The organism is Collinsella aerofaciens (genome assembly GCF_018785265.1).
GTDB lineage: Bacteria > Actinomycetota > Coriobacteriia > Coriobacteriales > Coriobacteriaceae > Collinsella > Collinsella aerofaciens_AI.
In genome coordinates, this window is sequence record NZ_WQPK01000023.1 from 1 (window position 1) to 56,891 (window position 56,891).

Consider the following 56,891-nt stretch of genomic DNA (forward strand, 5'->3'; position numbering starts at 1 on the left):
GCCCGCGCCTTTAGACGCGAGCCCGGGGCCCGTGGGTTATACCCTAAGAGCAAACCACCCTTTTTAAGGGTGGTTCTGATGACTATGCAAGGGTGCGCATCATAAAAAACCGAGCCCTGCACATAGTGGCGCAGAACTCGGCGAACGGGTGAGCGGTCAAGGATAGGTTTTAAGGCATGTCCCAAAAATCTACTTGAGGAGGAAGTCGGAGAGGGGAATGGTGCGGGCCTCGCGATGCTCGGGATCGGCGATGTGGTCGGCAGGATAGCCACAGACGAGCATGTGATAGGGATAGACGCCCTCGGGCAGGTTGAACTGCTCCTGTGCCACCTCAGGCTTAAAATGGCATACCCAGCACGTTCCCAGGCCCTGCTCGGTGGCCTCCATCATCATCTGATCGCACACTATGGACGTATTGATTTCACTGGAATTCATCTGGTCATACGGGCGCACCCAAGCGTCATCGGTAACGCTGCAAATAAGGAAGACAAGCGGAGCCCCAAAGATAGACCCATCACGAGCAAACCGAGGCTGACAAGCAGCAGCCTTCTCCAGAAGCTCAGGCGTATCCAACACCATCACACGGGTTGGATGATTATTGCAAGCAGAAGGAGCAATACGCCCAGCCTCAACAATGGCATCCACCACAGCCTGCTCAACTGCCCGATCCTCAAAAGAACGACAAGAATACCGACCCCGAGCCAAATCCAAATAACTCACAACCAAGCCCTCCAAATTCAGCGTATCAACCCAAAGTAAAACAAAGGGTACCCAAAGCCCCATCCAGCCAAACGTTTAAGGCAGTCCCAAAGTTCCCAATCGGGCTCAAAGGCCCTGCCAACAAAAGCCCCATCACTTTCAAAGTATCAGCCAAAGTTCCCAATGGTGGTACGTAAGGGAGCGGGCCCGAGCACTAATACCTTTTGAACGACTCTGCTTGCAGCCGGAGTGAAAAAGGTATTAGTGGTCGGGCCCGCGACCGGTGGGACACGTACCCCCAATTAACTGTTCTTCATGACAATCGAATCTACGACATCGGCCACATTCTCACAGCAGTCAGCGCAGTACTCCAGGAAGGCGTACACGTCACGCCAAGCGATGACCTCGAGCGGGTCCTTGCCGTTAACGTGCAGGTTGCGCATGGCGTTGATGTAGAGCTCGTCGGCCTCGGACTCGATGGTGTTGATTTGGATGACGAGCTCGCGCAGCGTTTTGGACTTGCGGTAGTTGGGCAGCTCGACCATCAGGTCCTTCATGGCGCGGCAGGCATCGGTTACCTTGTGAGCGATGACGATGGCATCGGGGTGGATGCTCTGGATGTTGGTGAAGTAGACGCGCTGCACGACGCCTTCGATGCGGTCGAGTACGGTGTCGAGCGAGCAACTCATCAGGTCCAGATCCTCGCGCTCAAGCGGGGTGATAAAGGCGGTGAGCAGGGCGTCTTCGAGCTCATGGTGCTTCTTGTCTGCCGCATGCTCAATCGCATGCATCTTATCGAGCATGTCATGGATTTGCGTGGGGTCGAAGTTCTCAAAAATCTTGGTGAGCAGCTCGGCTGCCTGAACGGCGAGGTCAGCGCAGGCAACGTAGTTATCAAAGTAGAACGAATCGGGTTTCTTTGCCATGGGTGGGTCCTTTCGAGGCGAAGACGGGTGGGCGAAGCATTGCAGTCCGGATGGACGCTCGGTTTGACTAGATGAACATCATGAACAGCTTGGCCATGACAAAGCTGATTAGTCCGCAGGCGGGGAAGGTGAAGAACCAGGTGAACATCATGTCCTTGACGACGCCGAAGTTGATGGCCGAAAGGCGCTTGACGGCACCGACGCCCATGATGGCGCAGGTCTTGATGTGCGTGGAGGACACGGGGATGCCGGTAAGGGTGGCAAGCAGCAGGTTTGCGGCGCCCGCGAGGTCGGCAGAGAAGCCCTGGTACTTCTCGAGCTTGACCATGCTCTGGCCGACGGACTTGATGATGCGCTCGCCGCCCACGCTGGTGCCGATACCCATGGTGGCCGAGCACAGCAGCATGATCCAGATGGGGATGCCGGCGTCGCCGACGCTCGTCTGGCCGTTGGCGAAGGCCACGCCTAAAAAGAGCACGCCGATGAACTTCTGTCCATCCTGCGCGCCGTGCATAAAGCTCATGGCCGCGGCGCTCGCGATCTGAGCGTATTTAAAGAAGACATTGGCACGTCGCCTGTTGGCGGCGGCGAAAAGAATCGAGACGAGTTTGCACAGGACCCAGCCCATGACAAAGCCCAGGCCGATGGAGAGCGCCAGGCCGTAGATGACCTTCATCCACTCGTGGACGTTGACGCTGCTCGCGCCGCCGAGGGCGATAGCGGCACCGGTCAGGCCGGCGATAAGGCTGTGGCTTTGCGAGGTGGGGATACCAAAACGCGACGCTGTGGCGCCGTAGACGACGATGGAGAACAGCGCCGCGCAGAGGCACGCGAGCGCCATGGTGCTGTTTCCGCCAAAGTCGACGATATGCGAGATGGTATTGGCGACGCTCGCGTTAAAGTGCGTCATGATGAGCACACCGAGGAAGTTGAATGCGGCGCTCATGAGAATGGCGGCGCGGGCGGGCATGCAACGCGTAGTGACGCAGGTCGCGATGGCGTTGGGCGCGTCGGTCCATCCATTGACGAAGATGGCGCCCAACGCGAGGATCACGGTGACGGCAAGGACTGGGTTCGACACAATTTGGCCGAGGAAGGTTGAGAACGTTACGTCCATATATGGGCTTTCTCGAAGTTTGCAGACACGTTACAAAAACATGATAAATCGTATCACCTCCTGTGGGTTTCTTTACCGAGTTCTGATGGGAGCAGTGAATTTTTTGGCACTAAAATTGAATATTAGCCCTGTTGACCGCGGGTGTTCTTTTTGCTAACACGCCATGCGGACACGTGCGATTACTACGACACTCCAAAACCACAGTCTGTTCGCTTTACAACATGCAAACATGCGTTCGATAATAGGAGGCATGGAATATCGACAGACAGATGGCAAAACTCGGCGCGTGCACAAGCAGTATGTGGACGTCGTGGCTCGCATCCTCGCGGGCGGACAGGTCGTGCCGGTCACCGTCTGCTGGGTCGACGGTCGTTGCTTTACGATTGACGAGATTGTCTCGACCACTGGGTTTGGCCTGACGGTTCACGGCATCCGTACGGCAACCTATAAGGTGCGTTTTGGCGGGCACGCGACCGAGTTGTATCTGGAGGACCAGACGCGCGAACGACCAGATGGTTCGCAGGCCCATCTGATGCGTTGGTGGGTGTGGGCATTCGACCGTACGCTCGAGGGCGAGCGCCGTGGGTAAGGACGTACGGCATTCGGGTACAATGACAGGAATCTTGTCACCTGCTGCGCCGTCTTTCACGGCACTTTTTGAAAGGACGAACCTATGAACGATATCCAGGGCTATCAGAACGGCCCCGTCGAGAGCGGCGCAAGCCGCGCCAAGGAGATGTCGCCGCGCGCGTACAATCTCGCCATGTCTGCCCTGATCTTCTTGGGCTTTTGCGCCATGGGCGCCGGCGCCTACTTTACGAGCACCATGTCGTTTGCGCGCATGATGATGAGCGGCGCCGCCCTGCCGCTGGTCTTTGGCTCGTTTATTTTGACCATCGTCGGCATGGTCATGATGTCGGCCGCCGCCAGCAAGCAGTCCGTGGGCCTGTCCCTTGTGGGCTACGTAATCTTTGCGAGTACCTTTGGCCTGACCGCGTCGTTTGGCCTTGCCAACTACGACCTGCCCACCATCAACACTGCCTTTATCGCCACGGCCGCCATCACCTTTGTCTTTGGCGCCTTGGGCGTGACGTTCCCCAAGTTTTTCCAGCGCGTATATGGCATCGGTTTTGGCATTCTGCTCGCAACTATTCTGGTTGAGATCGTGCTGATGTTCATGGGCGTCTCGCAGACCATCACCGACCTGATCGTGATCGTGGTGTTCGCCGGGTTTATTGGCTATGACACCTATGTTGCCACGACGGTGCCGCCCACACTGCCCAATGCCGTGCTTATGGCCTCTAACCTGTTCGTGGATATTATCAACGTGTTTTTGCGCATTTTGAACATCCTCGGCCGTCGCGATTAAAGCGCGGCATTGCGACGCTTCCTGCCGGACACGGTAAAACGATGCGAAAGGCGGTCCTTCGGGGCCGTCTTTTTTGTGCGCGGCGGGGTATCATGGATGGGAAAAGCCGATAGCGGCAGCGACAGGAAAGGTGGCCACGTATGGCAGACGTCGACAACAGGAACCGTAACCGCAGGTCCAACCGAGCGGGTCAGCCCAATCCCAAGCGCGAGGCCCGTGCCAAGGCCGCCGAGCGTCACGTGGCAACTGTGTCCGAAGCGTGCGCCAAGGATATCGAGCGTTCGCTTGCCGGTGTTCGCGAGTTTGACGGTATGCCTGCCGGCTTTGTCGCGGCGATGAAGGCCAAGGTTCAGAGTGCTGTGGCCACCGAAGAACAGGTTGCCGAGGACGTCGAGGGCGCGGAGGCTGCCGAGGTCGAGGCAGCTCCTGAGCCCGTCGAGGAGCCTGCCGAGGAAATCGCCGAAGCTGAGTCCGCGCCTGCTGAGGAGCCTGCTGCGTCCCTGCCTGAGGTCACCGTGCTCGATGCCTCCGCCACGCAGGCCATCTTGGACAACGGTCGTGGCTATGCGCAGTTCTGCGACATGGCCGTGCTCGCCTTTGCCTCGTTCACCAACCCGGGCGGTGGCTATATTCAGGGTTATCTGGGCCAGGAGGCCACACTGTGCGCCGATTCGTATCTGTACAACGTTCTCGATAAGCAGCGCAAATGGTACGGCGAGAACCGTCGCCGCAACATCAACTGCGAGCTCTATCGTAACCGCGCCCTAGTGGTGCCTGCGGTGCGCTTCGACCGCAACCACGTGCATGCATACGCCGACGTGATCGTGGCCGCCGCGCCCAACGTTAAGCGCGCCCGCCAGGAGTATCGCGTGAGCGACGATGCTCTGCTGGATGCCCTGCGCGACCGCATTCGCTTTGTGCTTGCCATCTGCGACGAGCTGGGTCGCGAGAAGCTCGTGCTGGGCGCTTGGGGCTGCGACAACAACGGCTTTGACGCCGAGGCCGTGGCCGAGCTCTTCCGCAAGGAGCTCGCGTCGGGCGACTTTAAGGTCAAGCAAGTCTTCTTTGCCGTGCCTTCTACGCGCTGGGATGAGGATTTTGCCAAGTTCGAGCACGTGCTGGCAAACTTCCCCGAGCGCAACGAGGAGTCCTATGCCCAGGTTGCCGCTCGCGCTGCGGCAGCTCGCGCCGCCGAGCAGACCCAGGCTGCTACCGAGGATGATGAGGACGAGGACGATTGGCGCAAGTACCTGTAATTGGTACGTGCTGACAGATAGGTCGAGCCGGCGGGAGAGGCTGCTTCCGTCGGCTTTTTACTGAGCGAGGGGCTTACGATGAAAAACGTTCTATGCTTTGGCGACAGCAACACCTATGGTTACGATCCGGCGGGCATGCGCGACGGCACCGCGGTGCGCTATGCGCAGGATGTGCGCTGGTGCGGCGTGGCCCAACGTGACTTAGGCGAGGGCTGGCATGTAATTGAAGAAGGCCTCAACGGCCGCACGACGGTACGCGACGACATGTGCCATCTGGACACCAATCTTAACGGCATCCGCGCACTTCCGATGCTGCTCGAGGCCCATAAGCCGCTGGACGCCATTGTGATCATGCTGGGCACCAACGACTGTAAGACGGTCTTTAACGTGACAGCTTCCGATATCGCCCGTGGCGCCATGGCGCTGATTCGCGCCGTCCGCGCGTTTCCGTGGACCGACGCTGCGCCTTGTCCGCGCATTCTGCTGATGGCGCCTATCAAGATTAAGCCGCAGATCGCCGACGTATATATGACCGATTTTGACGAGCATTCCGTAGAAGCCTCGGAACATTTTGGTGAGTACTACGCGCATGTGGCTGAGCAGTTTGGCTGCGACTTTTTGAATGCCGCCGACTTTGCCGAGCCGGGCGATATCGACTATCTGCATATGATGCCCGAAAGCCATGAGAGCCTGGGTCACGCCGTGGCAGCCAAGCTCCAAGAGATGCTCGGAGAGTAGCGCGACCCCAAGCCACCACAGAAGTTCCCCTTGTGGTGGCTTGTTTCGTTGCTTTGTCTCGATCTGTGACAGTTGTAAGGCCGAAAACGGGCTAGATGTTACAGATTAAGATTATTTAGGCCGATATCGGTCGTTTGTCTCGATCTGTAACATCTAGGGTCGATTTTGCCGAGTTACTGTTACAGATCGAGATTTTCTTCTCTGCGGAATTTGAATGTCTCAATCTGTAACAGGTGAGCCGAAAAATGGGCTCTAACTGTTACGGATCGAGATGTTTGTGGGAACCACCGCAAAGGTGCCTGTCCCCTTTGCGGTGGTTTTGGGCTGCAAATCTTAATACTGCCACATGTGATTGACGGGGCCGGAGCCTTTGCCCATGTTCAGGCCGGCGGCCAGAGCGCCTGTCAGGTAGGCCTTGCCGGCGTTGACGGCATCGGCAAGATCCATGCCCTGGGCCAGCGCGCAGGCGATGGCGGACGAGAGCGTGCATCCGGTGCCGTGCGTGTTGTCGGTCTCGATGCGCTTGTGGCGGAACCACGTGGTGAGTGGATCTCCAAGATGGTTGCCCTCGTCATCGAGTGGCGCGGGTTCGGCCAGTACATCGTTGGCCTCGTTGACAAGATGCCCGCCCTTAACGAGGGATGCGCAACCAAAGCGGCGGGTGAGGAGCATGGCAGCATTTTGCTGCGTGCGCTCGGAGTCGACCTCGTAGTCGAGCAGGGCCATGGCCTCGGGAATATTGGGCGTGATAACCGTCGCTAGCGGGAACAGGCGGCGGGTGAGCGCCTCGGCGGCATCTTCGGCAATCAGCCGTGCGCCCGAGGTGGCTACCATGACGGGGTCGACTACCACGTTTGTCGCGTTCCAGGCGCTCAGGCGGTCGGCGATAACATCGATAATCTCGGCAGAAGAAACCATGCCAATCTTGACGGCGTTGGGGCGGATATCGTCAAAAACGGCGTCAATTTGCGCGGCTACGATATCTGGCGAGATATCCTGCACGGCGGTAACGCCCAGGGTGTTTTGCGCTGTGATGGCGGTGATGGCCGTCTCGGCATACAGGCGGTGCGCCGTGATGGTTTTGATGTCGGCCTGAATGCCGGCGCCACCGCTGGAATCGGATCCCGCGATGGACAGGACGGCAGGTACCTTACTACGATCCATGTTCGCTCCCTTGTTCGGTCGGAATCAAATGGGTCTTTAAGCCAGCATTATAAAGATGCCCGGGCCGACTCTATGCCGAACCCGGGCGGGCGATGCAATCTCTACGCAAGTGTAAGTAAATGTTCACAAGTCAACAATTGACAGGCACCAGCTCGCCGCCAGAAGCGGCCGCGGCGACAGGGTTAGTCCTCCATGCCGAGGTCGATCGTGGTGCCCTCGAAGATCTTGTTGACGGTGCGGACGGCGCACATCTTGCCACACATGGTGCAAGTGCCCTCGGTGGCGGCGGGGGACTCCTCGTAGCGCTTCTTGCCCGTAACCGGGTCGAGCGCGCACTTCCACATGGCGTCCCAGTCGAGCTTGCGGCGTGCCTGGCCCATCTTGTCGTCCATGTCGCGGGCGTGGGGCACCTTTTTGGCGATGTCGGCGGCGTGTGCGGCAATCTTGGTGGCCATGAGGCCGTCGAGCACGTCCTGGGCGTTGGGCAGGCACAAGTGCTCGGCCGGCGTCACGTAGCACAGGAAGTCGGCGCCGGAGCTGGCGGAGATAGCGCCGCCGATGGCAGCGGTGATGTGGTCGTAGCCCACGCCGATATCGGTCACCAGCGGCCCGAGCACATAGAACGGGGCGTTGTGGCACAGGCGCTTCTGCAGTTTCATGTTGGCGGCGATCTCGTCGAGCGCCATGTGGCCCGGACCCTCGACCATAACCTGGACGCCGGCGGCCCATGCGCGCTTGCACAGCTTGCCCAGCTCGATCATCTCGGCGGTCTCGGTGGCGTCGTTGGAGTCGTAGAGGCAGCCCGGGCGACAGGAGTCGCCGAGCGAAATCGTCACGTCGTACTCGTGGCAGATTTCGAGCAGCTCGTCGTAGAACTCATAGAACGGGTTCTCGTTACCGGTGACCTCCATCCAGCCAAACAGCAGCGAGCCGCCGCGGCTCACGATGTTCATGAGGCGGCCGGTCTCCTTAAAGGTCTTTGTGACCGACTTGTTGATGCCGCAGTGGATGGTCATAAAGTCCACGCCGTCCTCGGCGTGCGCGCGCACGACCTCGAACAGGTCGTCCTTGGTAAGCTTGACCAGCGGCTTTTCCATGTAGCCGATGGCGTCGTACATGGGGACGGTACCTACCATGAGCGGCGTCTCGTCGATGAGCTGCTGGCGGAACTGGCGCGTCTTGCCCGAGTTGGAGAGGTCCATGATGGCGTCGGCGCCAAAGTCCTCGGCGATCTTGACCTTCTTCCATTCCTCGGCGGCATCGGCCTTGTCGCCCGAGATGCCCAAGTTCACGTTGACCTTGGTGGACAGGCCCTCACCGACGCCAAAGGCGCGCATGCCTTTTTTGATATGCACGATGTTGGCAGGAATGGCGATGCGGCCGTCGGCCACGCGCTCGCGGATGTACTCGGGGTCGCGATGCTCGCGCTCGGCGACCTCCTTCATCTGCGGTGTGATCTGCCCGGCGCGGGCGAAGTCGATTTGCGTGACGAGCTTGGGCTCGGTCTGTGTGCTCATTGGCACGGCTCCCTTCGTTGGCATTACCCATATCAGGTTTGCGGGTCAGGGCGGGCGCGCCCAATCTCAGCCTGCCGTCTTGTCCTGCAAGCCCCCCGTTTATGTAATGGGCTCAAGTATAGCTCGAATGGGTACGATTGGCCTAACGAGCGTGCCTGTGAGGAGGCGAACATGGAAGACAAGCATCTATATCGAGAGACGCAATGGGATGTATCGGCCGAGGAAAGCCGTGCGCACCATGGCCTTGTCGCGATCGGTTTTGCGGTGCTTGCCGTGCTGGTGATTGCCTTTTGTATCTGGACGTTTGGTGGTCGCGGCGGCGCTGCATGGGAGTTCGAGGCTGATGATAGCCTACCGATTATGACGGTGAGGAGTACTGGCGGTAATGCCAATACGCTCGCCGTTCCGGGCGATTATTGGTACCCGTGCGATGAGTTTGTGCAGTTGCAGCTGAGTGGTGGGTCTATTCCTGGTGAGGAAATCGAACGCGTGACGTATGATGCGACGTTCAAAACGTTGACGGTGAAGCTCAAAGATCAAGGGGATGTGCCCACGACGATGGATATCGCGCTGACGGAATGGCGCCTGGAGCCCCCGTCGGGTGTTGCGGTGTCCGAGGTCGAGCACGTCAAGATTGTCTATCAGGACGGTTCGACAAACGGGATTGCAAAGGCCGACGGTCTAGCAGAATAGGTGTCGAGCCTAGCAGCCAATTCATAAAAGTTGCGGTGGAATAGTTCCTGATTGTGCGAAAAAGGCTCAAATAGGAATTATTCCACCGCAAGTTATATAGAGAAGGCTGAGCGGGTCAGTGTTGGGTGCCGGCTCTAGAGCATCTGTTCGTTGATGAACATGAGGGTGCCTAGGTATGAGAGCTCGGGGACGTGGCGATAGCCGATGTTGAATGCGGTAAGTTCGCTTGCATCCTCGAGCTTGTTTTCTGCCATCCACCGCACCATGGAGCCGCGCGCCTTTTTGCTGGCGGTCGACCGTTGGATGGGCTTCCCGTTGCGGATACCCTCGCCAAAGAGGCACGTGACGGCTGTGGCGTCGCCCGCGAGGTGGGGCAGAACGGCTTTGGCATACTCTACGCTGGCGAGGTTGACGATCGTGGTGTTTGAACCTGCCGGGGCGATAGCCCGCGCGAGCTTATCGCTCCAAAATGCGTAGAGGTCTCGGGTACCGTCGACGACAAGCTTCGCGCCCATCTCCAGCCGATACGGTTCGACGGCATGAAAGGGACGAACGCACCCGTAGAGGCCGGAGAGGATCCACAGATGGTCTTGCAGCCATGCGAGCTGTGCGGAATCCATCACCTCGGGTGCCATGCTCTGGTATTGAATGCCGTGATAGGACATGACGGCAGGGGAGAGGTGACGGGCGAGTGCGGGATTGTCGAGATCGCCGCTTTTCAGGATGGGCCAGAACTCATGCAGTGTGTTGAGGCAAGGTCCCAGCAGTTTGTCACTCACGTTCCACAGCGCCTGCAGGCCGCCGCTGCCTTCATTCCGCTCGATATCTAGCAGTGCGCGGTGGAGGCGAGCCGTCTCGCGCACAAAGGGTGGGATGCCCAGGACTTCAAAAGCATCTTGGGCCGCGCGCATCTGCTTGGCGGGCGAAATGATGACCTGCAGCATGGACTCTCCTCTGCCAAAAAAGTTGCGGTGGAATACGGTCTGTTTTGGCCGTTTATGGGCCAGTTTAGTCCGTATTTCACCGCAACTGATGAAGGACTAGTTAGGCGCGCTCGAGGAAGGCCTTGTAGCCGCGGTAGGCCTCGTAGATGTCGGCCTTGTTGGCGACCTCCCACAGGGCGTGCATCGACAGGACGGCAACGCCGGAGTCGATGACGTTCATGCCGTACTTGGCCATGATGTAGGCGATGGTGCCGCCGCCGCCCGCATTGACGCGGCCGAGCTCACAGGTCTGGAAGTCCACGCCAGCCTCGTCCATGATGTCGCGGACGAGGGCCACGTACTCGGCATCGGCGTCGTTGGAGCCACCCTTGCCGCGGCTGCCCGTGTACTTGTTAAAGCACAGGCCGCGACCCATAAAGGCGGCGTTTTTGGTCTCGAACTTGCCAGCGTAGCCCGGGTCGAAGCCGGCGGACACGTCGGAGGAGAGCATGCGGCTGCGGGCGAGTGCGCGGCGCAGGGCCAGCGGGCTATCCTCGCCGGCGAGCGTCATGATCTCGGCGACGGTGTTCTCGAAGAAGCGGCTCGTCATACCGGTGGCACCCACAGAGCCGATCTCCTCCTTGTCGACGATGAGCGTGATGCTCGTGCGCTCCACGTTGGCGACGTCGATTTGGGCAAGCATGGAGGGGTAAGCGCAGACGCGGTCGTCGTGGCCATAGCCCAAAATCATGGAGCGGTCGAGGCCCATGTCGCGGGCGGGACCGGCGGGCACGACCTCGATCTCGGCGGAGAGGAAGTCCTCCTCCTCGACGTCATACTGCTCCTTGAGGATGTCCAGGAACATCTGCTTGACGGGCTCCTTGGGGGCGTCCTTGTCGTCCTCATCGAACTTGACGGGGCGACCACCCACGATCACGTCGAGGATCTCGGCGTCGACGGCATCTTTGGCGGGCTTGGACATCTGCTCGCTCGAGAGGTGGATCAGCAGGTCGGAGATGGTAAAGACCGGGTCGTCGGCCTTGTCACCGATGTTGATGTCGACGGTGGTGCCGTCCTTTTTGCAGATGACGCCCACGAGTGCAAGCGGGGAGGCCACCCAGTGGTAGCTCTTGACGCCGCCGTAGTAGTGCGTGTCGAGGTAGGCCATGTCGCCGGCCTCGAAGGCGGGATTCTGCTTGAGGTCCAGGCGCGGCGAGTCCACGTGGGCGCCCAGGATGTTAAAGCCCTGCTCGAGCGGGGCGGTGCCCAGGTTGACGAGCATAAGGTCTTTGCCGTGGTTGGCGGCGTATACCTTGTCGCCGACCTTGAGCACGCGGCCCTCGGCAATCACGGTCTCCAGATTGACGTAGCCCGCCTCCTCGGCCATCTTGATGCCGGTCTTGACGCACAGGCGCTCGGTCTTGTTCTCGCTCAAAAACTGCTTATAGCCGCGGCAAAGCTCCTCGAGCTCCTCGACTTGCTGTGGCGTGTACTTTTTCCATGCGCAGGGACGCTCCATGACGCAGGCTCCTTTCGGATCGATCGTGCTGGTTGATGTACCGTGAGCCATCGTATCACGCGCGGGCTCACGTTGGCGGGGGAGCTTGATGTGCGGTGGCCGCGGGGCGGGGAGCGTGTAAACTGGTGTGAGCAAACCGTGCCCAGCCCAAAGCGAGGTATTCAATATGTCTGACAAGCGCCGCACCTTTGCCGTCATCGACGGCAACTCGCTCATGCACCGCGCCTTCCACGCCGTGCCGCCCACCATGAACGCGTCGGACGGTCGTCCCACCAACGCGATTTTTGGCTTTTTGAATATGTTCCTCAAGATGATTGACGCCTTTAATCCCGACGGTGTGGTCGTGGCGTTTGATAAGGGCAAGCCGCGCGTGCGCATGGAGATGCTGCCGCAGTATAAGGCGCAGCGCCCGCCCATGGACCCCGACCTGCACGCGCAGTTCCCTATGATCAAGGAGCTGCTCACCGCGCTCAACGTGCCGATTCTGCAGTCTGAGGGCTGGGAAGGCGACGATATCCTGGGAACCATGGCGCGCCTGGGTGAGGAGGCCGGCTGCGACATGCTACTGGTGACCGGCGACCGCGACATGTATCAACTCGTGACCGAGCACGTCAACGTGGTCTCGACCCGCAAGGGCCTGTCCGACGTGGCGATTATGACGCCCGAGAGCGTGGACGACCTGTATCACGGCATTACGCCGGCGCTCGTGCCCGATTTTTACGGTCTGAAGGGCGATACGTCGGACAACATACCCGGCGTACCGGGCATCGGCCCCAAAAAGGCGAGCGCGCTCATTGCACAGTACGGCAGCTTGGACGAGGTCATCGCGCATGCCGACGAGGTCAAGGGCAAGATGGGCGAGAACCTGCGTGCACACATCGACGACGCGCTGCTGAGTCGCAAGGTGGCGACCATCCGCACCGATGCACCCGTTGAGCTCGATTTTGAGGCGACGTCCTTCCCGGCGTTTTCTGCCGATGAGGTTTCCGCGGCGCTGGGTACGCTTGGTATCACCGCCATGCAGAACCGTTTCTTGGCGCTGATCGGCGGCGAGGGCGGGGCTGCTGCTGCCTCCAGTGTGTTTGAGATACCTGCGATGGTTCGCGCAGCCGCCGGCGATGCTGACGCGCTTGGTGCCGTTGCGGCTGAGGTCTCCCGCGCGATTGATGCCGGCGAGTGGGTCGCCGCCGTGGTGGACGACGACAAGGAAGAGGGCGCGCTCTTTGGACTGACGCGCACGCTGTGGTTGGCGACGTCCAAGGGCCTGTTCGCGCTCGAGGAGGGCGACGGCGGTACCACTGCCGTAGTCGATGGCTTCAACTTCGCCCACGGCGTGATTGCCGGCGTGCTTGCGCGTCTGTTTATGGAGGGTCGCGTGGCGAGCCCGGATATGAAGGCGTTGTTGCACGAGCTTTCGCCTATCGATTCCTCTGAGCCCGAGCTCATGGATCCGCTCGCTGCCGATTCCACCCGTATCTTCGATACCGTGGTGGCGGCCTACTTGCTGGATTCCGACCGCTCCGAGTTTGACGAGGCGTATCTTGCCGATACCTATCTGCAGATGTCGCTGCCTGCTGCCCGCGGCGCGGAAGGCGCCGGCGAGGACGCGCCTGTACCCGCTGCTCGCACGGCGGCCCTGACGCTGGCGCTCGTGGCCCCGCTGCGCGACCGCATGGCGCGTGAGAATGCCGCTAACGTGTTCGATGGCATTGAGATGCCGCTCGTGCCGGTGCTTGCCAAGATGGAGCGCGCGGGCATGCTCGTGGACCCCGACCGTCTGCACAGTCTGTCCGAGGGTCTGGCGACCCAGATCACCGAGGTCGAGCGCAGCATTCGCGACCTGGCGGGTGACGAGACCTTTAATATTGGTAGTCCCATGCAGCTGTCGCATGTGCTCTTTGATGTGATGGGGCTTCCGACCAAGGGTCTCAAGAAGACTAAGCGCGGCTACTATTCGACCAACGCCAAGGTGTTGAGCGACCTTGCGCGTGACCACGAAATCGTGCGTCTGATCTTGGACTGGCGTGAGAAGTCTAAGATCAAGTCCACCTATCTGGATACGCTGGGCCCGCTACGCCGTGGTGACGGCCGTGTGCACACCACGTACAACCAGACCATCACCGCGACGGGGCGTCTGTCTTCGAGCGACCCGAACCTGCAGAACATCCCGACGCGCTCGGAGCTGGGGCGTACCGTCAAGACGGCGTTTTCGGCAGGCGAGGGCAGCGTCTTTTTGGCGGTGGACTACTCGCAGATCGAGTTGCGTCTGCTGGCGCATCTCTCGGGTGACGAGCACTTGGTGCGCGCCTTTAACGAGGGCGAGGACTTCCATGCCGAGACGGCGGCGCGCGTGTTTGGAGTGCCGGTGTCCGAGGTGACACCCGACCTGCGCAGCCGCGCCAAGGCCGTGAACTTTGGCATCGTGTATGGTCAGCAGGCCTACGGCCTGTCGCAGTCGCTGCATATCTCGATGGCCGAGGCGCGCGACATGATCGACCGCTACTACGAGGCCTACCCGGGCGTGCGTACGTTCCTCGACAACGTGGTGGCGCGCGCCAAGCAGACGGGCTACGCCGAGACCATGTACGGCCGCCGTCGTCATATTCCGGAGCTCAAGGCCAAAAATCCGCAACTCCGCGGTTTTGGCGAGCGCACGGCCATGAACCACCCCATGCAGGGCACCGCCGCCGACATCATCAAGATCGCGATGGCCCGCGTAAGCTGCCGTCTGGAAGAGGAGGGCTTTGCCGCTCACATGATCCTGCAGGTACACGACGAACTGGACTTTGAGTGCCCCATCGACGAAGTCGAGCGCCTAACCACCATGGTTCGCGACGTCATGGAGCACGTAGTAGACCTCCGCGTACCGTTGATCGCCGAAGCCAGCACCGGCATAACCTGGGCCGACGCCAAATAAAGACGTATCGACAACTCCAAAGTAACCAAAACCAGAAGGGGGCTCCTTACCAACAAGGAGCCCCCTTCATCCAAATATATTCAGCTAAGTATCTAGACACTCAAGACGCCATCTAGGCGACATGAACGAATATGTAGCCATGCCCGGCGCCGGCCGTTTGATTTTTGTAGATTCCGCACGAGCCGAAGAGCACTAAATGTGCTCTTCGAGCGAGCCCAGGACCTGACCGAGCGAAAAGTTAACCCATGCCACCCGGCCAGGTCCGACGAGCCACGTTAACGAGCCGCCAAGATGGCGTCGATGAGCGTCAGTACGCCCCCGTCGTTGTTGCTCGGAATACGCCACTTGGCATGCGCGTTCATGTGCTCCTCGGCATTGTCCACGATAAAGCTATGCCCGACGCGCTCCAGCATGGGGATGTCGTTGTACGTATCGCCCACGGCAGCGGCGTCGGCGATATCGATGTCCAGGCGCTCGCAGAGATGAGCCACGCCCGACCCCTTGTCGACGCCCAGATTCATAAAGTCGATCCACTCGCGGCCCGCATTGGTGACGTAGAGTCGGTCCGAGAATGCCGGGTTGTAGTCCTCGCGAAACGCCGGCTCGGCATCGTAGGCGGGGAAAAAGATTGAGATCTTATTGGACTCGATATCAAGGCCCTCAAAGCTGTCGACGTAGTTGATTGTGTTGTAGTACACGCTGATCTCGTCGTGGTACTGATGGTCGCGGGCGAGCACATAGAACTCGTCGTAGCAGCACAGGACGGGAACGGCGCGCGGGTCCTCCGAGGCACGAACGAGCACCTGCTGATACAGCGCCACATCGATGTTGCTCTTATAGATATAACTGCCGCGATAGATGACGCAGGCTCCGTTGTCGGGACAAAAAGCAAGGCGGTTCTTAATGCTCTCGAACATTTCCTCGAGTTTGGGGGCAGGGCGTCCGCTGGCGGGGCAGAATACAATGCCTGCGTCGGCGAGCTTGTCCAGGCGCTCATCAAGACCCTGCGGCAACACGCGCTCGTCGGTGAGTAGCGTCTTGTCCATGTCGACGGCGAGAATCTTAATGTTTCCGATATTGGTGTCCGATTCGTAAGTTTGCATAAAAGCGCGCCTTTCGTTTCGAAATTGTTTCAGACGTTATAACCATCAACCAGTAACCGAGCGTATTGTCGCAGGAACGGAGCGTATTTGCACTGCAATTCACAAAGTAATGAAAAAACTTTTCAGAAATTTGAATTTGTCGCTTGTGCTGCTGGCACTTTAGCGTAATATAGCGAATATCGAAAACGGAGACGGAAAAACAACCGCTTACCGAGGAAAAGGTACCGTTTACGATATATGAATTGCGCCCGGCGATAGGTGAAAGGAGAGGCAGATGCAGTTCGTAAAGATCATCACCACTGCAGACAATGCCATCCGACGCCAGCGCGCAATTTCCCGACGACGATAACAATCGTCTCTGTCCCCATGGGGCGAATTGCCTCAACAGAGTCATTTTGAGGTCGTTGGGTTTTAGCACGATATTGCTGCATGTTTCTAGGGCATGTATGTGCTGATTTTTGCTATTTAACCTGATATTGCACGGTATTCGACCTTGAAATGACTTGCAACTGACCGATGTTCTAACTAGCTACCAAGGGCGAAAGGAAACAGCCATGAGCAAGGAAAAAGTCGTTCTCGCATATTCCGGTGGTCTTGATACATCCGTATGTGTCAAGTGGCTCCAGGACGAGAAGAATCTCGATGTCGTTTGCGTCTGCGGCAACGTGGGCCAGGAGGAGACCGGCCTGGACGCCAAGAAGCAGAAGGCGCTCGACCTGGGCGTTCTTGATTGCCAGGTGCTCGACCTGCGTGACGAGTTCTCCGATGAGTTCCTGACCAAAGCCATCGCCGCAAACTCCATGTACGAGAATAAGTACCCGCTGCTCTCCGCCCTGTCTCGCCCGCTGCTTGCCAAGAAGCTCGTCGAGGTCGCTCACGAGTTTGGCGCGACCTACGTCGCCCACGGCTGCACCGGCAAGGGTAACGACCAGGTTCGTTTTGAGGCTGCCGTCAAGGCCCTCGACCCCGAGCTTAAGGTTATCGCTCCGGTTCGCGAGTGGGATCTGAAGTGCCGTCCCGACGAGGTCGCCTATGCTCACGCCCACAACGTGCCGGTTCCCGAGGGTGCCAACGACAACCCCTATTCCATCGATGATAACCTGTGGGGTCGTGCCATCGAGTGCGGTCACCTGGAGGATCCCTGGAACGAGCCGCTCGACGACGCTTGGGTTATGACCAAGAACCCCGAGGACACGCCGGACACTCCGACCTACACCGAGATTGAGTTTGAGGCCGGCAAGCCTGTCGCCGTCGACGGCAAGAAGATGAAGCTCTCCGAGATCGTCATCGCCCTCAACAAGATCTCCGGCGACAATGGCTTTGGCCGTCTCGATCTGGTCGAGGATCGCCTGGTGGGCCTTAAGAGCCGCGAGTGCTACGAGGTTCCCGGCGCCCTGACGCTCATCACCGCCCACAAGGCGCTCGAGGACATCTGCGTCGAGGGCGACCTGCTCAAGACCAAGATCAAGCTCGAGCAGGATTGGGCCACCGCCGTGTACAACGGCCAGTGGTACAGCCCGCTCAAAAACGCGCTCGATGCCTTTATGGCCGATACCCAGAAGTTCGTGACCGGCACTGTCCGTCTGAAGTTCTTTAAGGGCAACTGCCATGTCGTCGGCCGCAAGAGCCCCTTCAGCCTCTACGACTACGGTCTGGCTACCTACGACCGCGACACCACGTTTGACGAGAAGGCCAGCGCCGGCTTTATCGAGATCGATACGCTGTCGCTCAAGACGTGGGCAAAGGTCCAGGGTCCCAGCTCCGCTGCCGCCCAGGCCTAACGCCTCCTTTCCTTGGTATCCGCGCGGCCCATCCGCGTGATACAAAACGGGCGCACGGGGTCCCTACCTTTCGTTATGCTTACTGACACTTCTTAACATCGGTGGCCCCTACGTTCCGCCCGCATATATGACGCCGCGCCTGCGGCTGAGTCCGAGCCCCGCCGGGGTTGTCCGGCGGGGCTCCTTCTATCAATTTGGCGGCTCTGTGCCTATATATATGAGGAGTATCCATTATGTTCAACGCTATCGCGCATGCCTTACTTGCCCTCGCGCCCGAGTTCGATGCTGCAAAGGTCGAGGACGTTCCTATGAGCCTAAAGGCCTGGATCGATGGTTCGCAAGGCAACATCCGGAGGGAGACGTTGGGCGCCAAGTGCCTGGTGCGTCACTTCTTTGCAAATTAGCAACATGGTCCCGCGCACGGTGGAGATTGTGTAAAACTAGCGGTTGAAAAATCGCTTTAGCGACATGGCGCATTGCTTTGGGCGCTTGTTTTGGTATTTGGAGAAAGGGGACGGTTCCATGGCTCTTTGGGGCGGTCGTTTTGAGGCGGGCGTGGCCGAGGTCACGCAGGAGTTTGGCGCGTCGCTGCCGGTCGACAAACATCTCTATAAGCAGGATATCGCCGGTTCTAAGGCGCATGCCAAGATGCTGGCGGCCCAGGGCATCATCAGTGCCGAGGATGAGCAGGCGATTGCCGAGGGCCTGACCGGAATCGAACAGGATATCGATGCCGGCAACTTCACCTTCGATATCAACGACGAGGACATCCATATGTCCATCGAGAGCGAGCTGACGCGTCGCATCGGCGAGGCCGGCAAGCGCTTGCATACCGGACGTTCGCGCAACGACCAGGTGGCGACCGATACGCGCCTGGGCGTCAAGGCGTTGGCCAAGGAGCTCATGGAGGCCAACCTGCAGTTGCGCCACGTGCTGGTGGATGCGGCCAAGAAGTACGACAAGGTGATTCTGCCGGGTTACACGCACATGCAGCATGCTCAGCCCGTGCTGCTGTCACATCATCTGCTGGCGTATTCCTGGATGTTCGCGCGCGACTTTACACGTCTGAAGGCCGCCTTTGATGCCGCCGACAACTGCCCGCTGGGTGCTGCCGCGCTTGCCGGTACGAGCTATCCGCTCGATCGCCAGATGACGGCTGCCGAACTTGGCTTTGCGGGCGTGATTCCCAACTCGCTCGATGCGGTTTCCGACCGTGATTTCCTGCTCGATCTGCATTACGCCGGATCCGTCATGGCGATGCACCTGTCGCGTCTTTCCGAGGAGATCGTGCTGTGGTCGAGCTCCGAATTTGGCTTTATCACGCTTTCAGACTCCTACTCCACCGGCTCGTCTATCATGCCGCAGAAGAAGAACCCCGACTTTGCCGAGCTTATCCGCGGCAAGAGCGGTCGCGTGTACGGCAACCTGGTGCAGCTGCTGGTAACCATGAAGGGCTTGCCGCTTGCTTATAACAAGGACTTGCAGGAGGACAAGGAGAGCGCGCTCGATACCGCCCATACGCTCATGCAGTGTCTGTCGGTTATGGCCGGTATGATTTCGACTTGGACCGTCAACGAGGATGCCATGGCGCGCGAGTGCGGCGTGGGGCACCTTGCCGCCACCGATGTTGCCGATTACCTGGCTAAGCGTGGTCTGCCGTTCCGCGAGGCACATGCCGTGGTGGGCCATCTGGTCCTGATGTGCGAGAAGCGCGGCTGCAATCTTGAGGACCTGCCGTTTGAGGTGTTCCAGGAGGCAAGCCCGCTCTTTGAGCGCGACATTACCGAGGCGCTCGACATCCCGTCGATTGTCGCCGCGCGCACGACCGAGGGCGGCACCGCCCCTGCCGCCGTTGCCGTGCAGCTGCAGCGTGCCGAGGCGCAGCTCGTGGCCGACGAGGGCGTGTTTGGATCGCTGACTAAGGTCGTCGAGATGGGTCACGGGGCAAAGTAGAGGTTTGGCTGAAGCCGTTTTGGCCATTTATTGAGGAATCGTTTTTGCTTTACGGGCGTCTGCTGTTGTGGGCGTCCGTATTTTGTTGCTATGGGGGAGGGGCTTGTCGAGAACTTCTGTAGGACCTTTGGGCAGGTTGTGAAGGGGGTACGTTCGCGGGCGGCAACCGACCGTCTGCTCTGTTCGATGCGGTTGATGGGCAGTCGGATGGTACTCTAATCGGGCTTCGAAACAGAAGTGACACATATGGAGCGCTTTAATAAATTGCAACGTTTCAATAAACAGCTTTTTGTTTAACTGCAGCTAAAACTCTGTTACGATGCAGTCCAGGCGGGTGCCGGAATGGGACTTGGGCACGCGCGAACCTACTTGAAAGGCTACCTTATGGCTATCGAGAAGACCTTCATCATGATTAAGCCCGACGCCGTGCGCGACCGCAAGATCGGCGAGATTGTTGCTCGCATTGAGCGCAGCGGCCTTGTCATCGAGCGCATGGAGATGACCACGCTCGAGCGCGCTACCGTCGAGGAGCACTACGCCCATCTGGCCGACAAGCCCTTCTTTGGCGGTCTCTGTGACTTTATGACGAGCGGTCCGGTCGTCAAGATGGTCGTTTCCGGTCTCTCCGCTGTTGCTAAGATGCGCACCCTCATGGGCGCTACTAATCCGCTTGACGCTGCTCCTGGTACCATCCGCGGTGACTTTGCCGTCGATGTCAACGCCAACGTGATCCACGGCTCCGACTGCCTGGAGAACGCCGAGATTGAGATCAAGCGCTTCTTTGGCTAAACCAGCTTTGACTCCTTAAAGCTGTTAGCGTGTGGCTTGGGCGCCGCGGAACTCCATCCGCGGCGCCCTTTTATTCCAAAATCTATGAAGGGGCCCGCTCGGTCATGAGTTCCGAGCGGGCCCCTGCTGTTAGCTTGTGGCACTGAGTGGTTTAGGCCTCGTCGACGACCTTGAGGCCGCGCGTGTGGTCGATCTCGTTGAGGAGGTTAACGCGACGCTCGTGACGACCGCCCTCAAACTCGGCGTCGAGCCACTCGTCGACAATCATCTTGGCGAGCTCGGAGCCCACGACGCGAGCACCAAAGGCGAGCACGTTGGTGTTGTTGTGCATGCGCGAGAGCTTGGCGCTGAAGGGTTCGGAGCACACGACGGCGCGTACGCCCTCGACCTTGTTGGCAGCCAGACTAATCCCGACACCGGTTCCACAGATGAGGATGCCCAGGTCGACGTCGCCGTTGGCAACGGCCTTACCCACCTTGTAGCCGGCGATGGGGTAGTCAAAGCTCTCGGAGGTGTCGGTGCCAAAGTTCACGACCTCGCAGCCGCGCTCCTTCAGGTGCTCGGAAATGATGTTCTTGAGCTCGACGGCGGCGTGGTCGTTACCGATACCGATCTTCATGGATGGTTCCTCTCTTGTCTGTGCGGCGCAAATGCTAAAGGTGTTTACCGCGTTCGACTGCATGATAGCGCGACTTTTGCGTAAACGCTCGAGCGTTTTTTGGTCAAACGCTTTAGCATGCGACAAGACCGGTTTCTCATGAATGAATGCCGTCAGTTTGCGCCTGAATGCCGTCTACCGGAACCTGGGTTGCGGTTTTTGATGCATTGTTATCAAATAAAAGAGCTAATTATTATTGAGAGCCCAGCCCGTTATACAAGTAGGAGATACCTATGCCTGCCGATTCCCTTCGTGATGCCGCGTTTTGCGATGTTTTGAACCGCGAGCTTGTCTGCGCGCTCGGCTGTACCGAGCCCATTGCCGTTGCCTATGCAGCGGCACTGGCGAGCCAGACGCTCGGTTGCGAGCCCGATCATATGGATGTTGCCTGCTCGGGCAACATCATCAAGAACGTCAAGAGCGTGACCGTGCCCAACTCGGGCGGTATGCACGGTATTGAGGCCGCGGCCGTGCTGGGTGCCGTGGGCGGCGACGCTAAGAGCGCGCTCGAGGTGCTCGAGAGCGTTAACGATGAAGACCGCGCTCGCGTGGCCGAGCTCCTCGCCGACGCCGGCTACTGCGATGTGTCGCTTGTCGAAGGTGTGCCCAACCTCTACATCAAGGTGACTGCGACGGCCGGGGGCCATACCGCGGTCGTCGAGATTACCGATCACCACACTAATGTCACGTGCCATACGCTCGATGGTATTCCGGTATGCGGCAAGTCGGCGGGGGAGTGTGCCGCCTGCGCCGAGCGCGTGGTGGCCGAGCGTGCGGCGGATAAGGCCGATGCCCCTATGAGCATTGAGTCCATCATCGACTTTATCGAGGACGGTGACATTGAGGACGCCCGCGCTGCCGTTGAGCGTCAGATTGAGCTGAATGGCGCAATCAGTGCCGAGGGCCTTGCGCACGCTTGGGGCGCCGAGGTGGGTCGTACGCTGCTGGGTGCTCGTGCCGATGACGTCGCCTGCCGTGCCCGTGCCCGTGCGGCCGCCGGGTCCGACGCCCGCATGAACGGCTGCGCGCTGCCGGTCGCCATTGTGTGCGGCTCGGGCAATCAGGGCATTACCTGCGCATTGCCCGTCATGGAGTATGCCGAGTACCTGCGTTGCGACCACGAGCGCCTGGTGCGCGCCGTGATGCTGTCCGATCTTATCGCCGTGCATATCAAGAGCTATATTGGTGCGCTCTCGGCGTTTTGCGGTGCTATTTGCGCCGCGTGCGGCGCCGGCGCTGCGATTACCTGGCTGTGCGGTGGCACGCGCGAGCAGATTGGCGCGACGGTCTCGAATACGCTCGGTAACGTGGGCGGCATCGTGTGCGATGGCGCCAAGGCGAGTTGCGCGGCTAAGATTTCCGCTGCCGTTGATGCTGCGATTCTGGGCCACGATATGGCCATGCAGGGCCGCGGCTTCCGCGCCGGCGAGGGTCTCATTCAGGATACCGTCGAGCAGACGATTGCCAGCATGGGCTACGTGGGCCGCGTGGGCATGAAGGACACCGACATCGAGATCCTCAACATCATGATCGGCAAAACCCAGGTCTGTTAAGACAGTTCGTCGGCTACTTGGTGCTCGTAGAAGGCCTCTACTACGGCGTTAAAGTCGCGGGCGAAGTCTTCCATGGTTCCGCGCCAGGTGGCTCGGCTGGGCTTGCCCTGGCCCACATAGGCGGTTTGGATGCCGCAATCGGGGGACGGGAAGTCGCGTTTGGGATCGTTGCCCACCATAAGGACCTCTTGCGGCTCGAGCCCCATCACCTGAAGCTGCTCTAGATAGTAGGTGGCATCGGGCTTGCAGCGGGTGGCGTTTCCCATGTGCGTCACGAGCTCAAAGGGGGCGTCGGCCAGGTCGCCCCAACCCATGCGGCATTCGATGGCCCCCTGCGGAAAGCTGGGGTTGGTAAAGAGCGCGCAGCGCAGCCCAGCGTCCTGCACGGCCTGAAGTGCGGCGTGTGCGCCCGGCATAGCATGGGCGTTGATGACGTCGTCATTCTTGTGGGGAAGAACTTCTCGATCGTAGTAGGTAAATGCCTCGTAGATCATGGGGTCGGAGAGGCAGATACCACATCTGCGCTCGACCTCGGTCTGGTAAAACTCAAGATTGGTGCGATTGTCCGTGCCGCTGCGGCGATTGGCATTGAGGTCGACCAGGATGGTGCCGAGACGCGCCATCGTGCCACCACGGCTGCGACGTCCGATGTCCGCGAGCATCGAAGAGACATCCTTAAAATAGCGAAGGATGAACGCGTTGAGGTTGATGCTAAGAAGCGTCTCGTCCATATCGAAAACGACTGCTTTGAGCACGCGGGCACCTTTCTCGAAAAATCGATCTAGAATCGTTGGCTCCGGATACTTTACCCCAAAGCCGAATGCCTGGCTGGTTATCGTCAAGTTGCGGAGACGTGTGTTCATAAGATTACGAAAAAGTCTCCACACGAGTAAAAAATCGCAGTTCACGCTTGAAATCGAACTCATTTCCCCGTAACCTATACGAACGTGATTGCATAAGCGTCACATTAGTATCTGTCGGCTCCCGAGTGTTCCTAAACGTTGTGTGCTTGTCGCACCCTTCTGTAGGTCCTAGCAATCGGGGCCCCGTAGTTCGAAAGGGGTCCACCTTTGAGTGAGATTCAGAACTCGTCCATTTTCTCTCTTGACGATGTCAACGAGGAGGAGATGAACAACCTCATCGACGGTACGATTACCGACTTTGATGAGGGCGATCTCGTTAACGGCACTGTCGTTAAGATCGAGCATGACGAGGTGCTCGTTGACATCGGATTCAAGTCCGAGGGCGTTATCCCGGTCCGCGAGCTGTCCATCCGCAAGGACGCTAACCCTGCAGACATCGTTGCACTCGGCGATCCCATCGAGGCTCTGGTTCTCCAGAAGGAGGACAAGGACGGTCGTCTGGTCCTGTCCAAGAAGCGTGCCGAGTACGAGCGTGCTTGGAACCGCATCGAGGAGAAGTTCAACTCCGGCGAGAACGTCGAAGGCGAGGTTATCGAGGTTGTCAAGGGCGGCCTGATCCTCGACATCGGCCTGCGTGGCTTCCTGCCTGCTTCCCTCGTCGACCTCCGTCGCGTCAAGGACCTCACCTCCTACATGGGCACCCGCATCGAGGCCCGCGTTATCGAGATGGACCGCAACCGCAACAACGTCGTCCTCTCCCGTCGCGTCGTGCTCGAGGAGTCCCGTAAGGCCGAGCGCTCCGAGATCCTGTCCAAGCTCAAATCTGGCATGCGTCTCCAGGGCACCGTTTCCTCCATCGTCGACTTCGGCGCCTTCGTCGACCTCGGCGGCATCGACGGCCTCATCCACATCTCCGAGCTCTCCTGGAACCACGTCAACCATCCTTCCGAGGTTGTCAAGGTCGGCCAGGAGGTCGAGGTCGAGGTTCTCGACGTCGATCTCAACCGCGAGCGCATCTCCCTGGGTCTCAAGCAGACCACCGAGGATCCGTGGCGTGCACTGGTCAAGAAGTACCCCGTCGGCGCTATCGTCGAGGGCACTGTGACCAAGCTTGTCCCGTTCGGCGCTTTCGTCGACCTGGGCGAGGGCATCGAGGGCCTGGTTCACATCTCCGAGATGGCCAACAAGCACGTCGATCAGCCTTCTCAGGTCACCCACGTGGGCGACAAGGTTCAGGTCAAGGTCATGGAGATCGACCTCGACCGTCGTCGTATCTCCCTGTCCATGAAGTCCGCTGCTGAGACTCTGGGCGTCGAGATCGAGGTTACCCCGCTTCCTTCCGAGAAGAAGGACGAGGAGACCGACGCCGAGTAAATCGGTTTGACGATCACTTGTTTTAAGGGATCCGTCCGTAATGGACGGGTCCCTTTTTGCATTTGGTGCCGAGATACGCGATGCTGCCCATGCTGTACACAGGCTATTTGGTTGTCGGTGCATGAAAAAATGCCGACATCCCGCCTCGGGGAGGAGGCGGGAACGCACCGAGTAGACGGAGGGGTGCGGAGCGCGGTCGCGTCTCGACTGACGACGTTGCCCATCGACAACCCTATTGTACTGCATGGCGTGGTTCTTGGTTTATCGTGTCGAGCGTTTGCGTTGTGCCATTGCCTGCGGCAACGGTGTGTTACACTCTTGCACTGCTGAGTGGGCCAGACGGTCGCGCGATGTGCTGCTTGCAGTACGCGTGAGGAAAGTCCGGGCTCCAGAGGGCGGGATGCCGGCTAACGGCCGGGCGGAGTGATCCGACGGAAAGCGCCGCAGAAAAGAAGACTCCCACCTGCGCCGCAAGGCGTAAAGGGAAAAGCTGAAACGGTGGTGTAAGAGACCACCAGCGTCGTGGCAACACGGCGGCTTGGCAAGCCCCATCCGGAGCAAGCGCGAATAGGAACGCTATGGGCCGGCCCGGTCCGCGTTCGGGTAGCGTGCGTGGAACTGCACGGTAACGTGCAGACAAGATAAATGACCGTTCACGACAGAACCCGGCTTATAGGCCCACTCAGCAACTATGTTGACGCTGCGACGGCGTCAGCTGGCCGATTTGGCGCTCATTCGTCGGTCGCCGCCATAAGGCGTGCTCCCTCCTCTTTCGGGCCAAATCGACTCAGCTGACGCCGTCTCGCTGTCTTTGCCTGGTCATTGACGTTGCCGTTCTATTTACTGGGGTTATCGGTACGGCCTTTGCCGTATTATTGAGGCTGTTTGTTGCTTTGCTTGTTGTTGAGGGGCTTTGTTGGACAGCTATTTTACTTTGCAATCGAATATTGAGGCTTCGGGCGAGTTTGTGGACCGCAAGAGCCGGTTTATTGCGCAGCTGGTCCATATTGAGTCCGAGGATGAGGCGAATGCCTTTATCGAGATGGTTCGCAAACGTCATTACGACGCTCGACACAATGTTCCCGCGTGGATTTTGGTCGATGGACGCGAGCGCCAGAGCGATGATGGTGAGCCGAGCCGCACGAGTGGTATGCCGACGCTCGAGGTTTTGCGCGGCGCGGAGCTCAAAAATGTTTGCTGCGTAGTGACGCGCTATTTTGGTGGCACGCTGTTGGGGCCTGGTGGCTTGGTACGCGCCTATACCGCGGCGACGCAGGCGGCGGTGGCCGCGGTTCAGGAGGCCGGGCAGATCGTTGAGATGACGAGCGTCGTGCCGGTTGACGTGCATGTGGCCTATCCGCAGTACGAGCAGGTGCTTCGTTTGGCGCAGGATTCGGGTGCCAAGGTTTCGGATACCGATTACGCGGATGCCGTGACGATTCACTTGGTGTTCAAAGCTGGGGAGCAGGAGCCGTTTTGCGCTAAGATGCGCGAGCTTATGGCGGGGCGTGAGGAGATTGAGGTCGGAGCTCCCAAATTTGCCGAGTTCTAACGGCGACGGCCGGCGTGCTTTTGGATGGATCCTAAGCGCGCCGGCCGTCGTTTTACTGTTGCTGTCGATTACTCGGCGAGCTGCTTTAGCACATCACAGGCGATTTCGACGGCATCGTCGATGCAGCCGGGGCAGCTGCGGAGCGGACCCTTATCCGATCCGATGCCCTTGAGCGTGCCGCAGACGGTCGTCGTGTTCTTCTCGCCAAAACGCTTGGCAATCTCGCGCGACAGCTTGTAGGTCTGGCCTTTGGTCTTGGGGTTCTCCATGCCGTCGCTCATTACAAAGCCCATGATGGCAACAGCGCCCGAGATGGCGCCGCAGGTCTCGGTCATGCCACCCATGCCGGCGCCAAAGCCCTCGGTGAGGGTAAAGGCGGTCTGGGGGTCGAGCCCGACGGCAGGTGCGAGCGTGCAGGCAACGGCCTGTGCGCAGTTAAAGCCACGGGCGTGGTATTCGGCAGCCTGAGCCTGGCAGGCGGCGGTGTCGAGCTGGGTGGTATCGATCTGCTTCATCGTTGTCTCCTTGGTCACGGTGTACCCGCCTATGGTACCCGTGACGGGGCATGTAATCATCGAGAGCTTCATGTATGCCTCATTTTTATCTATCGAGCAAATGCCCAAGGCTTGAGATAAATACCCCTAATCAATTTGTCCCATAACCTACCTTGGGGATGGGTTGAGAGGGGTGCAGGGTAGCGGTATCGTGAACCGAATAAAACTAAAACCCAGGCAAGGGAGCTAGATATGAGCGAGCAGACTATCGGTACTACATGTGTTCAGGGCGGCTATCACCCGGGAGATGCGGAGCCGCGCCAGGTGCCCATCTACCAGTCCACCACGTGGAAGTACGACACGTCGGAGCACATGGGCAAGCTGTTTGACCTGGAGGAGTCTGGCTACTTCTACAGCCGTCTGCAGAACCCCACGTGCGATTTGGTTGCCGCCAAGATCTGCGAGATGGAGGGCGGCACCGCAGCGATGCTCACGAGTTCGGGCATGGCTGCGAACTTCCTCGCGATCTTTAACGTTGCCGGTGCCGGCGATCACGTGGTCGCAAGCTCTGCCATTTACGGCGGTACGTATAACCTGCTCGCCCACACCATGGGCCGCATGGGCGTGACCTGCACGTTCGTCGCTCCCGACTGCACCGATGAGGAGCTGGAAGCAGCCTTCCGGCCCAACACCAAGCTCGTCTTTGGCGAGACGATCGCCAACCCCGCCCTTGCCGTGCTCGATATTGAGCGCTTTGCCAAGGCCGCACATGACCACGGCGTGCCGCTGATGGTCGACAACACCTTCCCGACGCCCGTGATGTGCCGTCCCTTTGAGTGGGGCGCCGACATCGTTACGCACTCCACCACCAAGTACATGGATGGACACGCTGCCTATCTGGGCGGCGTGATCGTCGACCATGGCCAGTTTGACTGGATGGCTCATGCGGACAAGTTCCCGGGTCTCACCACGCCCGACGAGAGCTACCACGGCGTGACGTATGCCGAGAAGTTCGGTCGCGAGGGTGCCTTCATTACCAAGGCAACCGCTCAGCTCATGCGCGACCTTGGTCCCATGCAGAACCCGCAAGCGGCGTTTTTCCTGAATAGCTCGCTCGAGAGCCTGCATGTGCGCATGCCGCGTCATTGCGAGAACGGCCTGGCCGTTGCCAAGTTCCTCCAGAGCCATCCCAAGGTGCGCTTCGTGAGCTATCCGGGCCTAGAGGGCGACAAGTACTATGACCTGGCTCGGAAGTACATGCCCAACGGTACCTGCGGCGTCGTGAGCTTTGGCTTTAACGGTGGTCGCGCGGCGGCCGAGACCTTTATGAAGAGCCTCAAGCTCGCCCAGATCGCCACGCACGTGGCCGACGCCCGCACTTGCTGCCTGCATCCTGCTAACGCTACGCATCGCCAGATGAACGATGAAGAGCTCATCGCCTGTGGCATTTCCGTCGACATGGTACGCCTGTCGTGCGGCCTCGAGGACACGGCCGATCTGATTGCCGACCTTGAGCAGGCGCTCGAGCAGTGCTAGGCTAGCTCCGTACAAGGTGCCGATGCTGGCAGAAAGCTTCGGTGACCTTTTGTTCCGATTCCGTAGGCGGGGCCCCAATCGCGTCTGTTTGCAGGCGATTGGGGCCCCGTTTTTTTGCGTTGGGCCACTCGAAAGGATGGATATGGAGAAAACCGCAGAGCAGCTGCGCCGCGAGCACATTGCCCTAGAGGGCGATACTCATGGCAAGAACAAATGGGCGATTCTGTTTACCGTGCTCATCATGACGTTTATGTCGTGTCTGGATTCGACCGTCGTGACCGTGGCACTGCCCGTGATGCAAAAGGAGCTGGGCGTGGGCCTCGACCGCATTCAGCTGGTGAGCTCGGTGTATCTGCTTGCGACGTGCGTGGCCATGTTGCCGTTTGGTCGTTTGGGCGACGTGCGCGGCAAGGTGGGCGTGTTCCAGCTGGGCGTCATTGTCTTTACGCTCGGCTCGTTGCTGTGCGGCCTTTCGGCCTCGCTCGAGGTTCTTATTCTGGCACGCATCGTTCAGGGCGTCGGTTGCGCGGCGGCCATGGCTAACAACATGGGTATCATCACCGAGTCGTTTCCGGCGCGCGAACGAGGTCGTGCCATGGGTATTCTCGCGACCTTCGTGGCCCTCGGCATGATGTGCGGCCCCGTGCTCGGCGGCATGCTGGTGGCAAGCTTTCCCTGGGAGAGCATCTTCCTCATCAACCTGCCCATTGGCGTCATCTCGTTTATTGTGGGGCTCTATACGCTGCCGCATGTTAAGCCGGAAGCCGGCGAGCGCCCCATGTCCCTGTTTGAGGCTGCTCGTCGCTGCTTTGCAAATTCGGCCTTTACCATCAACCTTGCCTGCATGCTTATCGTGTTCGTTGGTATTGGCGCATCCGAGTTTATCCTGCCGTTCTATTTTCAGGACGCCCACGGCTTTGGTTCTGACATTTCCGGATTGCTTTTTTTGGCGCTGCCGATGGTGAATGCCTTTATCGGTCCGCTTTCGGGTACGGTTTCGGACCGTGTTGGCTGCGAGGGCCCCACGGCGGTCGGCCTGGGCGTGTACGTATGCGGTCTCTTTGCGGTAAGCACGCTCGACGAGCACTCTTCCATCCCTGTGATCGTGTGCTGCGTCGCGTTTATGTCGTGTGGTACGTCGATTTTCCAGAGCCCCAATAACTCGCTGTATATGGGCTCGGCTCCGCGCGAAGCGCTCGGCTTTGCTGGCAGTCTGGGCAGCCTGGCGCGCTATGCGGGTATGGCAGTGGGCATTACGGCGGCGTCGCATATCCTGTATGGGCAGATGAGCGTGGCGATGGGCGAGGCCGTGACCAGTTTTGTTGCAGGCCGTCCGGATGTATTCCTATTCGGCTTTCGCTCGGTGTTCTACGTGCTCATGGCTGTGGCCGCTGTGGGCTTTGCGCTCGCCATGGTGCGTTTGGTGAAGATGCGCGTTCGCCATTAGCGTGTTGGGAGACTGTCTGCCACGATTCGCGCCGTCCCAAAAAGACTGGTTTGTGGTGCGATGCGGCTTGTGGGACGGGTGGGGGTCGGTCCGTGGTAGACTATCGAACAACGTTTATTAATCGCGCGGTATCGTTGCCGTGAGAAGGGGTTGCGCCATGCAGGAGCTTGAGGATCGTATTCGCCATGACGGCATCGTAAAGGCCGGTAACGTCCTTAAGGTTGATGCCTTCCTCAACCACCAGTGCGACGTTGAGCTGTTTGACCACATGGGTGCCGAGTGGGCCCGTCTGTTCGAGGGCGTTGAGATCAACAAGATCCTGACGATTGAGGCTTCGGGCATTGGCATGGCCTGCATCGCGGCTCAGCATTTTGGCGGTGTGCCGGTGGTCTTTGCCAAGAAGGCGCAGTCCATCAACCTCGACGGTGAGCAGTATGCCACGACCATCTACTCCTTTACCAAGCAAAAGGAGTACCCGGTCATCGTTGGCAAGCGTTTCCTGTCCGAGGGCGACAAGGTCCTGATTATCGATGACTTCTTGGCCAACGGCTGCGCGCTCGAGGGTCTTATCAAGATCTGCGAGGCTGCGGGTGCCGAGGTATCCGGCATTGGCATTGCGGTGGAGAAGGGCTTCCAGGGCGGTGGCGATAAGCTCCGCGAGCGTGGCTTCCGCGTTGAGAGCCTGGCCCGTATTGCCGATATGGACTGCGAGACCGGTGAGATCACCTTCGCCTAAGTGCGCAACACAAGCGATTGGTATGCGATGTGACAAAGGGACTTTCCCTTTGTCACATTTTTTGTATGAGGGAAGGTGTTGATATGGATGAGAGCAAGATGGGATGGCGCGAGTATGCGCGCTGTGCCGAGATGTCGGCCGAGGAGTTGGCGCGCGATTGTGAGGTGCAGGTGTTTCGCGCGACGGGTCCGGGCGGACAGGGTGTGAACACGACGGACTCGGCGGTGCGCATGAAACATACCCCTTCGGGGATTACCGTGACGGCGCGCGAGAGTCGCAGTCAGTTCCAAAACCGTAGCAGCTGCCTGCGTAAGCTGCGCGCTGAGCTTGAGCGTCGCGGGCGTCCACCGCGCCGACGCGTAAAGACCAAGGTGCCTCAGCGCTCTCGCCAGCGCAGGCTCAATGACAAGCACTTCAACGCCATTAAAAAGGCAAACCGTCGCAAGCCGGGCAGCGACGAATAGCCTCCTCATAAGTTGCGGTGAAATAGGGACTGTTTTGCGGATTTAGCTGCATAAACAGTCCCTATTTCACCGCAACTTAGGTGGGGTTAGCGGGTGGGGTGCCAGACGTGGAGGGCTCCGCCGAGGATATCCACCTCAATGCGCGAGGCGACGATGGCCTCGCCGTCGGCCTGGATGGGATAGCCGGGCTCCTCGAACGTGAGCTCGGCATGGCGGCAGCGGCGCATGCGAACCGGCGGCAGCTTGGTGTGGTGGCCGTCCTTGGCCGAAAGGAACATGGGTAGGGCGACCGCACGGGGGACGGGGCCGCAGGCGTAGCAGACGTCGAGTATGCCGTCGCGGGGGTTGGCATCGGGACAGATGCGATAGCCCGAGCCATACGTGGGGCCCAGCTGAATCGCCATGATGATCGCCCTCACGCGCTCGGCGGGCGCGCCGTCAAAGCTGACTGTCATGGGGTAGTTGCGATAGCGTAGGCCAAACTGCTCAAGTCCCGAAAGGGTGTAGAGCGGAGCGCCCGTCAAGCCGGTCTTTTTGCGCAGCTCGGTGGTGCCAAGGCCGATGGCGGCATCGATGCCGACCGAAAGCGTCTGGTCGTAGTATTCAACGGTAGCCTCGCCGCTACCGCTTGCGGGGTTCCATGAGCGGATCCGCCCGATGTCCTGACGCTGCAGCTCACAGGTGAGCAGCGCGCCAAAATCCTTGCCGGAGAAATCTTCGATACCGAGCGTTTGGGCAAAATCGTTGCCGGAGCCAACGGGCAGGACGGCAAGGGCGGGACGGACCGCCTCGTTCTGCGTCATGAGTCCATTGACGACCTCGTGGATCACGCCGTCGCCGCCAAGGGCGATAACGGTGCGATAGCCCTCGGCCTGTGCGGCAAGCTCCTTGGCGTGCCCCGTGCGTTCGGTCAGTACCAGGTCAAACTGGGATGCGCGTGCGGTCATGTCCAAAAAGCGCTGCAAGCGTTCGGCAACCTCGCGCGCGGCGCCCGACTGGGCGACAGGATTGGCGATGATGAGCGTGCGACCAAAATCAGTTGCGTGCATGGGGCGACTCCCGGCGTATGACGTGACGGTGCGGTCGCGCTCGGGTCGAATTGCCCCCGATTGTGGCTGCACGGCGAATACTAACGTCTACTCTACCAGGTCGTTGTGGCGCTCGATAGCCTCTGCCACCGTGTGGCCCTCGTCCACGATAAGAGAGCGGCGCTTAGGGGACACAATGCGCTGTGCGGGATACACGCCACGGTGGCCGCCGGCAAGGTAGCTAATAAACGAAACGATGACAAAGTAGCCTGCGGCCGTTCCATGGAACAGGTCGATGGCCATCATGCAGGTGGTGATGGGCACGTTGAGGCCGGCGCAGAAGACGCCGAGCATGCCGAGGGCTGCCATGAAGCTCGGGTCGAGTCCGGCGAGGCAGCCGATCCAACCGCCGAGCGCCGCACCGATGCCAAACAGGGGCGTGACCTCGCCGCCCTGGAAACCGGCACCCAGGGTGAGCGCTGTGACGACCAACTTGATGGCTGCGTCCGCCAGGGTGGTGTTGCCGGCAAACCCGGCGCCCGAAAGCCATGTGGAAAGGCCGGCATACTCCCAGGCGTCAAGCATCGCATAGGCCGCGAGAACCACGAGCGCACCGATGAGCGCACGGACGAGGTAGTTGGTAATAAAGCGCGCGTACAGGCTCTTAACCGTGCGGACCGACCAGGCAAAGAGACGCGCAGTGAGGCCAAAGGCGACAGCACCGATAACGACCACGGCAACTGTCCTAGGCGTCATATCGGGAACGCTGGCGATGGCGTTGGCCTCGTACTGCGTGCCCAGGGCGAGTGACGTAAAGTAGCCGGTAAACGAGGCGACGAGGCAGTAGATGCCTGCGGTGTAGTCGATCTTGCCGATAAAGCACATCTCCATGCCAAAGAAAGCCCCGGCGAGAGGCGATCCGAACACAGCGCCAAAGGCGGACGAGATGCCAGCGAGCATCAGGTCGTGATGATCGTGCTTTTTGAGATGGGCGAGGTTCGAAACATTGCTGGCGATGGTGCCGCCGATCTGTACCGCGGCGCCCTCACGGCCGGCCGAGCCGCCCGTCAGATGCGTGAGCGTGGAGCACACAAACGTGAGGATGGCCATACGCGCATGGATGAGTCGTGTGCCCAGGGCAGAGTCGATGACCAGGTTGTTGCCGCGTTTGGCGGCAAGGCCGTGGTTCTTGTAGACCCACGCGGTGACCACGCCCACGACGGGGAGCAAGGCGTAAACCCACGCATGGTGCTCGCGATAATCGGTTGCGATATCCAGCGAGGCCAAAAACGCCCAGGCGGCAACGCCCATGGCAAGCGAAACGACAATTACGAGCGCGAGCAGCTTGGCGCTCGCGAGCATGTTGCGGGCATTGCGGCGCGTATCGGCGGCAAAGAGCTGCTCGGAGCGGGTGAGTTGGTTGCGGCCGCTGATAATCAGGTCGGCGGGAGAGAAAGTGCTGCCGTCTTTGTCCTGATGGGTATCATCAGACGGGTCGTGCGCGTTTTCACGTTTATCGATAAAAGCCATAACGTCCTCTTTTAAGTTGCGATGCAAGCATTATAGGACGGCGGCCTGGGCCTTAAGGCGATTGGCAGGTTTCGGATTTGTTACCAAGGGCGCGTGGCCGACAGGCGTATTCGCGGCCGCGAGCCAGGTCTTGAGCATGCGGCGGGGGATTATACTGAATCAAATATAAAAAATCGGCGCCGTCGTTGCGCGCCGTGGCATGTAAGAGGTGTATATGGCAGAGACGCTTATCCCGCTGGAGGACGCGCAGGCAATCGTTCTTTCGCAGGTGCACGGGACCGATGTCGTCGAGATCCCGGTATGGCAGGCGGCCGGTCTTCCCCTTGCCGAGGACGCCACGGCCGATATCGACATCTCGCCGTTTGCCAACAGCGCCATGGATGGATATGCCGTGCGTGCCGCCGACCTCGCCAAAGCGTCCACCGATGTGCCCGTGACGCTTTCCGTCGTGGGGCACGAGGCCGCAGGCCATGTGTTCGATGGCGTTATCGCCCCAGGTGAGACCGTCCGCATCATGACAGGCGCGCCGGTGCCCGAGGGCGCGGATGCCGTGGTGAAATACGAGATCGTCGAGGTGCTTGACGGCGATGGCAACGAGGGCTCACACGTGAGCTTTTCGGCGCCTGCTAAAGTGGGGGAGAACGTTCGCTCTGCCGCCGAGGAGGCCCATGACGGCGACGTCGTGATGCGTGCTGGCGAGGTTGTGGCCCCGGCCGGCGCCGGCCTGCTGGCAAGCGCCGGTTACGCGAGCGTGAAGGTCCATGCCGCTCCGCGCGTGGGCATTATCTCGCTGGGCACGGAACTGGTCGCGCCGAGCGAGCTGCCGGCGCGCGGTCAGATTCGCGATTCCAACTCCTCGGCGTTAATGGCCGAGGCGCTCGATGCCGGCGCCGACCCGGTGTTCTTTGGCATCGCTCCCGATGATGAGCAGGCAATCGCCGAGCTCGTGCATCGCGCCGTTCAGGAGTGTGATTTTGTCATTACGAGCGGCGGTGCCTCGGCGGGCGACTACGACTATGTGACGGCGCTGGTCAGGCGCGAGGGCGAGGTGCTGTTCGATCGCATCTCGATGCGTCCCGGCAAGGCCATCACGTTTGGTTTGCTCGGCGGCAAGCCCTACCTGGGGCTTTCAGGCAATCCGGCCGCGGCGTATGTGGGCTTTGAGATACTCGCCCGCCCGGCGATCCGCAAGATGCGCGGCTTTGCCGAGGGTACGCGTCCCGTGCAGCAGGCGATATTGACGCACGGCGTGAAGAAGCGCCAGCATCGCCGCTTCTTCGATCGCGCAACGGTTTTGCGCGACCCCGAGACCGATGAGCTGTTGGTGACCGAGGCCAAAACGCAGAATTCGGCGCTGCTCAGCACGATGCAGCGGGCCAACTGCCTGCTGCGTATTGACGAAGGACCGTGCGACCTTGCGGCGGGCGATGTCGTGGACGTTGTTCGCGTCGACCTGCCCGAGGGCGCCGTGTTGTAGGAGGAACGCTATGGAGTTGAAGATTTCGATCGTGACGTGCTCGGATACGCGCGACCTTGCCCAGGACGAGGCGGGTGCCGCGCTCGAGGAACTGATCAAGGCGCAGGGCTGGACGGTCATCTCGCATGTGGTCGTGCGCGACGACGTCAGCGAGATTGGTGATGCCATTGTGGAAGCCGCCGATGAGTGCCACGCCAATGTCGTGCTCACCTGCGGCGGCACGGGGCTTTCGATACGCGATGTGACGCCCGAGGCGACGCGTGCCGTCTGCGACCGCGATGTGCCGGGTATTGCCGAGGCAATTCGTGCATACTCCATGACCAAGACGCGCCGCGCCATGCTCTCGCGCGCCGTGTGCATGCAGCGTGGGCATACGCTTGTCATCAACTTTCCGGGATCTACGAAAGCGGCCCGCGAAAGCTGGGAGGCCGTGAGCGACCAGCTGGAGCATGCGGCCCAAATGACGGCGGGCGGCGGGCACGCCAAATAAGCGCACTACCTGCGGCGGAGTGACCTTGCGAGTCGCTCCGCCTTTTTATGCATCGACAGTGCGAAACGTCCTGAGACTATCGGCGAAAGATAATTATCAGACGAGAAACCCTTATCTCTGATATTATTCGCACGAAAATATAATCCAAGTACAGAATAAAACCCGCGGCGGGGTGCCCGGGCACAAGGTCCGAAAGGGTTGAACATGTTCGATATGGTTTCTCGCCGCGGATTCGTCTCGCTCTCTGCTGTCGCCGCTGCCGGCCTTGGCCTTGCCGGCTGCTCCGGCAACAAGACGTCTGGGCCGACTGGCTTCGATGCCGGTTCTGCTAAGGCATCTTCCAAGAAAGCTGTCGAGCTGCAGGTCTTTGCCGCCAACTCGCTCGAGAAGGCTCTGCCCGAGGTTCAGGAGCTTTACACCGAGCAGACCGGCGCCACGTTTGCCGACACGCAGTTTAAGGCTTCTGGCGACCTCGTTGAGCAGATGCGTGCCGGCGCCATGGTCGATGTGCTCATTACCGCTTCCAAGGGCACCATGGATGACGCTGAGACCGCCGAGCTCGTCGACACCGACACCCGTGAGGATATGTTCGTCAACGACCTCGTGATCATTCGCGCTAAGGGCTCCGGCACCAAGATCGAGGCCATCGCCGACGTCGCGAATCTGGACGGCAAGATCGCCATCGGCGACGCCAAGACCGTCCCCGCCGGCAAGTACGCCAACCAGGCGCTGGCCTCCGTGGGCCTCTATACCGGCACCGAGGGCGACGACGGCGATTATGCACCCGAGCTCGCCGGCAAGGTTGCCCTGGCCGACAAGGTCGGCACCGCTGCGGCCTACGTCTCTACGGGCGACTGCGTGTCAGGTTTTGTCTACAGCTCTGATATCTTCCGCTACGACGGCATCGAGGAAGCCTTTGTGTGCCCCGAGGACTCGCACAAGCCCATCGTGTACCCGGGTGCCGTTGCCGAGAGCTCCGAGCACGCCGACGAGGCCAAGGCGTTCATCGACTTCTGTCTGACCAACAAGAAGGCTCAGAAGATTTGGGCCAAGTACGGCTTTGAGCTTTCCGCGTAGTGCGGCTTGGTGCGATAATTCCATCGTTTTGTGTTTCACTCCGTCCTTGTATTCGCTTGGAGCTTTTCGTGCTTAATAGATTCCGCATGCTTGTCGCCTGTGCTTTGACCTTCGCGCTTTGCTGGGTGCCGGGATTTGCGTTTGCTGGGGACGCTGAGGACGGGGCCCAGGTTGCTGCGACCGCTCATGGGCTTTCCTATGGGATCGAGGGTTTTGAGCGGTTGGCCAAGGGGACCGCTCGTGCCATGGAGGGCCAGCCTGAGGGCTACCGGTTTCCCGTTGACGAGGACGTGGACCTTGTAGTGGTGCCTGCTGCCGATCGCGTTGTGGTGTGGATATCGCCCAAGGCGGTGGAGAAGTATGGATTGGATCCGCAGAACAACGAGTGCGTATCGGGTCTCAAGGCCCTCGTCTGCGAGCTCGACAGCGCAAACTCCATGGGAGGTGCGCGGCTAAGGGACATGGATCTTCCTTGGTATGTTACGGCGGAAACAACGTTTGATGCCGGCGGGTATACCTATGGCTTTGACGAGCGCGGCGCGGATGGGGACCGCTATGTGGTGATTGCATCAGCCTCGGGTGATGCCAAGGGCGGCGCGCGTTGGCTTGATAGCGCTCAAATGGTAGAAGCATCGTCTGTCGTGTTGCGGGATGAGCAGGGGCCCTTGGCCTCTCTGGCCTCCTTTTTGGGCGACATCGACTATCGCCCGTTTTGGGTGTCCATTAAAACGAGCGGCCTTGCCCTGCTGATCTCCTTTGCGCTGGGCCTGTTCGCCGCGTGGAAGACTATGGGTACCTCGAGTCGCATCAAGGGCCTGCTCGATTCGGTCTTTACGATTCCCATGGTCCTGCCGCCTACGGTGTGCGGCTTTTTGCTGCTTATGCTGTTTGGCCGCTCGACCGGGGTTGGCCAGTGGCTTATCGCACACGGTATCTCGATCGTCTTTACGTGGCCTGCGGCGGTGATATCTGCCGTGGTGGTGTCGTTTCCCCTGGTCTACCGCACGGCGCTCGGTGCCTTTGAGAGCCTCGACACGCAGATGCTCGATGCCGCGCGAACCCTGGGATGGTCCGAACGTCGCATCTTCGCCAAGCTCATGATGCCGCTCGGCTGGCCCTCAATCGCGGCGGGCACGGTGCTCGCCTTCGCTCGCGCGATGGGCGAGTTTGGCTGCACTCTGTTCTTTGCGGGCAACTACGCCGGTATTACGCAGACCATTCCCATCGCCATCTACTTTGAGTGGATGGGCGGCAACACGTCGGTGGCCCTCTTTTGGGTCGTCGTCGTGATCGTGTTTAGTTTTTTGGTCATTCTGTTCATTAACATGTACACCGCGTATTCGCAAAAGTATCGCGAGCGGGGCCTTTCCCGTGCGGAGCGCAAGCAGGGCATGCAGCTGGGCGGCCAGACCGATTCGCTTGACCCGGTGGGCGGTGATGCCTTGCGTATCGATCGCGAGGCGCTGGCCGAGCTTATGCGCGATGGCGCGGTCGCAAAGGGAGGTCGATAAGCCATGTCGCTCGTTCTGGATATCAAAAAGCGCTATCCGGGCTTTACCCTCGACATTCAGCTCGATGCCGGCGAGGAGCGTGTGGCGCTGCTGGGCGCCTCGGGTTGCGGCAAGAGCTGCACGTTGCGCTGCATTGCCGGCGTGGAGACACCCGACGAGGGCAAGATCGTAGTCAACGGCGTGACCTTTTTTGACTCGGCGGCGGGTATCAACCTGTCGCCCCAGGAGCGAAAATGCGCCCTGCTGTTCCAAAACTATCAGCTGTTTCCCAACATGACGGTGGCCGATAACGTATGCGCCGGTGTAAAGGACGTGGGCGACGCCGCCGCGCGCAAAAAGCTCGCTGAGCGTTATCTGGGCATTTTCGGTCTGGCCGACTTTGTCGACCGCTACCCCGTGCGCCTCTCGGGCGGTCAGCAGCAACGCGTGGCGCTTGCGCGCATGGTGGCGGCGCATCCGGGCATCTTTATGTTCGATGAGCCCATGAGCGCGCTCGACGCGTATCTCAAGAGCGCGCTTGAGCAAAACATGCTCGATCTGTTCGATGTATGCAACCGAACCGTGCTCTACGTGAGCCACGACATCGACGAAGCATGCCGCCTGTGCGAGGGTATCTGCGTGATGCATGACGGGCATGTTGAGGAGATCGGCTCCGTCGAGGACGTGGTCCGCCGTCCGCAGACGCTGGCGGCGCTGCGCCTGACGGGCTGCAAGAACACAAGCCGGGCGCGCAAGATCGGCGACGAAGAAGTTGAGGCCCTCGACTGGGGCATGACCTTTAACGTGGGTCGCGAGGTTCCCGATAATGTGGCGTACCTGGGCATTCGCGCAAGCTACTTCCATGTTGACAATCGTGCGGAGCGGGGTCGCAACAGCTATGATTTGCACGTGGCCCGCGTGAGCGATTCGCGTTTTGAGCGCCTGGTGCTGCTGGACGTGCCGCGCGCTGATGCGCCCACGCGTCTGCAGTGGAAGGTCAACAAGGTGGGCGTGCCTGTCGACGAGCTGCCGCAAGCAGGCGAGACGCTGCGCATGCACTTCGATGCGAGTAGAATCCACTTGGTTTGTCGATAGCGCCGGGTAATGCCGTCGGGGATATAAGCCTCGGCGGCTTTGTCTTGCCGCGCGCCGAATGAGGGATGGCAAACTCTTATCAATTAAGATAATTATTTATTAAACGACGGCACACGAGGCTGTCGTACGAATGTCAACGGTGTTCGCATGGTCGACGACCGTTGATATAGTTGACCTTAACTTGTAAAGGAGGGTGCGCACATGCCGCAGATGACATACATTCGCCGTGTTGCCGCGCGTGCCCTATATATGGCTCGGAGCCGCATATGAGCAGGTATGTTCACGGCTCCGGGAGAGACGACGCACAACTAAATAATCAGCTGCAAAGCAGGTTCCCCAAAATTCCGGGTTTAGGCGCGGTCGGGTTTTCGCCACCCACCGTGCAGCAATACCGTAGCTATTCATTTTTGATTCGAGAGGGGAACCGTCATGGCTGAAGAATTTGATTTCCATCCGATGTGGGAGAGCCTCGGCATGAATCTTGCCGACCACGACATGCTGCTGGGCGCCGTGGGCCAGATGTACGGCGATATGTTCCTGACGCAGAACAATCGCCCCAAGTCCACGTCCTACCTGGATTTTGTCGCCACCAACATCCACAGCGGCCGTATTAAGGAGATGCTCGACAAGAAGGAGGCCGGCGAGGCCACCAAGATCGTCGGTTCGTTCTGTGTGTACGTGCCCGAGGAGATCGTACTTGCCTGTGACGGCATTCCCGTTGGTCTGTGCTCGGGTGCCGACTGGGCGACCGACAAGGTCGAGGAGCATCTGCCGCGCAACACCTGCCCGCTCATCAAGAGCTTTGCCGGCTTTAAGCTGGGCGAGGTCTGCCCCTACATTGAGTCGAGTGACTTGGTGGTAGGCGAGAACACCTGCGATGGCAAGAAGAAGGCCTACGAGTTCTTTGCCACGCAAAAGAACATGTACGTCATGGATATTCCCAACGTGCACGACGAGTCGACGCTCGTGACCTGGAAGGCCGAGGTTAAAAAGCTTGCCGCCAAGATCGAGGAAGAGTGCGGCGTCACGATTACGCCTGAGCGCCTGAAGGCTGCCATCCACGCCGTCAACGAGAAGCGTCGCGCCCTGCAGCGTCTGGCTGCGACCCGCGCTGCTGATCCGGCGCCCATCAGCGGTCTCGACAGCCTGCTGACCGTTCAGGCCGCCTTTATGGATGACACGCCGCGTCTGACCGGCGCCATCAACGAAATGGCGGCTGAGTGCGAGCAGCGCGTTGAGGCCGGCGAGGGTGTGGCGCCCAAGGGCACCAAGCGCATCCTGTACACCGGTACGCCCATGGCCGTGCCCAACTGGAAGCTGTTCAACCTCATCGAGAAGGCCGGCGGCGTCGTGGTGGGCGAGGAGTCCTGCACGGGCTCGCGCTACTACAAGGACCTGGTCGACGAGTCCGGTGAGACGGTTGACGAGATGCTCGACGCCATCGCCGAGCGCTACTTTAAGATCAACTGCGCCGTCTTTACGCCCAACGACCAGCGTATGAAGGACATTGTCCAGATGGCCAAGGACCTGCATGCCGACGGCATCGTCGACGTGGCCTTGCAGTTCTGCACGTTCTACGAGATGGAGTCGTTTGCCGTGGAGAAGGCCGCCGAAGAGGCCGGCATCCCGTTTATGCACATCACGACCGACTACGCCGGCGAGGATGCAGGCCAACTGCAAACCAGGATTGAGGCTTTCTTGGAAACCATTTAGGGCTATCCGGTCCAGCGGCTTCCCCAAGCACCCGATCTTGCCGTTCAAACCATCGCTTGCATACCAAAGTACGCGGCGCTCCTCTTTCACGGCAACCTCGGGCACCTGGGAAAGCCGTTTCCTTGGTTGGTTAAAAGGTTTGTTAAGGAGTTATATGTCGGAAAATATTGAGCAGCCGTTGCCGTCCACGTTTGAGGAGTTCAACGAGCAACGCAAGGCGGCGTTTATTCGCGTCAAGGATTATAAGCAGGCGGGTAATCGCCTGGTCGGTTTTCTGTGCAGCTACACGCCGCTCGAGATTATCGATGCCGCGGGGGCTGCGAGCGTGGCGCTGTGCGGCACGTCCGACGAGGTGATTCCCGAGGCCGAGAAGGTGCTGCCGGCAAACCTGTGCCCGCTCATCAAGTCTACGTATGGTTTTGCCTATTCGCAAAAGTGCCCGTTTACGTACTTTAGCGACATGATCATCGGCGAGACCACCTGCGACGGCAAGAAGAAGATGTACGAGCTACTCAACGAGCTCAAGCGCACGCACATTCTGCATCTTCCGCAGGGCCGCGATCGCGCCTACGAGCGTGAAGGCTGGTACGAGGAGTGCCGCCTGCTCAAGGAGGAGCTCGAGGGTTTCTACGGCATCACGATTACCGACGATGACCTGCGCGCTGCCGTTCGTCGTCGCAACCGCTTGCGTGCGGCCCAGCTCGAAATGTTTGCGCTGCAGGCCAACCAGCCGGCGGCCATGAGCGGCGTCGACCTGATGAGTACCATGTTTGCCGGTACGTTCAGCTTTGATATCGAGGCCTATACGCAGCAGCTGGAGCAAAAGGTTGTCAAGCTGCGCGAGGCCTACGACGCGGGCGAGCGCCCGGTTGCGGCGGATGCCAAGCGCATTCTGATCACCGGCTGCCCGGTGGGCGGCGTAATCAACAAGATCGGTCGCACCATCGAGTCCAACGGCGGTGTGGTCGTGTGCATGGACGACTGCTCGGGCGAGCGCACAGCGGCTATGATGATCGACCCGCACGCGCCCGACATTCTGCGCGCCATCGCCGACCGTTACCTGGATATCAACTGCTCGGTCATGACGCCTAACGACGGCCGCATGGAGAACACACTGACCATGTGCGAGAAGTACCATGTCGATGGCGTGGTAGAGAGCGTGCTACAGGCCTGCCACACCTTCAACGTTGAGAGCGCGCGCATGCAGGAGGCCGTCGAGGGTGCGGGTATTCCGTATATGAAGATCGAGACCGACTACAGCAACGGCGACATGGGTCAGATCGAGACCCGCATCGCCGCCTTCATCGAAACCCTCTAGCTTCCTCAGGCACCGGATCTTGCCCCTCAAACCGTCGCTTGCGTACCCAAAGTACGCTGCGCTCCTCTTTCGGGGCAATCTCCGGCACCTGAGAAACCTAGAGCTAAGGCGCCTGAACGCGCCGCTACCTTTGATGTTTAGATTGGGAGAGAGCCATGATAGGGATCGGGATCGATATCGGGTCTACGGCGGCCAAGGCTGCTGTGGTCGACGGGGAGGGTTCGGTGGCGTGGACGTGCGTGCAGCCAACCGGGTTCTCCTCGGTCGATGCTTCCGAGCGGCTGCGCGAGGCACTGGCAGCGGCTGGCTACGACGTGGCTGCCGACGACGCGCGCGTGATCGCGACTGGCTACGGCCGTGTCGCCGTGCCCTATGCGCACAAGGTCGTGACCGAGATCACCTGCCACGGCACCGGTGCCGTGCGCCTGTTTGGCGATCACGGCACGGTGATTGACGTAGGCGGCCAGGACACCAAGGTCATTCAGCTTAAAAGTGGCCGCGTGGCCAAGTTCGCCATGAACGACAAGTGCGCCGCCGGCACGGGGCGCTTTTTGGAGATCATGGCCGACCGCCTAGGTATTTCCCAGCAACAGATGGCCGACCTGGCGCGTTCCGGCGAACCCACCAAGATCAGCAGCATGTGCACCGTGTTTGCCGAAAGCGAGGTCATCAGTCTGATCGGTCGCGGTGAGCCGCGCGAGAACATTGCGCGTGGCGTGATCGAGAGCGTGGTCTCGCGCGTGGCGACCATGGCCGGGCAGGCCGCGGGCGCCCCGTACTACCTGACCGGTGGCCTGTGCGAGAACGCCTTCGTGGTGGAGCGGTTGGGCGAGCTGCTGGGGTCGCCGGTGACCACCTCGCCCCAGGCTCGCTTTGCCGGTGCCATCGGCGCTGCCGTCCGCGCGCGGGCGCTGGTTTAAGGGGCCCTGTCGATGCGCATCCTCAACATCTCGGCCCAAAAGCCCGACAGCACGGGCAGCGGCACGTATCTTTCGGCGCTCGTGCGCTCCCAGCTGGCAGCCGGGTGCGAGCCCGCCGTCCTCTGCGGCGCCGCCCCGGGCGACACGCAGGGCGACATCCCGACGGGCGTACCCGTCTATACCGTCGACTTCGACACCCCTGAGCTGCCCTTTCATATCTGCGGTATGTCCGATGTCATGCCTTATCCGTCCACCCGCTACCGCGATCTCACGTCTCAGATGACCTCGTCATTCGAAGACGCGTTTTGCCGCTCGATCGAGCGCGCAGTGGCCAAGTTTGAGCCCGACGTGCTGCTCTGCCACCATCTCTATCTGGTGTGCGCCCTCGCGCGCGAGCTTGTGCGCGACCGCCCCGTGTGTGCCGTCTGCCATTCGACCGATATCCGCCAGATGCGCTCGCACGGCCTTGAGCGCGAACGCGTCCTTGCGGCTGTGCGCGGGCTCGATGCCGTCTTCTCGCTCCATGCGGAGCAGGCCCAGCAGATCGTGGAGACCTATGGGGTCGACCCGGCACGCGTGCGCGTGGTGGGCACAGGCTACGACTATCACACGTTCTGCCCCGACGCCGCTGTTCCGCGTCGCGTCGACAGTCTGGTCTTTGTGGGCAAGGTCTGCGTCAAGAAGGGCGTGGCCAGCCTCCTTGAGGCCCTGGGCCTGGTGGACCGCGGGTCGCATCCGGATCTTTCTCTCACACTGGTGGGCGGGCATGCGCACGACGATGAGTTCCAGCAGATCGAGTCTGCAGCCGCAGCGTCGACCGTTCCCGTGACGATTGCGGGGCGGGTGGACGGCGAGGAGCTCGTCCGCACGTATCGTGCGAGCGAGGTCTTTGTGCTGCCCTCGTTTTTCGAGGGCCTTCCACTTGTCACGATCGAGGCCCTCGCCTGCGGCTGCAAGGTTGTCATGACCGAGCTTCCCGGCGTGCGCCCTTGGATGGAGGCGGCCTTGCCTGGGGCACCCGTCGCGTGGGTTGCCCCGCCCACCATGGTTGATGTCGATACACCGGACAGCCGCGACCTTCCGCGCTTCGAGCGCGACCTCGCCCAAGCCATCCAGGACGCGCTTGACGCACCTGCGCCGTGCTTCGACACCTCAGGCGTCTCTTGGGATGCCTGCTCGGAGCGTATACTAGAGACCGTTCAACGCCTGCTCGAACAGAAAGGAGGCATCGATGGCTAACGATCAGATTCGTCTGACGCAGATGACGGCCGCCTCGGGTTGAGCCGCCAAGCTGGCTCCCGGAGCCCTTGCCCAGGTCCTGGGTGAGCTACCCAACGTTCCCAACGAGCGCCTGCTCATCGGGTTCGATACCGCTGACGATGCGAGTGTCTTCAAGGTGGGGGAGAACCTGGGCCTCGTGCAGTCCGTCGACTTCTTCCCACCCATGGTGGACGACCCCTTCCTCTTTGGCCAGATCGCCGCCGCAAACTCGCTGTCGGACATCTACGCCATGGGCGGGCGACCGAGCCATGCCATGAACCTGCTCTGCATCCCCAGCTGCCTAGGGGTGGAGGTGGCCGGTCAGATCTTGGCGGGCGGCGCCGACAAGTGCGTCGAGGCGGGCTGCACCATCGCGGGCGGCCACACCATCAACGACGATGAGCCCAAGTACGGCCTGTCCGTCTCGGGTTTTGTGCGGCTCGACCGCATGCTTGCCAACGGTGGGGCGCGCCCGGGTGATGTACTGCTGCTCACCAAGCCGGTGGGCTCGGGCATCATCACTACCGCTATCAAGGGCGAGCTCCTCGAGGAGGCAGATGCCTTTGCGCTTTTCGACTCGATGCGCACGCTCAACGAGGCCCCGATTCGTCTTGCGAGCGACCTGGAGCTTCACGGCTGTACCGACATCACGGGCTTCGGCCTGATCGGGCACGCTTGCGAGATGGCCGAGGCGTCCGGTGCCCAGGTGGTGGTTGAGGGCCACGCGGTGCCGCTCTTTGACCAGGTGCTCGAGATGGCGCGCTTGGGCATCATCCCGGCGGGCGCTTACCGCAACCGTGACTTCTTCGGTCCGCGTGTGCAGATCGAAGAGGGTCTTGCCGGCGGCCTTGAGGATGCGCTCTTAGACCCGCAGACCTCGGGCGGCCTTCTGCTCGCCCTGCCCGAGCGCGATGCCCACGAACTCATGATTCGCATGGAGGCCGAAGGTCGTCTCTGCTGCCGCGTGGGATCTGTCCGCGCAGCTCAGAAGGGCGGGCCCGCGGTGCGCGTGCTGCCGTAGCCCCGCCCCTGTAACGTCAGTCTTTCGGCCGTCCCTGCGACCGAACAACGAAAGGATTCATTATGTCTACCAAAATTGAAGTCAATGCCATGGGCGATGCCTGCCCGCTGCCCGTCGTCAAGACGCTTAAGGCACTCAAACAGCTTGATGGCGAGGGCGCTGTGGTGACCTCGGTCGACAACGAGACCGCCGTCAAGAACATCTCCAAGATGGCGCAGGAGAAGGGCTGCGCAGCCTCGGTTGAGAAGGTTTCTGATGCCGAGTGGCACGTGACCGTGGCGACCTCTGGCGCCGTTGCCGTGGCCGATCCCGAGCAGGATGGTGCTGCCTTCTGTGGTGCCAGCGCCGGCAAGGGCAAACTCGTCGTTTCCGTCTACACCGATTGCATGGGCCGTGGCGACGACGAGCTGGGCCGCAAGCTCATGAAGGCGTTTATCTTTGCCGTGACGCAGCAGGAGGAGCTGCCCGCGACCATGCTGTTCTACAACGGCGGCGCCAAGCTCACCGTCGAGGGCTCTCCGGTGCTCGACGACCTGAAGGGTCTGGCGGAGCAGGGTGTCGAGATTCTCACCTGCGGTACCTGCCTCGACCACTTTGGCATTAAAGACCAGCTTGCGGTGGGCGAGGTCACCAACATGTACGTGATCGTGGAAAAGATGGAGCAGGCCGTGCGCGTCGTGCGCCCGTAGCGTATTGGTTGGAGTCGACATGAGGGAGAAGCGCCCGGCGCTTGTCATCACGTTTCCCACCACGGCTGCCGCCATGGGTTGCGAGTCCCTGTGCATCGAGCGCGGCCTTCCCGGGCGAACGATTCCCGTGCCCGGGGAGGTCGCTGCCGGTTGCGGTCTGGCGTGGAAGGCGCTGCCTTCGGATGAGGGGTTGCTGCGCGGCGAGCTTGCCGCGGAGGGCGTCCCCACCGAGGGCTTTACGGTGATCGACATGTGGGAGGTCGTGCGATGATCTACCTGGATAACGCGGCGACGACCATGCACAAGCCGCAGACGGTGATCGATGCCGTGGCGCAGGCGATGTGCTCGCTCGGCAATGCCGGTCGCGGCGCCACGTCGGGTGCGCTCGATGCGGCGCGTACCATCCACGGCTGCCGCACTAAGCTCGCGCGCCTGTTGGGCTGCCCGCGGGCTGACCATGTGTGCTTTACGCCTAACTCAACGGCGGCGCTCAACACGGCCATTAACGGCGTGGTGCGCCCCGGCGACCGTGTGGTCACGACGGTGCTTGAGCACAACTCCGTGCTGCGTCCGCTCAACCGCCTGGCCGCGGAGCAGGGCGTGGCCGTTGAGCATGCGGGCTGTGACGCGAACGGCGTGCTCGACTATGACGAGCTCGAGCAGCTGGTCACGCCGGGCACGCGTGTCGTGGTGGTGACGCACGCCTCCAATGTGACCGGCAACTCGGTCGACATTGCGCGCGTGGCCGCCATGGCCCATGCGGCCGGCGCGCTTGTGATCGTCGATGCCTCGCAGTCTGCCGGCACGGCGCATATCGATATGCAGGCCATGGGGCTCGACGTCGTGTGCTTTACCGGTCACAAGGGGCTCATGGGACCCCAGGGCACTGGCGGCCTGGCCGTGGCGGAGGGCATTGACGTGGCTCCGTGGGCCATGGGCGGCACGGGCGTGCACAGCTTCGATGTGCTGCAGCCGCTTGGGTGGCCCACGCGCCTTGAGGCGGGCACGCTCAACGGCCACGGTATCGCCGGTCTTTCCGCCGGCCTCGACTTTATCGGGACCCAGGGTGGGGTCGAGGCGATTGCTGCCCACGAGCGTGCGCTCGCTGATCGCTTCCTTGCCGGTGTGCGCAAGATTCCGGGGATTAAGCTCTACGGTGCGTTTGACCAGCCCGTGCGCTCTGCGATCGTGTCGCTCAACGTGGGCGATATCGATTCGGCCGAGATCTCGGATGCACTCATGCAAGGGTGGGGGATTGCGACGCGCCCCGGCGCCCATTGCGCCCCGCTCATGCACCGTGCGCTGGGGACCGAGCGCCAGGGCGTCGTCCGCTTCTCGTTTGGGTATTTCAACACGAACGAGGAAGTCGATACCGCGATTGACGCTTTGCGCGATTTAGCCTGCTAAAGCGTATATACTTGCGGGACGGGTCTTTTGCCCGTTCCGTTTTAGTTTCGACCCGAAAGGTGGTCCCATGGCTTCATCCGCCTCGCGCGGTCTGCGCTCCGACCATGTTGTCACCGTCGGCATCGCCCTGTTCTCGATGCTCTTTGGCGCTGGCAACCTCATTATTCCGCCGTTGCTGGCGCTGCAGGCAGGTTCTGCCACGCCGGTCGCCATGCTTGGCTTTCTCATCGCCGCCATCGGCCTGCCCGTTATGGGCTTTATCGCCGTGGCGCTTGCCGGAACGGCACGCGAGCTTGCCGGCCGCGTGCATCCTAAGTTTGGCGAATTCTTCGTTGCGGCGGTCTACCTGGCCATCGGTCCGTGCCTGGCTATTCCGCGCACGAGCTCCACGGCCTTCGAGATGCTGGTGCCGCTGCTGCCAGAGGGCGTTTCGCTCGGCACGGCTCGCCTGGTCTTTGCCATCGGGTTCTTCGTCGTCGCGTTTGCGCTCACGCTACGCCCGGGTGTCATCACACGCGTACTCGGTCGCATTACGGGCCCTGCGCTCATTGCGCTCATCGTGCTGGTCGTTGGTGCTGCCGTGATCTCGCCGCTGGGACCGGCTGCCGCGCCTCAGGCTCCCTACGATGCCGGTGCTGCCGTGCAGGGCTTTTTGACCGGCTACCAGACCATGGACCTGCTCGCGTCTCTCGCCTTTGGCATCATCATCGCCGAGACCATCCACGAGTTGGGCGTTACCGATGACAAGCGCGTGGCCTTCGAGATTTCGCGTTCCGGAGTGATCGCCGGCGTGCTCATGGCCATCATCTACTGCGGCTTGGGCCTTGCCGGTATGCAGCTCGGCACCGTGATGCCCGATGCCACCAACGGCGCCGCCATCCTCGCCCGTTCGGCCTCTATGCATTTTGGGCTTGCCGGCACGGTCGTGGTCTTTGCGATCTTTTTCCTCGCCTGCATGAACGTGTGCATCGGCCTTATCAGCTGCTGCTCGCGCTACTTCTGCGAGACGTATGTGGTTAAAGGGGGAGCGGAGGCTTCCGAGGAGGCCATGCGCCGTCCCTTTGCGGTTCTCGCCTTTGTGTTCGCAGCGTTTTCGTGCGTGCTCTCCAACGTTGGCCTCGACATGATCCTCATGTTCTCGGTGCCCATGCTCAATGCCTTGTATCCCGTCGCCATCGTGCTGGTGCTTATGGGCCTGGTGCACGGTTTTTGCGACGCGCATCCGCAGGTGTGGGTTTGGGTCGGCGGCGTTGTCGCGGTGCAGAGCGTGATCATGTCGGTCCGCGATGCGTTCTTTGCTGGTGCGTGGCTGCCGTTCGATGCGTTACCGCTGGCAGATATCGGTGCTGCGTGGGCACCGGTTGCTGTGGTGGCGTTTGTGATCGGCCTGGTTCATAGCCAGTTTGTCGCACATTCGAGGAGCTAGGGTTTCTGCGCTTGCACAGGCGGGGAGTCTCCCCTATAATTTCCTTCGCTTTGGGACACGCAGGGTTTAGACCTTAGCTGCTCAACACCTTCGGGACGTGGCGCAGTTTGGTAGCGCGCCTGCTTTGGGAGCAGGATGTCGCAGGTTCAAATCCTGTCGTCCCGACCATATCTTGCGGGCGTAGTTCAATGGTAGAACCCCAGCCTTCCAAGCTGATGACGCGGGTTCGATTCCCGTCGCCCGCTCCATAAGATAGATGAATGGCTCTGGTTCCTTTTGGGACCAGAGCCATTTTCATATACATGCCGGGGACCCCACATCCCCTCCTAAGTTGCGGTGAAATAGTCCCTGGATTAGCCGCAAAAGCTGTTATCCAGGAACTATTTCACCGCAACTTATTGAGGCCGAGCGGGCTGGGTCGATGATGGGTTCTGTTGTCGAGAAGATGAAGACAGCCGGTCAGGAGTCTGCGTAGGGTTTTGTGGTTGGTATACCGTAGCCGCGCATCATGGAGCCGAACGCTTTGACATCGTAGGTGTCTGAGAGCTTGAAATGAATGACGTTGTGGCCCATGGCACGCAGGTTCGTGTCGCGCATGAGGGCAGCTCGATAGGTTTTTGCCGCAGTATGTTCCGGATCATTTTGGGCATCGTCCTCAAACTTGCCTAGTCCATGCAGCTCAGCCAGCATCCATGAGCCGTTTGGCATCTGCCAGCCGTAATCTGCCAAATAATAGCCGGCGTTTCCCGGTCGAGTGATTTCAACCTGAAGTTCGGGAGCGGCAACTCCCGCCAGAATCATTGCCGCCCGTGCTTCGGATTCTCCACCGTTATCCGATCTGCCATCCATGTGTTCAAAAACGTCAAATGCGCGCGCGATGCCGTGCAGTCCGCGGCAGTTCGTTTGTGCATATGCACGCAATTCTTCACGCTCGACACCGTACTCACGAGCCAACCCGTCGACATAGCCTAGTGCATATCGAAAAGCGTTAGTTCGGGCGATGTCGACCACCGTGCGATATGGATTCGTTAACGTAAAAGGACCGAGCTGCCATACGTCGCCCGGCCGCCAGCGTCGGTATTCAACGAATTCGTACATATCGCGTCTGGTGGAACGCGGCAACAGCACTTGCACCTTGTCGAGAAGCGAATATGCAGAACCGATGCCATAGAGCAGTGCCGCCGTTGCTCCACAAAACACGGCATTCGGTTCAACGACCGCAATAGCGGATGCCAATTGAAAGATGCGATCTTCGACGCCGAGGTCATTCCAATACGCGGGATCAGCGTAGACATGGTTGTAGAGTCGAATAATCATCTCTTTTTGCATGAGCGCGTAGGCACAGCGTTCATCCCATTTTTTGGTAGCTACAAACAGGTGCCCGCCATGATGGGCCTCGAATAACCGGAAGAATAGCTCTAATTGCGGTTTGGTACAGCGTTTATCATGACTCATTTTCGACCCCATGGTCTCGAGGGGGAGTGAATGACACTACGCTATCCCATATTTGGCCCGCCTGACCTTGCCATGAACTGACCAAAAGCTTGACGGGGCAGGTCAGAGTCATGAGTCGTAGCCAAACATATCGGCAAACGGTTGATTAGTGCCCCTCGGCGGCACTAAAAACCACCCTTACAGAAAGTTGCGGTGGAATAGTTCCTGAAAGGCTCGAATAAGCCTAAATCCAGGAACTATTTCACCGCAACTCAGGTGGGGATGGGGCTGAGTGGCGGGCGATGCCGTTGCCTGTCGGTTAGTGGCGGGATTGGTGGCGGAGCTTGTCGATGGTGGAGTCGGTGCTGCGGCTGCGGGATTCGGCGGCGCGGTCGCGGGCGTCGGCAGCGGTTTGGCGCTTGCGGCGGTAATCGATCATGCCTTGGATGATGGGCTTGCCAAAGCTCACGACATCATCGTTGTAGATGGCGGTTCGGGCTGCGAGGAGGCAGTCGGTAAAGTCCATATGGGTCTTGCCAAAGAGTTTGACGGCAAGGGCGACAACGGTGGGCTCGTCGACCATGACGTCATCGAGCAGCTTGGTCATGGCCGTCGCAATCTCCACGCGCGGGACCTTGTAGACGTCGCGCAGCGTAACGGCGACGCGTGTGATGATCTCGGGGTAGACGCGAGCGGTGCGCGTGGCGATGACCTTGGCGGCGCGCGGTGACAGGACCTCGTCGTCGTTAAGCAGGTAGCGCAGGATGACGGTCTCGTCGATGATGGTGCTACTCATGGATATCTACTTCCTCGGGACCCAAAACCGACTCATCGCTTTCTGTGGCTAGGTATTCAATCCAGGCATTGCGCTCCTCGGCGCGGCGATTGGGGTCACCATATGCTTTGAGCGATCCATAGGCGGCGGTGCCGTCCTTTGGGCGCACGGCGACCGGCTGAAAGGGGAGCTTGCGCATCAAAATGCTTTGCGCGACAAATAAGCGGACAGCCTCGGCGAGCGATGTGCCCATGGCATCGTAGAGATGCTCGGCATGCTGCTTGTCTTCCTCGCGAATGCGCACCTGCAGGATGGCTCTTTTTTTGAGTCGATGACATCACTGGCCCCCTTAATGAGCGTGCAATATAGTCGGTCAAATGCGGCATGTGCCGATACTTGAGCATCTTATAACGATTACTTTATTTCACTCAAGTTGATAACCATAAACACGAATACAAGCGTAGTACATCCAAAATGAGAGCGCATAATAATCTCTGAGGCGTACGCATGTAATACACTCACCTTTATAGCTTCTAGAGAATAATTCCAACCTGCCAAAACCACTGCAATACACCCGTATTGCAGGGCTTATGCTCAAGTTTGCCACCTGCAACTGCGTATATTTAACCTGTATATCGTTGGAGGAATTCTATCGAAGTGCCTGTTTCGCCGCATGCACTCGATACGTCGATGCCGGACCACGGGCGGTCCGGGGCAACGTCGACAGGGTCTCTCCGGCATGGGATTCAGGAGGGAGTGAACAACATGGGCAATAAACGAGTCGTAGCCGATTCCTCACGCTGCATTGGGTGCCAAACCTGTATGGCGGCGTGCATCGAGGCGCACGACATTCCCGGCAACATCGCCGCGCCGCGCCTGCGCGTGACGCGTACGTACGAGATCTCCGCACCGGTGGCTTGCCATCACTGCGAGGATGCCCCGTGCGCGAAGGCCTGTCCTACGGGCGCCTTGTTCTTTGATCCAAAGAACCATCGTATCGGCGTCAACGAGGACAACTGCATCGGCTGCAAGAGCTGCGTCATGGCATGCCCCTTTGGCGCCGTGAGCGTGGCGACCACGCAGGTTCCGGTCTTGATGGGCGACGTTCGCGTGGGTTCGCAGACCAAGAGCTTCGTGCTCAAGTGCGACCTGTGCGTGGACCGTCCCGGCGGTCCGGCGTGTGCCGAGGCGTGCCCGACCAAGGGCCTCACCCTGGTTGACGAGGAGCGCCTGGCAGAACTGACTGCCGAGCGTGCCCGCGCCACCATCGAAAACGAGGCGTAAGCGGGCGGCCATACAGGCCCAATGATTGTCAAATAAGTACCGAGCATTCGGTAGCAGAAAAAGGAAGGAGGGTGTCATGGAGAAGCATAAAGTGATCTGCCCGTACTGCGGCGCCGGTTGCCAGTTTAACCTCTTGGTCCAAAACGGCCAGGTCGTGGGTACCGAACCGCTCAACGGCATCACCAACCAGAGCGAGCTGTGCCTTAAGGGCATGAGCGGCTACGACTTCATCAACGACACCAAGATCTTGACTCCTCGCGTACTGCACCCGATGATCCGCCGCACCAAGGGCGCGGATCTTGAGCGCGTAAGCTGGGACGAGGCACTGGATTTCACCGCATCTAAGATGCAGGCCATAATTGACGAATATGGTCCTAACGCTGTCATGACCACCGGCTCTTCGCGAGGCGGCGGCAATGAGGCGAACTACGTCATGCAGAAGTTTACGCGTGCGTGCATCGGCACCCACAGCGTAGACAACTGCGCCCGTACTTGACACGGCCCTACTGTCCTCGGTCTGATGGACACGGTTGGTTCAGGTTGCATGTCATGCTCCATCCCCGGTATGGAGGATGCGGGCTGCATTTTCCTCTTCGGCTATAACCCTGCCGATTCGCACCCCATCGTCGCAAGGCGTATCGTGCGAGCCAAAGAAAAGGGTTGCAAGATCATCGTCGCCGACCCGCGCCATATCGAAACCGCGCGTATCGCCGATCTCTACCTTCCGATCAAGAACGGTTGCAACGTCGCGTTCCTCAACGCCTTTGCCAACTGCTTGGTCAACGATGGCCTCTACGACAAGGAATTCGTCGCCGAACACACGAACGGCTTTGACGAATGGTGGGAGACCATCAAGAACTACACTCCCGAATCCGTACAGGACATCACGGGTGTCGAGCCCGCGCTGATCCACCAAGCTGCCGAGATGTACGCCACGGCGAAGCCTTCTGCCATCATTGGCTGGGGCATGGGCGTATGCCAGCAGAAGCAGAACCTGAAGACGGTGCACACCATCGCCTCCATCGCCTGCGTTGCCGGCCAGATCGGCAAACCCAATTCCGGCCTCGCGCCCGTGCGTGGTCAGAATAACGTCCAGGGCTCCTGCGATATGGGCATGCTGCCCAACCTGTACCCTGGCTACCAGAAGGTCACCGACCCGGCAGTGCGTGCCAAGTTTGCCAAGGCTTGGGGCGTGCCCGAGGAAAAGCTCCCGCTCGAGGAGGGCTACAAGCTCACCGACCTGGGCCACCTGGTCGACGAGGGCAAGGTGCACTGCTTCTACAACTACGGCGAGGACCCGGTGCAGACCGAGCCCGATTCGGCCGGTATGCGCAAGACGCTCTCCGAGCTGGATCTGTTCATCTGCCAGGACATCTTTATGACGCAGACGACCATGCTCGCCGACGTCATCCTGCCTGCCACCTCTTGGGGCGAGCACGAGGGTGTCTTTACCGCATCCGACCGTAGCTTCCAGCACTTTGACGCGGCCGTTCCGCCCAAGGGCGAGTGCCGTCACGACTGGGAGATCTTCGCGGACCTGTCCACGCGTATGGGCTATCCCATGCACTACGACAACACCGAGCAGATCTGGAACGAGTGCATTAGCCTGTGCCCCAACTTTGTGGGCGCGACCTACGAGAAGATGGCTCCCGAGGGCGGCTACGCCCAGTGGCCCGTCAAGAGCACCGATGTGAACGACCACGGTACGCCCGACATGTTCGCTGGTGGCAAGTTCACCACCAAGGACGGCCGCGCCAACCTGATGGCGCACGACTGGGAGGCGCCCTCCGAGCTTCCCGACGATGAGTACCCGCTCATCCTGTGCACCGTCCGCGAGGTCGGCCACTACAGCTGCCGCTCGATGACCGGCAACTGCAAGACGCTGGCGCTGCTTGCCGACGAGCCCGGCTTTGTCCGCATGAATCCCGCGGACGCCCAGGCGCGCGGCATCAAGAATGGCGACATCGTCTCGATTCACAGTCGCCGCGGCCAGGTATACAGCCGTGCCGACGTGAGCGATCGCATCAACAAGGGCACGGTCTACATGACCTACCAGTGGTGGATCGGCAAGTGCAACGAGCTGACCATTCACAAGGTCGACCCGGTCTCGCATACGCCCGAGGACAAGTTCTCCGCCTGCCAGGTCGACGCCATTGCCGACCAGGTTTGGGCAGAGGGCGAAGTCGAGCGTCAGTACACCGAGCTCAAGCAGGCTCTGGTGGACGCCGCCGCTCCCCAAGACGTTGAGCCCGGCGCCGCCAAGTTCGACGACGAGACGCACGTGAACCAAATCGTGTAGTCCCGTTCTCGTTGGCTATTTGGGCCGGGCGTCCCGTACGTTCGGGAGCCCGGCCCGTTATTTTGAAAGGAAGTGGGGATGAACCGCTTCATCGACATCAACCCGGAGAGGTGCATCGGCTGCGGAACATGCCAGTCCGCCTGTGCCGACGCCCACCGGATGCAGGGTCTTCAGGATACGCCGCGCTTGGCGCTCGTGAAGACCGGCGGTATTTCGGCCGCCCTTGCCTGCCACCATTGCGAGGGTGCCCCCTGCGCCGAGGTTTGCCCGGTGAATGCCATCGAGCACGATGGCGATCGCATCCACGTCAAGGAGCAGGAGTGCATCGGGTGCAGGCTGTGCGCCATCGCGTGCCCCTTCGGAGCCATCCATCCCGATGGCACGTCTATCGCCGGTGTCGCAGGCATGTGCGACCCGACGCCTTCGTATCCTAAGTCCCTGAGCAGCCTGCTTACGTGGGCTCCTGGTCAGTACACCTGCGCTGTCAAGTGCGACCTGTGCGCATTCGATCCGGACGGCCCGCATTGTGTGGCGGCGTGCCCTACCAAGGCGCTGACCGTCATGGGTGGCGCGGCCGATCGCGAGCTCGACGAGGCCAAGCGCCTGCGCTCGATCGAAAACGGTCCGGTCGTCGACGTTACCGCTGTGGCCCAGGGCCTGTCCGAGAAAGCAGAAGGGAGCGTAAACAATGGATAGCATGACGCTGTTTATCGCATCGCTTGCCGTCTCGTGCATCGGTGCGCTCGCCTCGGTTCTGCTGATCAAGGCCGATAACGCCGCCAAGACCGCCGGCTGCCTAATCGGCGCCGTCGCCGCGGTGCTTTCGTTTGTGGCCGGTATCCAGGCCGTGCTGGGCGATGTCACGTCGGTCGACACCATCGTGTTCTTCCCGTTTGCCCATTTCCAGCTGCTGCTCAACCAGCTGTCCGGCCTGTTCGTGGCGCTCATCTCGGTGCTCGCGTTTGCCGGCTCGATCTACGGTCTCAACTACTTTGATGAGTACCCGGGCAAAAAGGGCCGCGCCGGCTTCTTCTTTAACACCTTTGTGGCGTCCATGATGCTCGTCATCACCGCCGACAACGTGTTTTGGTTCCTGGTCGCCTTTGAGCTCATGTCGCTGACCTCGTACTTCCTGGTCGTGATCGAGGAGAACGAGAACTCCATCCATGGCGGTTGGCTCTACTTTGTGATCGCGCACGTGGGCTTTGTGCTCATCATGGCGAGCTTCCTCACCATGACCAACTTCGCCGGTGGCTCGTTTGCCTTTGCGGATTTCCGCGCTACGCAGTTTAGCCCCGCGGTCGCATCCGTGTGCTTCGTGCTCGCCTTCTTTGGCTTTGGCGCCAAGGCCGGTATTATCCCGCTGCACGGCTGGCTGCCCAAGGCACATCCCGAGGCGCCGTCCAACGTGTCGGCCCTCATGTCCGGCGGCATGATCAAGATCGGTATCTTCGGCATCCTCAAGGTGGGCCTCGACCTGCTCTCCGCCTCGGGCGTTCAGGTCTGGTGGGGCCTTATGGTCATGGTCTTCGGTGCGATCTCGTCGGTCCTCGGCGTGGCCTTCGCCCTGCAGGAGCATGACATCAAGCGCCTGCTGGCCTATCACTCCGTCGAGAACATCGGCATCATTCTGCTCGGCGTCGGCGCCTCCATGGCCGCCATGGGGCTCAACTCGGTCGGCATCGCCGTCCTGGCTCTGATGGCCGCCCTCTACCACACGTTTAACCACGCGATGTTTAAGGGCGAGCTGTTCTTGGGCGCCGGTGCGCTGCTGTACTCCACGGGTACGCGCAATATGGAGAAGATGGGCGGCCTGTTCCGTCGTATGCCGGCAACGGCCATCTGCTTCCTTATTGGCGCGCTTGCCATCTCGGCCATCCCGCCCTTCAACGGCTTTGTGTCCGAGTGGTTTACCTACCAGTCGCTCTTTAACGCCGCCATGCAGGGCGACAAGGCCGTCATGATCGTGGCCGTGTTCGCTGCCGTCGCGCTTGCCATTACCGGCGCTCTGGCCGTC

At 60.3% G+C, this 56,891-nt stretch carries 51 protein-coding genes, 2 tRNA genes, 1 other RNA gene and 1 pseudogene (1 of these 55 running past the window's edge); 39 read left to right on the forward strand and 16 right to left on the reverse strand.

The annotated features are described in order from the left end of the window. Positions 1–189 precede the first annotated feature (189 nt). The 3 genes from GPK42_RS03865 to GPK42_RS03875 form a co-directional block, all read right to left on the reverse strand. Complete coding sequence (locus GPK42_RS03865) at positions 190–720, reverse strand: nitroreductase family protein (RefSeq protein WP_215693650.1); 531 nt, start codon at positions 718–720, stop codon at positions 190–192. 281 nt (positions 721–1,001) lie between these two features. Next, positions 1,002–1,625 carry a DUF47 domain-containing protein gene (locus GPK42_RS03870; RefSeq protein ID WP_195919441.1) on the reverse strand — a complete coding sequence of 208 codons (624 nt, stop codon included), beginning with the start codon at positions 1,623–1,625 and terminating at the stop codon, positions 1,002–1,004. A gap of 67 nt (positions 1,626–1,692) precedes the next feature. Further along, positions 1,693–2,742, reverse strand: coding sequence for an inorganic phosphate transporter (locus GPK42_RS03875; RefSeq protein WP_117803364.1), 1,050 nt, complete (start codon positions 2,740–2,742; stop codon positions 1,693–1,695). 250 nt (positions 2,743–2,992) lie between these two features. Between GPK42_RS03875 and GPK42_RS03880 the strand changes: the two genes are divergently transcribed. The 4 genes from GPK42_RS03880 (at position 2,993) to GPK42_RS03895 (ending at position 6,105) form a co-directional block, all read left to right on the forward strand. Further along, positions 2,993–3,331: a hypothetical protein gene (locus GPK42_RS03880; RefSeq protein ID WP_006234236.1), complete on the forward strand. Its 339-nt coding sequence runs from the start codon at positions 2,993–2,995 to the stop codon at positions 3,329–3,331. A gap of 84 nt (positions 3,332–3,415) precedes the next feature. Beyond that, positions 3,416–4,111 (forward strand): Bax inhibitor-1 family protein, encoded by a 696-nt coding sequence (locus GPK42_RS03885; RefSeq protein WP_055286094.1) that lies wholly within the window; start codon positions 3,416–3,418, stop codon positions 4,109–4,111. Positions 4,112–4,251: 140 nt separating this feature from the next. Further along, a complete protein-coding gene (locus tag GPK42_RS03890) occupies positions 4,252–5,367 on the forward strand; it encodes a TIGR02452 family protein (protein WP_215693652.1) in 1,116 nt (371 codons plus the stop codon). A 78-nt stretch (positions 5,368–5,445) separates the two neighbouring features. Further along, positions 5,446–6,105 (forward strand): SGNH/GDSL hydrolase family protein, encoded by a 660-nt coding sequence (locus GPK42_RS03895; RefSeq protein ID WP_117843475.1) that lies wholly within the window; start codon positions 5,446–5,448, stop codon positions 6,103–6,105. A gap of 333 nt (positions 6,106–6,438) precedes the next feature. Here GPK42_RS03895 and thiD read toward each other — a convergent pair whose 3' ends face one another. Both thiD and thiC read right to left on the reverse strand, forming a co-directional pair. Beyond that, positions 6,439–7,269, reverse strand: coding sequence for a bifunctional hydroxymethylpyrimidine kinase/phosphomethylpyrimidine kinase (gene thiD / locus GPK42_RS03900; protein WP_215693654.1), 831 nt, complete (start codon positions 7,267–7,269; stop codon positions 6,439–6,441). A 182-nt stretch (positions 7,270–7,451) separates the two neighbouring features. Further along, entirely contained in the window at positions 7,452–8,786 is a 1,335-nt protein-coding gene (gene thiC / locus GPK42_RS03905; RefSeq protein ID WP_117820371.1) for a phosphomethylpyrimidine synthase ThiC, read from the reverse strand. A gap of 171 nt (positions 8,787–8,957) precedes the next feature. Here thiC and GPK42_RS03910 point away from each other — a divergent pair, with 171 nt between their 5' ends. Beyond that, on the forward strand, positions 8,958–9,479 hold the full coding sequence (locus GPK42_RS03910) for a hypothetical protein (RefSeq protein ID WP_006234163.1): 522 nt from the start codon (positions 8,958–8,960) through the stop codon (positions 9,477–9,479). Positions 9,480–9,613: 134 nt separating this feature from the next. On the opposite strand, the gene GPK42_RS03915 is transcribed toward GPK42_RS03910, so the two are convergent. Continuing rightward, positions 9,614–10,423, reverse strand: coding sequence for a YaaA family protein (locus GPK42_RS03915; protein ID WP_215693656.1), 810 nt, complete (start codon positions 10,421–10,423; stop codon positions 9,614–9,616). A gap of 100 nt (positions 10,424–10,523) precedes the next feature. Then, positions 10,524–11,921, reverse strand: a complete 1,398-nt coding sequence (locus tag GPK42_RS03920; RefSeq protein WP_215693658.1) for an aminopeptidase — start codon at positions 11,919–11,921, stop codon at positions 10,524–10,526. 166 nt (positions 11,922–12,087) lie between these two features. On the opposite strand from GPK42_RS03920, the gene polA reads away from it, so the two are divergent. Beyond that, on the forward strand, positions 12,088–14,838 hold the full coding sequence (gene polA, locus GPK42_RS03925) for a DNA polymerase I (protein WP_215693660.1): 2,751 nt from the start codon (positions 12,088–12,090) through the stop codon (positions 14,836–14,838). Positions 14,839–15,113: 275 nt separating this feature from the next. Here polA and GPK42_RS03930 read toward each other — a convergent pair whose 3' ends face one another. Beyond that, entirely contained in the window at positions 15,114–15,941 is an 828-nt protein-coding gene (locus GPK42_RS03930; protein WP_215693662.1) for a Cof-type HAD-IIB family hydrolase, read from the reverse strand. Positions 15,942–16,495: 554 nt separating this feature from the next. On the opposite strand from GPK42_RS03930, the gene GPK42_RS03935 reads away from it, so the two are divergent. From GPK42_RS03935 to ndk, 4 genes are all read left to right on the forward strand, one after another. After that, positions 16,496–17,722: an argininosuccinate synthase gene (locus tag GPK42_RS03935; protein ID WP_035138001.1), complete on the forward strand. Its 1,227-nt coding sequence runs from the start codon at positions 16,496–16,498 to the stop codon at positions 17,720–17,722. A gap of 233 nt (positions 17,723–17,955) precedes the next feature. Continuing rightward, entirely contained in the window at positions 17,956–18,126 is a 171-nt protein-coding gene (locus GPK42_RS03940) for a hypothetical protein (RefSeq protein WP_158551289.1), read from the forward strand. Positions 18,127–18,244: 118 nt separating this feature from the next. After that, positions 18,245–19,675 carry an argininosuccinate lyase gene (gene argH, locus GPK42_RS03945; protein WP_215693664.1) on the forward strand — a complete coding sequence of 477 codons (1,431 nt, stop codon included), beginning with the start codon at positions 18,245–18,247 and terminating at the stop codon, positions 19,673–19,675. Between the two features lie 384 nt (positions 19,676–20,059). Beyond that, positions 20,060–20,464: a nucleoside-diphosphate kinase gene (gene ndk, locus GPK42_RS03950; protein WP_006234152.1), complete on the forward strand. Its 405-nt coding sequence runs from the start codon at positions 20,060–20,062 to the stop codon at positions 20,462–20,464. Between the two features lie 151 nt (positions 20,465–20,615). Here ndk and rpiB read toward each other — a convergent pair whose 3' ends face one another. Next, the gene (gene rpiB / locus GPK42_RS03955) at positions 20,616–21,083 is read right to left on the reverse strand and encodes a ribose 5-phosphate isomerase B (RefSeq protein WP_006234151.1); all 468 of its coding nucleotides are present in this window, start codon (positions 21,081–21,083) and stop codon (positions 20,616–20,618) included. 272 nt (positions 21,084–21,355) lie between these two features. Between rpiB and GPK42_RS03960 the strand changes: the two genes are divergently transcribed. Then, positions 21,356–22,675 carry an L-cysteine desulfidase family protein gene (locus GPK42_RS03960; RefSeq protein ID WP_215693666.1) on the forward strand — a complete coding sequence of 440 codons (1,320 nt, stop codon included), beginning with the start codon at positions 21,356–21,358 and terminating at the stop codon, positions 22,673–22,675. On the opposite strand, the gene GPK42_RS03965 is transcribed toward GPK42_RS03960, so the two are convergent. Further along, a complete protein-coding gene (locus GPK42_RS03965) occupies positions 22,672–23,430 on the reverse strand; it encodes an HAD family hydrolase (protein ID WP_338404327.1) in 759 nt (252 codons plus the stop codon). The genes GPK42_RS03960 and GPK42_RS03965 overlap by 4 nt on opposite strands. 315 nt (positions 23,431–23,745) lie before the next feature. On the opposite strand from GPK42_RS03965, the gene rpsA reads away from it, so the two are divergent. The 3 genes from rpsA to GPK42_RS03980 all read left to right on the forward strand — a co-directional run bounded on the left by rpsA (position 23,746) and on the right by GPK42_RS03980 (position 26,464). Next, complete coding sequence (rpsA, locus tag GPK42_RS03970) at positions 23,746–24,912, forward strand: 30S ribosomal protein S1 (protein WP_022095232.1); 1,167 nt, start codon at positions 23,746–23,748, stop codon at positions 24,910–24,912. Between the two features lie 327 nt (positions 24,913–25,239). Further along, positions 25,240–25,601, forward strand: an RNA gene (gene rnpB / locus GPK42_RS03975) — RNase P RNA component class A. 224 nt (positions 25,602–25,825) lie between these two features. Then, a complete protein-coding gene (locus tag GPK42_RS03980; protein WP_215693670.1) occupies positions 25,826–26,464 on the forward strand; it encodes a YigZ family protein in 639 nt (212 codons plus the stop codon). Positions 26,465–26,532: 68 nt separating this feature from the next. Here GPK42_RS03980 and GPK42_RS03985 read toward each other — a convergent pair whose 3' ends face one another. Further along, complete coding sequence (locus tag GPK42_RS03985; RefSeq protein ID WP_229055579.1) at positions 26,533–26,979, reverse strand: C-GCAxxG-C-C family protein; 447 nt, start codon at positions 26,977–26,979, stop codon at positions 26,533–26,535. A 231-nt stretch (positions 26,980–27,210) separates the two neighbouring features. Between GPK42_RS03985 and GPK42_RS03990 the strand changes: the two genes are divergently transcribed. From GPK42_RS03990 to GPK42_RS04005, 4 genes are all read left to right on the forward strand, one after another. Then, positions 27,211–28,494, forward strand: a complete 1,284-nt coding sequence (locus GPK42_RS03990; protein WP_215693673.1) for an O-acetylhomoserine aminocarboxypropyltransferase/cysteine synthase family protein — start codon at positions 27,211–27,213, stop codon at positions 28,492–28,494. A gap of 142 nt (positions 28,495–28,636) precedes the next feature. Continuing rightward, positions 28,637–29,941 (forward strand): MFS transporter, encoded by a 1,305-nt coding sequence (locus tag GPK42_RS03995; RefSeq protein WP_215693675.1) that lies wholly within the window; start codon positions 28,637–28,639, stop codon positions 29,939–29,941. Positions 29,942–30,098: 157 nt separating this feature from the next. Beyond that, positions 30,099–30,677: a xanthine phosphoribosyltransferase gene (locus GPK42_RS04000; RefSeq protein ID WP_022095227.1), complete on the forward strand. Its 579-nt coding sequence runs from the start codon at positions 30,099–30,101 to the stop codon at positions 30,675–30,677. Positions 30,678–30,760: 83 nt separating this feature from the next. Then, positions 30,761–31,141, forward strand: a complete 381-nt coding sequence (locus tag GPK42_RS04005; RefSeq protein ID WP_423064371.1) for a peptide chain release factor-like protein — start codon at positions 30,761–30,763, stop codon at positions 31,139–31,141. A gap of 86 nt (positions 31,142–31,227) precedes the next feature. Here the strand turns inward: GPK42_RS04005 and GPK42_RS04010 are convergent, their stop codons facing one another. Then, complete coding sequence (locus tag GPK42_RS04010; protein ID WP_215693679.1) at positions 31,228–32,190, reverse strand: diacylglycerol/lipid kinase family protein; 963 nt, start codon at positions 32,188–32,190, stop codon at positions 31,228–31,230. Between the two features lie 87 nt (positions 32,191–32,277). After that, positions 32,278–33,699 (reverse strand): chloride channel protein, encoded by a 1,422-nt coding sequence (locus GPK42_RS04015; RefSeq protein ID WP_215693681.1) that lies wholly within the window; start codon positions 33,697–33,699, stop codon positions 32,278–32,280. A gap of 214 nt (positions 33,700–33,913) precedes the next feature. On the opposite strand from GPK42_RS04015, the gene GPK42_RS04020 reads away from it, so the two are divergent. The 16 genes from GPK42_RS04020 to GPK42_RS04095 all read left to right on the forward strand — a co-directional run bounded on the left by GPK42_RS04020 (position 33,914) and on the right by GPK42_RS04095 (position 49,330). Then, positions 33,914–35,176: a molybdopterin molybdotransferase MoeA gene (locus GPK42_RS04020; RefSeq protein WP_215693683.1), complete on the forward strand. Its 1,263-nt coding sequence runs from the start codon at positions 33,914–33,916 to the stop codon at positions 35,174–35,176. A 10-nt stretch (positions 35,177–35,186) separates the two neighbouring features. Further along, positions 35,187–35,666 (forward strand): MogA/MoaB family molybdenum cofactor biosynthesis protein, encoded by a 480-nt coding sequence (locus GPK42_RS04025; RefSeq protein ID WP_215693685.1) that lies wholly within the window; start codon positions 35,187–35,189, stop codon positions 35,664–35,666. Positions 35,667–35,870: 204 nt separating this feature from the next. Beyond that, positions 35,871–36,743 carry a molybdate ABC transporter substrate-binding protein gene (gene modA, locus GPK42_RS04030; protein ID WP_215693687.1) on the forward strand — a complete coding sequence of 291 codons (873 nt, stop codon included), beginning with the start codon at positions 35,871–35,873 and terminating at the stop codon, positions 36,741–36,743. A 68-nt stretch (positions 36,744–36,811) separates the two neighbouring features. Next, on the forward strand, positions 36,812–38,254 hold the full coding sequence (gene modB / locus GPK42_RS04035) for a molybdate ABC transporter permease subunit (protein ID WP_338404328.1): 1,443 nt from the start codon (positions 36,812–36,814) through the stop codon (positions 38,252–38,254). A gap of 3 nt (positions 38,255–38,257) precedes the next feature. Beyond that, positions 38,258–39,328 carry a sulfate/molybdate ABC transporter ATP-binding protein gene (locus GPK42_RS04040; RefSeq protein WP_215693690.1) on the forward strand — a complete coding sequence of 357 codons (1,071 nt, stop codon included), beginning with the start codon at positions 38,258–38,260 and terminating at the stop codon, positions 39,326–39,328. Between the two features lie 429 nt (positions 39,329–39,757). Beyond that, on the forward strand, positions 39,758–41,041 hold the full coding sequence (locus GPK42_RS04045; protein ID WP_215693692.1) for a double-cubane-cluster-containing anaerobic reductase: 1,284 nt from the start codon (positions 39,758–39,760) through the stop codon (positions 41,039–41,041). A gap of 154 nt (positions 41,042–41,195) precedes the next feature. Further along, positions 41,196–42,359, forward strand: coding sequence for a double-cubane-cluster-containing anaerobic reductase (locus tag GPK42_RS04050; RefSeq protein WP_215693694.1), 1,164 nt, complete (start codon positions 41,196–41,198; stop codon positions 42,357–42,359). 155 nt (positions 42,360–42,514) lie between these two features. After that, positions 42,515–43,279 carry an acyl-CoA dehydratase activase gene (locus GPK42_RS04055; RefSeq protein WP_215693696.1) on the forward strand — a complete coding sequence of 255 codons (765 nt, stop codon included), beginning with the start codon at positions 42,515–42,517 and terminating at the stop codon, positions 43,277–43,279. A gap of 12 nt (positions 43,280–43,291) precedes the next feature. Beyond that, positions 43,292–44,518 carry a glycosyltransferase family 4 protein gene (locus GPK42_RS04060; RefSeq protein WP_215693698.1) on the forward strand — a complete coding sequence of 409 codons (1,227 nt, stop codon included), beginning with the start codon at positions 43,292–43,294 and terminating at the stop codon, positions 44,516–44,518. Beyond that, positions 44,511–45,560 (forward strand): selenide, water dikinase SelD, encoded by a 1,050-nt coding sequence (gene selD / locus GPK42_RS04065; RefSeq protein WP_423064372.1) that lies wholly within the window; start codon positions 44,511–44,513, stop codon positions 45,558–45,560. The genes GPK42_RS04060 and selD overlap by 8 nt, the downstream gene beginning before the upstream one ends. Before the next feature lie 62 nt (positions 45,561–45,622). After that, entirely contained in the window at positions 45,623–46,249 is a 627-nt protein-coding gene (yedF, locus tag GPK42_RS04070; RefSeq protein ID WP_215693699.1) for a sulfurtransferase-like selenium metabolism protein YedF, read from the forward strand. A gap of 19 nt (positions 46,250–46,268) precedes the next feature. Then, positions 46,269–46,520 carry a putative Se/S carrier protein gene (locus GPK42_RS04075; RefSeq protein ID WP_215693701.1) on the forward strand — a complete coding sequence of 84 codons (252 nt, stop codon included), beginning with the start codon at positions 46,269–46,271 and terminating at the stop codon, positions 46,518–46,520. Further along, positions 46,517–47,656 (forward strand): aminotransferase class V-fold PLP-dependent enzyme, encoded by a 1,140-nt coding sequence (locus tag GPK42_RS04080; protein WP_215693703.1) that lies wholly within the window; start codon positions 46,517–46,519, stop codon positions 47,654–47,656. Before GPK42_RS04075 ends, GPK42_RS04080 begins: the two co-directional genes overlap by 4 nt. Before the next feature lie 67 nt (positions 47,657–47,723). Next, positions 47,724–49,082 (forward strand): branched-chain amino acid transport system II carrier protein, encoded by a 1,359-nt coding sequence (brnQ, locus tag GPK42_RS04085; RefSeq protein WP_215693705.1) that lies wholly within the window; start codon positions 47,724–47,726, stop codon positions 49,080–49,082. Positions 49,083–49,173: 91 nt separating this feature from the next. Beyond that, positions 49,174–49,250 (forward strand) — tRNA-Pro (locus GPK42_RS04090). Positions 49,251–49,256: 6 nt separating this feature from the next. After that, positions 49,257–49,330: transfer RNA gene (locus GPK42_RS04095), tRNA-Gly, on the forward strand. Positions 49,331–49,541: 211 nt separating this feature from the next. Here the strand turns inward: GPK42_RS04095 and GPK42_RS04100 are convergent. The 3 genes from GPK42_RS04100 to GPK42_RS04110 all read right to left on the reverse strand — a co-directional run bounded on the left by GPK42_RS04100 (position 49,542) and on the right by GPK42_RS04110 (position 51,595). Further along, positions 49,542–50,537 (reverse strand): hypothetical protein, encoded by a 996-nt coding sequence (locus GPK42_RS04100; protein ID WP_215693707.1) that lies wholly within the window; start codon positions 50,535–50,537, stop codon positions 49,542–49,544. Positions 50,538–50,835: 298 nt separating this feature from the next. Further along, a complete protein-coding gene (locus GPK42_RS04105; RefSeq protein WP_215693709.1) occupies positions 50,836–51,312 on the reverse strand; it encodes a PIN domain-containing protein in 477 nt (158 codons plus the stop codon). Next, positions 51,305–51,595 (reverse strand): type II toxin-antitoxin system RelB/DinJ family antitoxin, encoded by a 291-nt coding sequence (locus tag GPK42_RS04110; protein WP_215693711.1) that lies wholly within the window; start codon positions 51,593–51,595, stop codon positions 51,305–51,307. Before GPK42_RS04110 ends, GPK42_RS04105 begins: the two co-directional genes overlap by 8 nt. Positions 51,596–52,056: 461 nt before the next feature. Between GPK42_RS04110 and GPK42_RS04115 the strand changes: the two genes are divergently transcribed. From GPK42_RS04115 to hyfB, 5 genes and pseudogenes are all read left to right on the forward strand, one after another. After that, a complete protein-coding gene (locus GPK42_RS04115; RefSeq protein WP_022095206.1) occupies positions 52,057–52,575 on the forward strand; it encodes a 4Fe-4S dicluster domain-containing protein in 519 nt (172 codons plus the stop codon). 76 nt (positions 52,576–52,651) lie between these two features. Further along, positions 52,652–52,801, forward strand: a pseudogene (locus GPK42_RS10240) (hypothetical protein); the annotation flags it as partial. After that, positions 52,787–54,874, forward strand: coding sequence for a formate dehydrogenase subunit alpha (gene fdhF / locus GPK42_RS04125; RefSeq protein ID WP_465038248.1), 2,088 nt, complete (start codon positions 52,787–52,789; stop codon positions 54,872–54,874). The pseudogene GPK42_RS10240 and the gene fdhF, both read left to right, overlap by 15 nt. A 78-nt stretch (positions 54,875–54,952) precedes the next feature. Next, positions 54,953–55,570 carry a 4Fe-4S dicluster domain-containing protein gene (locus GPK42_RS04130; protein ID WP_022095203.1) on the forward strand — a complete coding sequence of 206 codons (618 nt, stop codon included), beginning with the start codon at positions 54,953–54,955 and terminating at the stop codon, positions 55,568–55,570. After that, positions 55,563–56,891, forward strand: partial view of a hydrogenase 4 subunit B gene (hyfB, locus tag GPK42_RS04135; protein WP_215693713.1) — the 5' portion only. Its footprint extends 690 nt past the window's final position; 1,329 of the gene's 2,019 nt are visible here — the first part of the coding sequence; its start codon is at positions 55,563–55,565; its stop codon lies off the right edge, out of view. Before GPK42_RS04130 ends, hyfB begins: the two co-directional genes overlap by 8 nt.

What these genes read in the sequence shown, in the direction of transcription:
- GPK42_RS03995 (WP_215693675.1), top strand. Translation starts at nt 28,637, where the DNA reads ATGGAGAAAACCGCAGAGCAGCTGCGCCGCGAGCACATTGCCCTAGAG.
- argH (WP_215693664.1), top strand. Translation starts at nt 18,245, where the DNA reads ATGGCTCTTTGGGGCGGTCGTTTTGAGGCGGGCGTGGCCGAGGTCACG.
- polA (WP_215693660.1), top strand. Translation starts at nt 12,088, where the DNA reads ATGTCTGACAAGCGCCGCACCTTTGCCGTCATCGACGGCAACTCGCTC.
- GPK42_RS03935 (WP_035138001.1), top strand. Translation starts at nt 16,496, where the DNA reads ATGAGCAAGGAAAAAGTCGTTCTCGCATATTCCGGTGGTCTTGATACA.
- thiD (WP_215693654.1), bottom strand. Translation starts at nt 7,269, where the DNA reads ATGGATCGTAGTAAGGTACCTGCCGTCCTGTCCATCGCGGGATCCGAT.
- ndk (WP_006234152.1), top strand. Translation starts at nt 20,060, where the DNA reads ATGGCTATCGAGAAGACCTTCATCATGATTAAGCCCGACGCCGTGCGC.
- GPK42_RS03960 (WP_215693666.1), top strand. Translation starts at nt 21,356, where the DNA reads ATGCCTGCCGATTCCCTTCGTGATGCCGCGTTTTGCGATGTTTTGAAC.
- GPK42_RS03910 (WP_006234163.1), top strand. Translation starts at nt 8,958, where the DNA reads ATGGAAGACAAGCATCTATATCGAGAGACGCAATGGGATGTATCGGCC.
- GPK42_RS04040 (WP_215693690.1), top strand. Translation starts at nt 38,258, where the DNA reads ATGTCGCTCGTTCTGGATATCAAAAAGCGCTATCCGGGCTTTACCCTC.
- GPK42_RS03990 (WP_215693673.1), top strand. Translation starts at nt 27,211, where the DNA reads ATGAGCGAGCAGACTATCGGTACTACATGTGTTCAGGGCGGCTATCAC.
- GPK42_RS04055 (WP_215693696.1), top strand. Translation starts at nt 42,515, where the DNA reads ATGATAGGGATCGGGATCGATATCGGGTCTACGGCGGCCAAGGCTGCT.
- brnQ (WP_215693705.1), top strand. Translation starts at nt 47,724, where the DNA reads ATGGCTTCATCCGCCTCGCGCGGTCTGCGCTCCGACCATGTTGTCACC.
- GPK42_RS04100 (WP_215693707.1), bottom strand. Translation starts at nt 50,537, where the DNA reads ATGAGTCATGATAAACGCTGTACCAAACCGCAATTAGAGCTATTCTTC.
- GPK42_RS04075 (WP_215693701.1), top strand. Translation starts at nt 46,269, where the DNA reads ATGAGGGAGAAGCGCCCGGCGCTTGTCATCACGTTTCCCACCACGGCT.
- GPK42_RS04015 (WP_215693681.1), bottom strand. Translation starts at nt 33,699, where the DNA reads ATGGCTTTTATCGATAAACGTGAAAACGCGCACGACCCGTCTGATGAT.
- rpiB (WP_006234151.1), bottom strand. Translation starts at nt 21,083, where the DNA reads ATGAAGATCGGTATCGGTAACGACCACGCCGCCGTCGAGCTCAAGAAC.
- GPK42_RS04115 (WP_022095206.1), top strand. Translation starts at nt 52,057, where the DNA reads ATGGGCAATAAACGAGTCGTAGCCGATTCCTCACGCTGCATTGGGTGC.
- GPK42_RS04130 (WP_022095203.1), top strand. Translation starts at nt 54,953, where the DNA reads ATGAACCGCTTCATCGACATCAACCCGGAGAGGTGCATCGGCTGCGGA.
- modA (WP_215693687.1), top strand. Translation starts at nt 35,871, where the DNA reads ATGTTCGATATGGTTTCTCGCCGCGGATTCGTCTCGCTCTCTGCTGTC.
- GPK42_RS04005 (WP_423064371.1), top strand. Translation starts at nt 30,761, where the DNA reads ATGGATGAGAGCAAGATGGGATGGCGCGAGTATGCGCGCTGTGCCGAG.
- yedF (WP_215693699.1), top strand. Translation starts at nt 45,623, where the DNA reads ATGTCTACCAAAATTGAAGTCAATGCCATGGGCGATGCCTGCCCGCTG.
- GPK42_RS03890 (WP_215693652.1), top strand. Translation starts at nt 4,252, where the DNA reads ATGGCAGACGTCGACAACAGGAACCGTAACCGCAGGTCCAACCGAGCG.
- GPK42_RS04050 (WP_215693694.1), top strand. Translation starts at nt 41,196, where the DNA reads ATGTCGGAAAATATTGAGCAGCCGTTGCCGTCCACGTTTGAGGAGTTC.
- GPK42_RS03930 (WP_215693662.1), bottom strand. Translation starts at nt 15,941, where the DNA reads ATGCAAACTTACGAATCGGACACCAATATCGGAAACATTAAGATTCTC.
- GPK42_RS03870 (WP_195919441.1), bottom strand. Translation starts at nt 1,625, where the DNA reads ATGGCAAAGAAACCCGATTCGTTCTACTTTGATAACTACGTTGCCTGC.
- GPK42_RS03875 (WP_117803364.1), bottom strand. Translation starts at nt 2,742, where the DNA reads ATGGACGTAACGTTCTCAACCTTCCTCGGCCAAATTGTGTCGAACCCA.
- GPK42_RS03880 (WP_006234236.1), top strand. Translation starts at nt 2,993, where the DNA reads ATGGAATATCGACAGACAGATGGCAAAACTCGGCGCGTGCACAAGCAG.
- GPK42_RS04105 (WP_215693709.1), bottom strand. Translation starts at nt 51,312, where the DNA reads ATGAGTAGCACCATCATCGACGAGACCGTCATCCTGCGCTACCTGCTT.
- thiC (WP_117820371.1), bottom strand. Translation starts at nt 8,786, where the DNA reads ATGAGCACACAGACCGAGCCCAAGCTCGTCACGCAAATCGACTTCGCC.
- GPK42_RS03885 (WP_055286094.1), top strand. Translation starts at nt 3,416, where the DNA reads ATGAACGATATCCAGGGCTATCAGAACGGCCCCGTCGAGAGCGGCGCA.
- GPK42_RS03985 (WP_229055579.1), bottom strand. Translation starts at nt 26,979, where the DNA reads ATGAAGCAGATCGATACCACCCAGCTCGACACCGCCGCCTGCCAGGCT.
- GPK42_RS04080 (WP_215693703.1), top strand. Translation starts at nt 46,517, where the DNA reads ATGATCTACCTGGATAACGCGGCGACGACCATGCACAAGCCGCAGACG.
- GPK42_RS04045 (WP_215693692.1), top strand. Translation starts at nt 39,758, where the DNA reads ATGGCTGAAGAATTTGATTTCCATCCGATGTGGGAGAGCCTCGGCATG.
- GPK42_RS03915 (WP_215693656.1), bottom strand. Translation starts at nt 10,423, where the DNA reads ATGCTGCAGGTCATCATTTCGCCCGCCAAGCAGATGCGCGCGGCCCAA.
- GPK42_RS04010 (WP_215693679.1), bottom strand. Translation starts at nt 32,190, where the DNA reads ATGCACGCAACTGATTTTGGTCGCACGCTCATCATCGCCAATCCTGTC.
- GPK42_RS03940 (WP_158551289.1), top strand. Translation starts at nt 17,956, where the DNA reads ATGTTCAACGCTATCGCGCATGCCTTACTTGCCCTCGCGCCCGAGTTC.
- GPK42_RS03895 (WP_117843475.1), top strand. Translation starts at nt 5,446, where the DNA reads ATGAAAAACGTTCTATGCTTTGGCGACAGCAACACCTATGGTTACGAT.
- GPK42_RS04020 (WP_215693683.1), top strand. Translation starts at nt 33,914, where the DNA reads ATGGCAGAGACGCTTATCCCGCTGGAGGACGCGCAGGCAATCGTTCTT.
- GPK42_RS03920 (WP_215693658.1), bottom strand. Translation starts at nt 11,921, where the DNA reads ATGGAGCGTCCCTGCGCATGGAAAAAGTACACGCCACAGCAAGTCGAG.
- GPK42_RS04000 (WP_022095227.1), top strand. Translation starts at nt 30,099, where the DNA reads ATGCAGGAGCTTGAGGATCGTATTCGCCATGACGGCATCGTAAAGGCC.
- GPK42_RS04025 (WP_215693685.1), top strand. Translation starts at nt 35,187, where the DNA reads ATGGAGTTGAAGATTTCGATCGTGACGTGCTCGGATACGCGCGACCTT.
- GPK42_RS04060 (WP_215693698.1), top strand. Translation starts at nt 43,292, where the DNA reads ATGCGCATCCTCAACATCTCGGCCCAAAAGCCCGACAGCACGGGCAGC.